We start from the raw sequence: 56,837 nt of genomic DNA, 5'->3' as shown, positions 1-56,837 counted from the left end.
GCACTCTGGTCGATGACACCCTGGCACTGGGATGGCAGGACACCGACACCGGAACCTCCGGCCTGGAATCCCTGTCGTTGCCGGCGCTGTGGGAGATGATTGTTGAAAATGCGGCGTTCGAAAGTGGTTGGGACAAGTGCCGTTTCCCCTGTGCGCTGCCGGACGACGCTCTGGTGTACGGCAACCTGAATGTGTTGGCCCAGGTGTTTGAGAACCTGGTCCGCAACGCCATTCGCCATTCCCCGGAGCAGGGGACCGTGCAATTGCTTGGGCAATGGGAAGAGGGAGCCTGGCACCTGCAGGTAGTGGATCAGGGGCCGGGGGTGCCGGACGACAAGCTCGACCGAATCTTTGCGCCCTTTGTGCGACTGGATGCCGCCCGGGCTGACCGTAGCGGCTTTGGGCTGGGGTTGAGCATTGCCCGGCGTGCGGTAGAGCGGCTGGGCGGTGAGCTGTGGGCACACAACGGCACCCCTGGCCTGTGCGTGCATCTGCGGTTGCCTGCCCCGCCACTTGTATAAATTGTAAATCTCCTTTCGTTACAAATAAGAATCAATATCATTACGTTTCGTGAAGTGGATTCATTGCTGCTTCCTGGGCCCTGTATGGCCTGTTTTCCGGGGGAACTGCATCGATTCTTTGCCGCTTGCCTGTCAGGCCGCGCGGTGAAAGGGGGCGGTTTGCACTCCGGTTTGATGTTGTTGCTTACCTTTGAGGAGTAAAGACCATGGGAATGCGTTTGGGGACTTTGGCGTTGGCACTGGCGGCTGCCAGTGGCGCCGCCTGGGCAGAGGATGAGGTGCACGAGCTGGGGCAAGTGTCCGTGACGGCAGGGGGGTATGTTCAGCAGGTGGAAGATGCGCCGGCGTCGATCAGTGTGATCAACCGGGAGCAGATCGAAGAGCGCTTCTACCAGGACACCACCGACGCCTTGCGTGATGTCCCGGGCGTGATTGTCACCGGTGGTGGTTCCGGTGATCGCGGTACCGATATCGTGATTCGCGGCATGCCGTCCTCGTATACCCTGATCATGGTCGATGGCAAGCCGGTGTCCACCCGGGAAAGCCGACCCAACGGCAGCGCCGGGTTCGAGCAGAGCTGGCTGCCGCCGCTGCAGAGCATTGAGCGTATCGAAGTGGTCCGTGGCCCCATGTCCACCCTGTATGGCTCCGATGCCATGGGCGGTGTGGTCAATATCATTACCCGCAAGGTTGAGAAAGAGTGGGGCGGTTCTGTGCAGCTGGACGCCATCATCCAGGATGATTCGCGCTCCGGCGACAGCCAGCAGGGGAACTTCAGCCTGAGTGGCCCGTTGAAAGAAGACCTGCTCGGCCTGCAGGTGTATGGCGGCTTTTATAACCGCCAGGAAGACCTGTTTGTGGATGGCTATGAACAGAAAGACCTGCGCAACCTGACTGCGAAATTAAGCCTGACTCCCACTGATAATCATGATTTCTCCGTGGAGGCGACGCGTACCCAGGACAGCCGCCAGGGGCTGATGGGGCGTAGCGCTGCGTCCACCGGTTGTCGTGGTGGCTGTACCGACAATTTCAGTGACCATAACCGTGAATCCTTCGCGCTGACGCACACTGGTCGTTGGGCCATTGGCACCTCGGATACCTACATCCAGCGCGAAGAAGCAGAAAATGAAGGCCGTGAAATCACCATTACCAACACCAATGCCAAGACGGCGCTGGTGATGCCGATGGGCAACCATATGGTAACGGTGGGGGCGGATTTCATTGAAGAAGAACTGCAGGACAAGACCACCAACCGGATCTCGGACCGCACCAAGGTCGACACGTCCAAGTATGCCCTGTTCGCAGAAGACGAGTGGATGTTGACCGATACCTTTTCGGTGACCGCAGGCGCACGGATGGATGATGACAGGGATTACGGCACCCATGTGAGCCCGCGTCTTTATGGTGTGTGGGGCTTCAGCCCGCGTTGGACACTGAAGGGCGGTGTCTCCACTGGCTTCCGGTCTCCCTCGTTGCGGGAAATTACGCCGGATTGGGGGCAGGTCAGCCGTGGCGGGAACATCTACGGTAACCCGGACCTGGAACCGGAAACCTCTGTTAACCAGGAGCTGGGCCTGTACTTCAACGCTGGCCGGTCGCTGATGGCCAACGTCACCGTGTTCCATAACGACTTCAAAGACAAGATTACCCGTATTACCTGCCCCATCAGCATCTGCCCGGACGGTCCGAACCAGTTCGGTTCCGATCCTACCTACCGGGTCAATGTGGATGAAGCGGAAACCCAGGGGGTGGAAGCGGCGCTGTCCACCACGTTGGCGCGGGTGGTGTCCATCAACCTGAGCTATACCTATACTGATTCCGAACAGAAATCCGGGGAATACAAAGGCGAGCCACTGAATCAGCTGCCGGAACATCTGGCCAGCCTGAACGTGAACTGGCAGGCGACAGATACCGTGTCACCCTGGGCGACAGTGCGTTACCGCGGTGAGGAAAGCCAGCCGACCACGGGGCCGTCAAACAGCGCCATCATTGCGCCATCCAATACGCTGGTGGATGCGGGGATTGGTTTCCAGCTGACACCGCAGACCAAACTCAACACAGGCATTTATAACCTGGCCGACAAGGAAATCTTCTATGAAGAATACGGCTATGTGGAAGATGGCCGACGTTACTGGTTGGGTGTGGTAACCAACTTCTGATGTCCGCCTGAGGCATCAGTACCTTATAGAAACAACAACGCCGGCGAATGCCGGCGTTGTGCGTTTTGCTGCGCTCAGGATTACATTTTTTCCTGAATGCGCGTGCGGAAGTCCGCATCGTACTGGGCCAGTTGGGCAATCTGGTTATAGGTGCTCAATTCCAGGCCACTGTCCTTCACGGCTTCCACCATTTTTTCCTGTGCTTCTTTCTGCACTTTCATGGCTTCTTCAGGCTTGTCTTTTTTGGCCTGCAGTTCCTTGGAATATTTCTGCTGGATGCCGGACATGTCCTTCTGCGCATCGGCAAACGCATCGAGCTGTTTGTCACTGAACTCAGACGCCTTGGGCAGCTGCTGCATTTGCTGTTGCTGCATCTGTTGCTGCTGGCTCTGTGGCGCTTGTGACGCGGGGGCACCGGCTTGCTGCGCGGTGGCCGTGCCTGTGAAAGTCGCGGAAATCATCAGGGCGCCGAGCGCCATCATCCGTTTGCTCATGCTATATCTCCTTGTCAATCGCCCCGAAATTGCCGGGGATTACGGTGTTACCGAAAAGTGGCCGAAGCCAAAATACGGCGGCACTGGAAAGTCCGACCGCCGTCAGCGTGTAAGTTCGGCTTGAAATGTTAAATCGTGATTCACAGTGAAGCAGTTCGCGTATGCGGTGTGGATCAAGCGTGTTCCTGAGTTCAAACAGCGCTTTCAATTCAGGCGGTTAATCGTTTCAATAAGGGACAGGAACGCTACGAATCAGAGACTAGCGATCTATAACAATCATAACGAGGAGAGCAGGATGCTGAGTTCATTCCCTTTGTCTGCCCGCAACATTGCGCGTGGCGCAGTATCGGTCGGTTTGCTGGTGGGCGCCGTGGCGGTGCAGGCAGAGATGTACGCGGGTGCCCAGGTCAACCTGATGAAAATTGACCGTGGTGCGGTCAGCGACGCGGAACTCACTGCGCTGACGTTGCGCGGCGGGATGGTATTGCACGAGCTGGTCAGTGCGGAACTGCGCCTGGGGGCCGGGCTGAGCGATGATTCCTATCGCAATATTGATGTGGAGAACGACTTTTTCTACGGCGCCTATGCGCGCTTGACCCCGCCTCTGGAAGGGCCGGTTCAACCGTATCTGATTGGCGGCTACGGGTATGTGGAGAATGATATCAACGGCACCACCCAGCGTGATGACGGCAGCTCCTACGGGGGCGGCTTCGACCTGGGCGTGGGCCAGCACTCCACGCTGAATGTCGAGTATCTGCGCCTGGTCGACAACGATTTCGGCAAGCAGGAGCTGATTGGTTTGGGCGTGAATTACTCGTTCTGATAGCGTACCACGGGGTGGGGCGATGGCAGCGACCTGGCGTCGTACCATGTCGCCCATATCCCGTTTCGTTATAAAAGTATCACTATATATTCCTTTATATTCTTCCTCGAATTCCTATCATGGCACCTCGACATTCCCGTTTGAGGTGCTGTAGATCATGGGTAGTGCACAGCTGATTACACGTTTTGGTGACAATACCGCCGGCTTGTCCAAAGAGACGCTGGAGGAGCTGAACCGTGTCTATCGCCCGCTGAGCTTTGCGGAGCGCATTCGTCGTGTCTACGAGGATTTTCCGCCGGATCGCATCATGGTGACCTCGTCTTTTGCGGCGACTTCTGCGTATTTCCTGCACATTATCTCGACCATCCGCCCTGAGCAGCCGGTGCATTTTATCGACACGGGCTACCACTTTGCGGATACCCTGAAGTACCGGGATTATCTGGTCGAGAAATTCGGTCTGCAGGTAGTCGATGTGACCCCGGACCCGGATCATCATCAGGTGTCCCAGGAAAACCGTATGTGGGAAACCGATCCGGACCTGTGCTGCCAGGTGAACAAGGTCAACCCGCTGGAAGAAGCCAAGGAAGACTACGATCTGTGGATTTCCAGCCTGATGGGGTGGCAGACCGAACACCGTGCTGGCCTGGAAGTGTTCGAAGAACGTCGGGGTATGATCAAGTTCAACCCGATGATTGATGTCACCAAGGAACAGCGTGACGCCTATATCAAGGAGCACGACTTGCCGTTTCACCCGCTGGTGGAGCAAGGGTTCGACTCTATTGGCTGCAGCCACTGCACCTTCAAGGGTGAAGGCCGTGAAGGGCGCTGGAAAGGCAACAAGAAAACCGAGTGCGGCATTCACATGTAGTGATGCCATCACGATGACGAACCACAAAAAGCCCCGCAACTGCGGGGCTTTTTTTTGTGGTTCGTTGCGTGCTTGAGTGAGCGTTATCCGTCAGGCGGTCATGCGGCTGTGCCCTTGTCGTAGCCATCCACATCGCCGATCAGGCTGTCCATTTCTGCCAGAAACTCGCGGTTGTCGTGATCCCAGGGGTGGAAGCCGGGTTTGAACCAGTCCAGCCAGGGAATAATCACCCGCCGTAACCCGCCGGGTTTGAGCCACTGAAATTTGAATGACGTCCACCAGTCTTTCAGGCTGAACAGCTTGCCGGTCTTGTACATGTTGATCACATAGAACGGATAAAACAGCGAGAAGAAAATCACCGTGGCCAACACCAGCCCGCTGGCGCGTAGTAGCCAGGATTTGAAGCCTCTGCCGAACGCGGTGATAAAGACATCAAAGGCCACCGCCTTGTGTTCCGTTTCCTCCAGTGCGTGCCAATGCCAGAGCTTCTGGTATTGCGGGTCCGAGCCATCAATCAGCTCCGGTTCACGCAGCAGAACATCGGCCAGGATGGCGGTGAGATGTTCCAGTGCCACGGTGGCGGAAAGCTGCATGGCATTGGGCAGGAAACGGGAAATCAGGCTTAGCAACCGGGTAACGATTGCCTCCTGTTTATCCACCGGTAAACCGGCGGCGACCATCTTCTGGTTGTAGTCCTCGTGCTCGCGGCCGTGCATGGCTTCCTGGCCGATAAAATTGCGCACGGCTTCCTGTAGTTCCGGGTCATCGATCTGATCGCGGTATTTACGCACGCTGTTGATGAAGAAACGCTCCCCTTCCGGGAAAAACAGCGAGAGGGTATTGAAGAACTGGGAAATGCCCGGGCCCTTGTCGTGCCAGTTCAGAACGGTGTCGTCCGGCACGTGAAATTTCAGGTTGCGACGGACGGGCATGATGTGCATTTTCATTGTTATATCACCTTTATCCATGGTCCTGCCTTCTACTAAACGCCTGTTGCTGCTGAATTACAATTACACTGTGACAGTCAGATACGTAATTGAAACAATGATGGGATAAACGGTGCGTCAGCGACAGTCAGGCAGTAACGGTGAGGGTTGAAACAGCGATGCGAATGGGGTGGCGGCTCTGGCTCAGTGCGGTGGTGTGTATGGTGGCAATCGCCAGTGCCTTTCATGTGTTTCTGCTGGATCGGGTGGGCGTGCCTGACAATGGTCTGCGGGTGACGGAGGTGGCACGGGATGGTGGCCGGGATTGGGTCATACGCCTATATGGCAGCGTGGGGGCAGATGCGGAGCGACGGCGCTGGCAGGCAGTTGGTGACAATTATCGCATTGATATCGGGCGCCGGGGTGACGAGGGATTTGTGCTGGATATTGCCTACCGACCCGGCTCGCAAGGGCGCCACCGAGTGCGCCAGCGGGTACGCCTGGCAGAAGGCCCCACTTTGGTGGCGGCATTCGGCCAGGCGTCGGATGACGGCGAAACCCGTATTATTCTTGATCGGGTGAAATAGCCAATGGCGTCAGCTCCTGGGCGCTGTCGTTCTCATCATTCGGTGTGCGCCGTAGCATGACCACGACCCCCATCGCTGTCAGCGCCAGTATCACGGCGCCGATGGCGGCATTGGCATGCAATGCCAGATTGAAGCTGGTTTTGGCTGCGGCCATGAGCGGTTGCGCGATGTCGTCAGGTAGCTGGGCGGCGGCACCGATCGCGCCGCCCAGGGTGTCGCCTGCCGCCAGGGCGAGCGTGTCGCTTAACCCCTTGGGCATGGCTGTCAGCATGTGGTTGCGGTACAGCGCTGCGCCAATACTGCCAATCACGGCGATACCCAGCGCCATGCCCAGTTCGGTAGCGGTTTCCGATGTAGCGGAGGCCGCTCCGGCCTTACGGGCAGGAGCGGCACTGACCACCATGTCGGTGCCGAGAATCATCATTGGCATGACGCCAATGCCCATGATGGTCATGCCTGCAATCAGCAGGGGAATATGCGACGGGTTCTGTACCGGCAGCATTAACAGCAGGCCGATCGAGGCCATCACCAGCCCTGCACTGACCAGCTTCCAGTGGGGCAGTCGGCCCGCCAGCCTTGGTACCAGTAACGAGGCGGCGGTTTGCAGCACGGCAGGCGGGAGCATCACCAGCCCGGACTCCAGCGGTGACAGATCCAGCACTCCTTGCAGGTACTGAAAGACCATCAACCAGGCGCCGGATAGCGCCAGAATGGTTAGCAGCATGGCGGCAACAGAAGTGCTGAAGGTGCGATTGGCAAACAACGCCAGATCAAACATGGGGTCTGTCAGGCGCCGTTGACGGCGGACGAAAATCACCCCGACGAGTAATCCCGCGGCTATGCTGATCAGCGGCATTGCGGTAATGCCGTTGCGCGCCATGTCCTTGAGGCCGTAAATCACGGCCAGCACCATGGCCACGGATAACAGGGCGCTGGTCCAGTCCTGGGCGCCGGCCTCTTCATCCCGGAATTCCGGCAACAGCAGGGGGCCACAGATCAGCAGCAACACCATCACTGGCACACCGAGCAGGAACACCGATCCCCACCAGAAAAATTCCAGCAATGCACCACCGACCAACGGGCCGATGGCGCTGCCGACGATAAAGCCGGTCATCCAGACAGTGATGGCCAGGGTGCGCTCGCGCTCGACCTGGAACATGTTGCGCAGCAGCGACAGGGTGGAGGGCATCAGCGTGGCCCCGGCAATGCCGAGCAGGGCGCGGGTGGCAATCAGCATTTCTGCGCTGGTCGCAAAGGCTGCCATGGCAGAGGCAATACCAAAGGCGGTGGCACCGGTCAGCAGCAGGCGCCGCCGGCCAATCCGGTCGCCCAGCGTGCCCATGGTCACCAAAAACCCGGCGATCATGAAGCCGTAGATATCCAGTATCCACAGCAGCTCCGCGCTGGTGGGTTGCAAGTCAGCACTGAGATGAGGGGCGGCCAGATGCAGCACTGTCATATCCAGTGCCAGCAGTACGGTGGGCAGCATCAAAACAGCAAGCCCCAGCCACTCGCGGCGGGTGGCGGGTTGGTAAACGGTAGACATCATCTTTCCTCGTAACAGGGGCTCTATCTGGTCGTTCCTGCTGCCGGTTTTTCGACACGGTGAGGCGCGAAACGAAACAGCAGCCTAAAGCCTCAACCTGACTTGAGGTCAAGCGCTGGCAGTATTCATGGGTGAGGCGTGCGGAGGCGAGTATATGACCCGCAAGTGAGAAATGGGTTTCATGGATCTGAAAAAGAAAATATCGCCTGCCTTTTGAGTGGGTACAGCGATAATTTTCACGGAAATGAGGTCTGGCCCAAAGCGTAAAGCGGCATAAAAAAGGGCGCCAGATGGCGCCCCGAGCTCTCCCGATTAGCGTGGGCGGGGAATTACAGCCCCCGGTTTTTCAAACGGTTGGCGTGCTGACGAAAGACACTGGCCGGGTTGGTCTCAAAGGGGCTGACCAGACCGGCCACCTGATTGACTTCATCAAGATGGTTCATGCGGTAATCGTCACGGATCACCAGGCCCAGGTGGCTGGAGCAGCTGGAAACCAGGCCGTCATTTTTTTCGCCCAGATAGAGCAGGGCAAGCAGGCCCATGCCGGCGTCGCTGATGTCCAGCACGTTGGTCAGCGGTTTGGCGCCGGACCAGGAGTAGTAGCTGACGCCGTTGCTGCCTTGTTCCGGGGCTTCGCCGCAGGCCTGTTGGGGAAGCCCTTCCGGGTAGTGGCTGTTGAATTCGCTGCTGCCCTTTGTGGACAGGGAATACAACGCCGCCAGGGAATCCTGGTCGTATCCGCCGCCGGAAATCAGGTCGAGAAAGCCGACCGCCGCGTTGACGATGTCACCGAGAAGTTCGGCGGTGAGCGGCAGGTTCTCCTGTACGCCCAACAGGACATCGGCCATGCGTGCGCCGGTGTGCGGTCCGGCTACAGAGGTGGCAGAGGCGACATACTGTGGGTAAACGGAGGCCACATAGCGTACCGTTGGGCCGCCATGGCTGTGCCCGATCAGGTTCACTTTCTGCGCACCAGTGGCGGCGAGAATATCCTCGACCTGTCGGGCCAGCTGTTCGCCGCGTACTTCGGTGCTGTTGGCGGCGGCAACCTGGGTCACATAGACTTCGGCACCGCTACGACGCAGTTCTTCCGGGATCCGGTACCAGTAGTTGTAGCCGACGATATCGTCGAAACCGAATAAACCATGACTGAGAACAATGGGATAACGGGTTTCGGTGTAGGTATCCTTGAATAGCCAGTCAAACCAGCCTGCCTGGGCTGGCATGCTCATTGACAGGCTTAACAGGAACAGCATAAGGCTCAACGCTCTGGTGAGCGCCTTGAAGGGAATAGTCATTGTATTTTTACCTGGCTCGTTATTGTTATCGGCGGTACTGCCGTTTCTGCGCCGAGCGTTCCCTGGTCAGGGAGTGTGAACACCTTAAGGCAGATGAAATCAAAAGTTAACACCGGTGTTAATATTAATCTGTTATAAGGAAATGTCTCCCCGGTGTTAACTGTGCACGGTCTTTTTTTCGGTTATTTTCATTGAAAACAGCGGTTTGTAGTGAGCTTATGGTTATGTGGCGAAATGTCTGTAAAGTAACACTGGTGTTAATAAAGGCGATTGGTGATGAGTGAGGGAGCGGCGCAGCGTCGGGGGGGCGTAGCGGGCAACAGCAAGGCTGAGGCAACACGTGCGCGGATTTTGGCGGCGGGGCGCACGGTCTATGGCGAACAGGGTATGCATGGCACCACCGTGCAACGAATACTCAAGGAAGCGGGCATTTCCCGGCCGACCTTCTATAAGTATTTCGCCTCTGCGCCCGAGGTGATTGATGAGATTGTGCAAAGCTGCAATGCAGAAGTGGAAGGCTTGTTTGTGAAAGTGTTTGCCCAGCCCCAGAAAGCCTTTTATGACTATCTGCCGATGGCCTTGAGTGGCTATTTGAACTGGGGGCGCTCATTGGGGCCATTGATGATTGCCCGTTTTCGGGAGTTGCATGATGTGTCTTCGCCGGTATCGCGTTACCGCGATGCGCATAACGAGCGCATTGTCATGATTCTCCACGAAGCTATGAAGGCCCATGGTCGTACGCCACCGGATAGCCTGGCGCTGAAAACCCTGGTGCAGGGCATCGAGCATCTGGGGTACCAGTTCTGTGCGGAAGCAGAACACACGGACATGCCCCGCTATATCACCGCTATGGCCCGTCTGTGTGTGAGCATGCTAGGGCAGCGGGAAGATTGGGAGGCCATGCTGGCCTCTCCGTTCTTTAGTCGGCTTATGGCGCTGGAGGGCTAAGCTGTCCATCAGTGCCGTTGTCACGGCATGAAATAAAAAGGAGAACATCATGTCACGTATTCAGTGGGCGCTTGTCCTGCTTGTGGTTGTATTGGCCGTGGCGCTTGCCGGGTTATTCTGGTCGCCGGTTACCACGGTCCCGGGTAGCAGTAGCGGCGTGCAGAACGTTGCCTTGTTTCCCGGCTCGAATACCCCGGGTGCAGCGCCTGCTGCCGACAGCTTTCAGGCTGCTTTGAGCCACGCGGAAACACTGGCTGCCACGCCGGCATCGCTGCGCGGCACCGAGGTCGATGGCCAGCTGCAAACCACAGCGGACGGTGAGTTAGTAGTAACGCCGGACCTGCGTCGGGTGTTCGATTATTTCCTGTCCGCCCAGGGGGAAGAGCCTCTGGAAGATTGTCAGGCGCGCCTGGCAAGTTATCTGCAGGCGTCTCTTCCGGCCGAGGCCGCGAACGAGGCTTGGCAGTTTTTCCAGCAATACATGGCACTGGGGCAGGCGATGGCGGCATTGCCTCCCCATGATGGTTCGCCTGCCAGCATCCGCACTGCGGTCAAACAGCGTCACGATCTGCAAGTCGCTTACCTGGGCCAGCAAGCGGCGGAGGCATTCTACGGCATGGATATCGCTTACGACCGTTATATGGCTGACCGTCAGGATATCCTCGATAACCTTTCTCTCAGCGATACCCAGCGACAACAACGGCTCCAGGGGCTGACGCAATCGCTGCCGGCTGCCATGCAGAGCATGCTGGCGGAAACCCGCGGCCCGGCGCAGCTGGCGGCGCGTACCCAGGCGTTGCGAGAGCAGGGGGCCAGTGAGGCAGACATTCGCCGGTTACGGGAGCAGCAGTTTGGTGCGGATGGTGCCGCGCGTCTGGAAGCGCTGGATCAGCAGCGTGCGCAGTGGGAGGCACGTTATCAGGGCTACCGTGAGCAGCGACAGGCGATTATCGACAGTGGGTTATCGCACCTGGATCAGGAGACGGCACTGGCGCGCCTGCAGCAGCAAATGTTCAGTGACCAGGAATTAGACCGGGTTGAGGCGCTGGATAGAATTCAGGCCCGTTAACGCGTCCGTTCCGCTGGACGGTTGACGTTGGCATCCAAATATTGAAAAGCAGACATCCATGCTCTTTTCGTAAACGGATTACAGGATTTTCCCCGCGCACTCTTCAAAAGAGCTGCCGGGATAGCCGCAGCCTTTCAGGCTGTGTTTTTTGCGTCAGGCATCCGGCGTTGAGCGTTTGGCAAGGTGCGATGTCTTCGCGATAAGCCAATCAAACGGCTTGAACGTGTTTTCACTCTCATCCACGGAAAACAAAAAAGCCACACGGTTATTCGTGTGGCTTGTTTGTTGTTACCAGGGGTCGAATCAGAATTGAAAGCGCAGCCCCGCGCCGAACATGTCGATCCCGGCATCATTGTCGAAGTGCATGAACTCGCCATACACATACAGCTTGTCCATCAAATCAATGGTGGCGCCCACACCGCCAAAGGCATCGGTGGAGGACTCATCATCCTTGAAGGACGGGTGCTTTACGTCGAAGTCGGTGTTGGCCACACCGCCTTTGCCGTAGAGGCCCACGGGGCCGAGTTCAAAGCTGAGCAGGCCGGCAAAGGTGACTGCGCCACCTTCAATCTTGGTGCCGTTGTCCGCTTCCAGTTCACCGAAGTCGTAATAACCCACTTCCGCGCCCACCAGTTCGATGGGACGCCAGCCCAGAAACAGGCCGCCGGAGGTGTCGTCATCATCAAACTCGACATTGTCGATTTTTTCGTCGGTGCCGGAATTATAAATCCCTGCGCCAACATAGAAGCCCGCGTTGGCCAGCGGGGCCACACTGAGAATGGCAGCGCCAGCCAGTACTTTTGTTAGGCGTTTCATAAGCATCACTCCCTGAAAAAAAGTGCCTTCAGTATTACCCAGAATAGAGCCGGTGTGTATGGGGGAGGTCACATTGCGTTACCCCGGCCTGTGGCTGACAGGAGGGGCTGGCGTCGCCTGGCTGAATTTGCTTTCCTTGAGGCAACGACAGGGAGCGGGCTTCCGGTATTCGGAGCAGCGGGGGAAAGCATGAAGCGATGGACGCAACAGGCGCGACGGTGCCAGTGGGGATTACTGGTGGGGCTGGGGATGATGGTGTCAGCGAATCCGTTGATTGCCTCCACTCCACCTGCCGATTTGCGTCTGGATTTGCGCACGGATGTCGGCTGGGAGATGGACCATTTTGTTCACATGGGGGAAGACGTGAGTGAAGCCCTGTTGATGCAGGCAGGGAATACGATTGATCTTGCCGTGTTTACCCACAAAAGCGTTCCTCACCGCTGCATGCTCGATTTTTCCCATGATTATTGTGACGACCGAGGCTATCCGGATACCTGGGGGCGGTCGGTGGAGCCGGTACTGTGTGTCGGTACAACCCCTGCGTCCCGGGCGTTGTTGGCAGAGCAGCATGCTGATGCCAATACGCTCTGCGTCACCTTTCGCGGGGGCTTTTCCTATCCGGCAGCGGGTTCAGATGTGGCGCCGGACCTGGCCAGCCACTACCGCGCCCGAATTGGCGATCCCGAACGCGGGGCAGATGCCGAGACCGTGGCGCTGACGGTGACACTGACGCTGGACAGTGAAGATCCGCTGCATCGGTTGTCTCCGGGCTGCTATGGCGACGTTTGTATCGGCGACACCCTCTCCAGTGTGCAGGCGACCACCAAGGTGCCGTTGGATATTGTATCGGGACAAAGTGCCTGTGGCCGTGTGCGCAGCGATCTGTGGCCTGCCGGGCTGTCTGCTCAGTTCAGAAACAGTCGCATTGCCCGGCTGGACGTTAACCCCCCGTCAAACATTCGCACTGATACCGGTGTGGCGCTGGGCGAATCACCGGCTTTATATGAAATGTATCAGGGGGAGCTGGACGAAACCCTGGAAGCAGGCCCCGGCTCATTGCCGGTAAAGGCGGTGTACTGGCAAGATCCCGGTGAGAAGGGCCTGCGGTTTATCTTCGACAGTGACATGCAACTCACCGCGATGGCCACAGGCGGTGAGTCGCTGACGGAGGACTGGCCGTGCCGTTAATCGCTTCGTTGTTGCTGCTGGCGGTTGAGGTGACGGGGTGAGCATGCCAACGACCGATAACCTGCCGGGCTTCGACGGCATCATTTTCGACCTGGATGGCACCCTGGTGGATTCCCGCCTGGATTTTGCGGCCATCCGTGCGCACCTGAATTGCCCACCGGATGTGGGGGTGCTGGAATTTATCGACACCTTGCCGGCCAGTGAACAGGCAGCGGCCCATGCCGTGGTACTGGAATATGAACGTGCCGGGGCGGAGCGGGCCACCTGGATACCGGGGGCACAATCCTGCCTTGAAAGGCTGTCGGTGATGGGGATTCCCACGGCTATTCTTACCCGTAATGCCCGAGTCATTGCCGAGCTCACAGTCGCCCGGCTGAATATTCCTGTGCAGCGAGTGTTGGCACGGGAAGATGCCCCGCCAAAACCCGCTCCGGATGGCTTGCTCGCGATTGCCCGGGAATGGGGTATGGCCCCTGCAAGCATTGCCTACGTGGGGGATTTTAAATATGACCTGCTGGCAGCCCGCAATGCGGGCATGGTCGGTGTTTATCTCGACACGGATGGCCTCAATGCCCATGGCCATCTTGCCGACCGGGTTATTCGCCATTTTGATGAGTTTCTGGTGGGCTGAATCTCTGTGAGTGCTCCTTTTGCGTCAAACACCATCCGGTTCCGCAGGCTGGGTGCGTGATAGAAAGTCGACCGGTTTTCCGCTGGGTACTCGGATGGCTTCCTCCTCGGCCATGACAATCTGCCCGCCAATGATGGTTGCCGCAAATGATGGCGGTAGAGTCGCGAAGGCGTCCGAATGAATGGCCGGCAGGTCACCATCAGGGTTTCTGCGAATCATTCTTTTCTCCTTGGTCGTTCAGTGCCCGGGTAAACCAGTCTTTTGTCTGTTTCCAGTGTTTCCTGCCGTAAAGCTCGATGAACTTGCGGGTCATGTGGTTGTTGTCGTCGTCCAGGGCGGCCAGTCTTTCGCGGATAAAGCTCTCACCAAGTGGGATCCCGCATATTTCGGTAATGCAATGTCGCCACTCGGTATAGGAGTCAGGCAGGGGAAAGCTCATGGTTCTTCTCCGAGAAGGTTGTTGATCGGGTATGCAATGTTATAACATAACATAAAAAGGAGAGCATCATGCCTCGCACCATCAGTGAGAAGGCGCTGCTGACCATGAAAGCGTCGCAATACATGAATGCCAGCCAGCGGCAGTTTTTCCGCAAACGTCTTGCTGCCCTGGCTCACGATTGCGAACAGCACATCGGCAGTGCCAGAAATAATCTGCAGACACCGGCCCAGGCTGACCCATTGGACGCCGCTGTCGAGGAGGAGACCTGCCGTCATCAGCTACGCTTTATGGCGCGCCAAGAAGCCTTGCTGGGGAAAATTCGTGGCGCCCTGAGGCGGCTGGAAAACGGGGATTACGGTTACTGCAAAATCAGTGGTGAACCCATTGGTCTGCCGCGGCTGCTGGCCCGTCCTACTACGGAATACTGCGCCGAGGTGAAGGCTCGCCTTGAGCAGAATGAACGACATTATGCCCATCAACGAATTGGATAGAGACATGACAAGCCAGCAACCCAGCCCCATTCGCCAGCTTCCCGTTACCGTGTTGTCAGGGTTTCTCGGCGCGGGAAAAACCACTGTCCTCAATCATATTCTCAACAATCGAAGTGGCCTGCGCGTTGCCGTCATCGTCAACGACATGAGCGAAATTAACATTGATGCGGCACTGGTTAACCAGAACGTGTCACTGAACCGCTCGGAAGAGAAACTGGTGGAAATGAGCAATGGCTGCATCTGCTGCACATTGCGAGAGGACCTGTTAGTGGAAGTGAACCGCCTGGCTAGGGAAGGCTCTTTCGACTATCTGGTGATTGAGTCCACCGGAATTTCAGAACCCTTGCCCGTGGCAGAAACCTTTACGTTTGAAGATGAAAACGGGGAAGGGCTGTCCTCCGTGGCCCGGTTGGACACCATGGTTACGGTGGTCGATGCGGTTAACTTCCTGCGGGATTATCGTAGTGCCCGCACGCTTCAGCAGGAGCAGGAAAACCTTGGTGATGAAGATCATCGTAATGTGGTGGACCTGTTGGTGGAGCAAGTGGAATTCTGTGACGTGCTGTTGATCAGCAAGACGGATTTGGTCACAGAAAAGGAACTGGAGGTGTTGCAGGCAACCTTGCGGTTGTTGAACCCGGATGCCCGGATTTTGCCCATTCGCCACGGCATGGTGCCGCTGGAAGCGGTGCTCAATACAGGACGGTTTGACTTTGAAAAAGCCCAGCAGGCGCCGGGGTGGTTAAAGGAAATGCGTGGCGAGCATTTGCCTGAAACCGAGGAATACGGGATTAGCAGTTTCACCTATGAAGCGCGTCGGCCGTTCCATCCGCAGCGATTCTGGGACTTCCTGCAGCAGCCCTGGCCGTTGGGAACCTTGCTGCGCTCCAAGGGCTTTTTCTGGCTGGCCAGCCGGCCACACTTTGCGGGTAGCTGGAGCCAGGCCGGTGACATTGTTCACCATGGCCCGGCCGGCATGTTCTGGAAAACCGTGCCGGAGCAACACTGGCCCAGTGACGAAGAATACCGCGCGCTGATCATGGAGAAATGGCAGGAACCTTTCGGCGACATGCGCCAGGAACTGGTGTTTATCGGCCATAACCTGCAGCCAGACGAAACCCGCAAGGCGCTGGATGGCTGCTTGCTGACGGAAGCGGAAATGCTTCAGGGCAAGGCGCTGTGGGAGCAGCTGGACGACCCCTTCCCGCAGTGGGAGGTGGCAGGGTGATGCAAGCTCAAACGGTTACCGCCGCGCCGCCAGGCTGGCAAGGCGCACCGGAGGTGACGGTACTCGCGGATATCTTCGAGGATGATGTGCAAGTGGCCGTGTGGGATCGGCCCAGCCCGGTGGGGCAGGATGTGGTGGCCCTGGCCTGCGAGCAACGGCTGGCGGTGAAAAGCTGGTTGGACATCACTCAGCTGGAAGCGACCCTGCTGCGGTCCCTGCCGCACGCAACCTATGCTCCCTTGAGAGCGGACCTGTTTTTGTTAGCCGATATGGTTGCCTGTCTGTTCGGGGTTGACGGAGTCGGGTTGCGAGTGACGGCGTTGCGCAAACCGATGTGCCCACGCTTCCACGTGGACCGGATTCCGGTTCGCATGCTGTGCACCTATGGCGGGGCGGGCAGCCAGTGGTTGCCCTCCCCACGTGTGTCGGACCAGCTTTTAGTGCCTGGCTGTGAACAGAGTGCGCTTTACCAGCAACAACACGTGGAGCAGCTGGAGGCTGGGCAGGTGGCACTGTTCAAAGGAGAGACATGGCGGGATAATTCGGGAGCGGGCGTGGTCCATCGGTCCCCGCCCATGTCTCCCGGCCAGCAACGCTTGTTGGTCACTCTGGATATCTAGGCTGAAAACATGGCAGTGAGTCGTACCGAGCAGATTCTTAACAGCGCTGAACAGCAATGCCTCAAGCAGGGCGTGCGGATGACGCCCCAGCGCAAGCAGGTCATGTCGTTGATGCTGGAGCAGGGTGGTCCGCAAACGGCCTATCAGCTGCTGGATCAGTTCAAAGCTCGTTACCAGAGCAATGCGCAGCCGCCCACTATGTATCGAGCGCTGGATTTTCTGGTTCAGCAAGGCCTGGCCCATCGGCTTAGCTCCACTAACCAGTATCTGGCCTGCGATCACATCACCTGCCAGCACGGCCACAGGGGAACGGTGTTCCTTTTGTGTGATCAGTGCGGCGGCGTTCAGGAAACGCCCATGGCGGGGTCAGCGGTGGACGCATTACAGCAGACCCTGGACGAAGTGGGTTTTGTCATTCAGCGCGAGCCCCTGCTGGAAGTGCATGGTCGTTGCGTGGATTGCGCGGCGTCGTAAACAAACAATCGTTTTTCGGGAGACGGTGATGCAACGTTTTCGCCTGGACGCGGTGGCCATCGGCCTGTCCAGTCTCTGCATGATTCACTGTGTCGCCAGCCTGGCGGGGCTCTTTGCCATCGGGCTGTTATCCGTTTTTGGCCGTGTCGAGGAACTCTTTCATCTGGTCATGCTCGCCATCATCGTGCCGGTCAGCCTGCTTGCTATCGGCATGGGGTACCGTCGACATCGCTGGATCTGGCGGTGGATGCCATGTGGCTGGAAGGCACCTTGACGGTCTCATCGCAAGATACCGAATACGGCACGGCAGGCTATGTGCTGGAAGGTAAAAGTGCAGAACCCTTTACGGGTTACCCTCGGTAATGCTTCTGCCGCTAACGCCTGGCCGGCGGGCCTGTTGCTCTCTTCCCCTCTCTCTTTTTCACCCTGTTCCGTCCTGTTTTTTCTCTTCACGTTGGCGTTCGCCAGTCCAAAAACGCTTTTCCGGCCTGATCCGTGACGTTTTTGGCTCTTTGTCCAACCTTGTTACATTTTACATACTGGAGAGAATGTAAAGCTTCAGATAGTCTCGAAAGAGCTGAATAAAAATACACCAGAACAATAACCCCCCCGGGAGAGAGGGACCATGGATATACTCCAGCTGCTGGTCAGCGGGGTCGCTAACGGCTGCATCTACGGGTTGCTGGCACTGGGCTTTGTGCTGATCTACAAAGCGTCAGAAGCGGTCAACTTTGCGCAGGGTGACATGATGATGCTGGGGGCCTTTCTGGGCATTACCTTCATCAATGCCGAGTACGCCGACCTGCCATTCCTGATAGGCATTACTCTGGCCGCCCTGATTCTAGGGATCTTTGGTTACCTGTTGGATCGCCTGGTATTGCGCGCCATTTTTGGTCAGCCGCAGTTCGCCATGGTGATTCTCACCATCGCTCTGGGTTTTCTGCTGCGTTTCGCCGCCGGTGTTATCTGGGGGCATGATCCCGCCTCCCTGCAAACGCCCTTTGTCGGCAAGGTGTGGGAATTCGGTGAACTGATTATTCCGGTGGTGGATGCGTTGATCATCACCACCACCGTGGCCCTCACGTCCATTCTCTATTTCTTCTTTGCCCGCACCCGCCTTGGTGTGGCCATGCAGGCCAGCAGCCAGAACCAGATGGCTGCTTACTACATGGGCATTCCGGTGAAGCGGATCAACGCCATTGTCTGGGCGCTGTCCGGGGTGGTGGCCGCCATTGCCGGGGTCATGTTCGCCGCCAAGGGGGCGGTTGAGCCGTCGGTGGGGCTGCTGTTTGGCATCAAGGCGTTTGCCGCTGCGGTAATCGGTGGCCTGGGGTCATTGCCCGGTGCGTTACTGGGCGGGTTGCTGGTAGGCATCGTGGAACCGTTCGCGGGCCGTTACTTGCCTTCTGGCGTCGGTCAGATTGCTCCTTATGTGCTGATGCTGCTGGTGCTGATCCTGCGCCCCGGTGGCCTGTTTGCACAGATCAGCCAGAAGAAGGTGTAGGCCATGAGCAACCGTTTTAAAAGCCGTTACGACGACGATATCAATCTGTTTGAAGGCCGCTGGCACATGGCCCAGTACGCGATACTGGCAGCGTTGTTGCTGGCTGCGCCCTGGGTGCTCGGTAATTACTACCTGGGGGAGCTCACCGCTGTGCTGGTCTGGTCGCTGGCCGGGTTGGGGCTGATGCTGATCAGTGGCCATACCGGGCAGGTGAGTCTCGGGCATGCAGCCTTTATGGCCATTGGTGCCTTTACCAATCTGGCACTGATGCAGCGAGGCTGGCATTTCCTGCCTGCGCTGCTGGCCAGTGCGGTGACCTCCGGGGTGGCCGGCGCCGTCATTGCCCGGCCGATACTGCGCATGAGCGGCATCTATCTGGGCATCGCCACCCTGGCGTTGAGCATCATCGTGGAAGATGTGTCGATCATGGCCGAGCCGGTGACCGGCGGGGTCGCCGGGGTGTTTGCTCCGCCAATCAGCCTGTTTGGCATGGAGATCGATCGCTACGCCACGCCAGAGGCTTTTTATTATCTCTGTCTGGGAGTGCTGGTGCTGGTGACGCTGGGCTACCTGAACCTGCTGCGTAGCGCCTCGGGCCGGTCCTTTCTGGCGGTACGTGACAGCGAGGTCTCTGCTCGCGCACTTGGCGTCAATGTGGCTCGCGCGAAAACGCTGGCGTTCAGCTTGTCCTGTGCCATTACCGGGCTGGCGGGTGCGCTCTACGCTCATCTGGCCCAGGCGGTGAACTATGAAAGCTTCCTGGTGCTGATTTCCATCACGCTGCTGTTGCAGGTGGTGATTGGCGGGTTGGGCTCAGTGCACGGCGCTTTCTTCGGTGCCATCGTGGTGGTGCTGTTGCCACAGGTTATCGCCATTGCCAGTGATTACCTGGATAACACCGCCGGTATACAGATCGCCGCCTACCCCGGCCTCGATACGGCCCTGTTCGCGCTGTTGATTCTGCTCATGGTGATTTACGAGCCACGCGGACTCTATGGTGTCTGGTTCAAGGTGCGTACCTGGCTGCAGCTGTTTCCCCTGTATCGCAAGGGCATGTTCCGACGCACCCGAACTTACCTGAAAACGGAGCGCCAACGATGAGTCTGTTACAGGTCAAGGATCTTTCCATCTCCTTCGGGGGTGTTAAAGCGGTGGACGGGGTGAGCTTCGAGGTGAAGGCCGGCGAAGTCTTTACTCTGGTGGGCCCCAATGGGGCCGGAAAATCTACCATCTTCAATCTGATTAGCCGCCTTTATGAACCGAGTGCGGGGCAGATCATCTTCGATGGCCAGGATATCACTGGCTTGCCTGCCCACGACGTGGCCGGGTTGGGGATCGCTCGCACCTTCCAGAATATCGAGTTGTTCGATCACTCCTCGGTCCTCCAGAACCTGCTAATCGGCCGGCACTGCCGCCGACAAACCCGCTGGTTCGAGGAATTGCTGTTTTTGCCCAAGGTACGACGCAGTGAGCGTGAACAGCGTCTGTTGGTGGAAGAGGTCATCGACTTTCTGGATCTGGCGCCGTACCGGGACAAATTAATCGCAGGCCTACCTTACGGGGTGCGCAAGGTGGTGGAAATTGCCCGTGCACTGGCCAGTGAACCGAAGCTGATTCTGCTGGATGAACCGGCTTCCGGCCTTAGTGTGGAAGAAACCCAGAACATGGCCTGGTGGATCGAGGACATGCAGAAAGATCTGGGGCTTACCGTACTGATGGTGGAGCACGATATGAGCCTGGTGTCGCGTGTCTCCGACCGGGTGCTGGCGGTGGCAGAAGGCCACCCGCTAGCCATGGGGACCGCTGCTGAAGTGCAGGCGAATCCGAAAGTGATTGAAGCTTATCTGGGTACGGAGGCCACATCATGAGTGACGCGGCAGAGAAAACCCTGAGCGCCCAGCCCCTGTTGCAGGTGAAGAATCTGGAAGCGTTTTATGGCCCGGTGATGGCCCTGCGCGGGGTATCCATCGATGTCCATGAAGGCTCGGTGGTCACCATTTTGGGAGCCAACGGTGCTGGCAAGACTACCCTGATGAAAACCATTTCCGGTGCGTTGGCGCCGCGCAAAGGCAGCGTCACCCTGGCTGGCGAGACCATCGACGGCAGCGAACCGGACAAACTGGTACGCAAAGGCATTGCCCATGTGCCAGAAGGGCGAGAGGTTTTTCCGTTCCTGAGCGTGGAAGAAAACCTGGTCATGGGCGCCTATATTCGCCGTGACAAGGCAGCAGTCCGCCAGGATATCGAAATGGTTTATGACTATTTTCCTATCCTCAAGGAGCGCCGCAGTCAGGCAGCAGGCACCTTGTCCGGTGGCCAGCAGCAAATGCTGGCCATTGGCCGTGGGTTGATGTCGCGCCCTTCATTAATGCTGCTGGATGAGCCTTCGCTGGGCCTGTCGCCACTGCTGGTGCAGGAAATCTTCGAGATTATCCGCCGACTTAACAAAGAGCAGGGCGTAACGTTATTGCTGGTAGAGCAGAATGCCCAGGTGGCACTGAATACGGCAGACCACGGCTACGTACTGGAAACCGGGCGCATTGTCATGGATGGCAGTGCCGACGATCTACTCGCCAGCGATGATATTCGCGAATTTTATCTGGGCCAGTCGGCGGGGGATGACCGACCGGAAAAACGCTGGAAACGAAAGAAGACCTGGCGCTGATGATGACTAAAAATAACACCACACCCACTCAGCTCCACGGTTGCGATACCGTGGTCAAACTCTGGCGAAAGCAATGCCTGGAGCGGGGCAGTAATATTGCTCACCGTGAAAAGGATCTGGGCATCTGGCAAAGCCATAGCTGGCTGGATTATTACGAAAAGGCCCGCGCCATTGGCGTTGCGCTCTTGTCCCTGGGGCTGGAGCGTGGTCAGCCAGTATCCATTCTCAGCGAAGACAACAAGGAATGGCTGTACTGCGATCTGGGTATTGCCGGTGCGGGTGGTATCAGTAACGGCGTCTACACCACCGACAGCCCCGAGCAGCTGGCCTACCTGATCAACGACAGTGAATCGGCCTTCCTGTTTGTGGAGAACGATGAACAGCTGGACAAGTACCTGACCGTGCGTGATCAGGTGCCGACCCTGAAAAAAGTCATTGTTTATGACCGCAAAGGGTTGCGGGATTTTGACGATCCCATGGTCATGTTCCTGGATGAACTTTACGCACTGGGTGAACAGATCCCGGATGCAGAAGAGCAGTTCAGCACCTGCATTGCCCAGAGCCAACCCGATGACATCCGCATGCTGATCTACACTTCCGGTACCACCGGGGCGCCCAAGGGGGCCATGATCAGTCATCGCAATGTGTTGTTCCAGCTGGCCGCCGGCGAGCAGGTACTCGATGCCCATGAAGACGATGATCAGCTGTGTTTCCTGCCCCTGTGCCATATTCTGGAACGGCTGGTGTCCGTGGAGCTGCCCATCTACAAGGGCTGCACGGTGAATTTTGCAGAAAGCCCGGAAACCGTCTTTGAAAACCTGCGTGAAGTGTCTCCTCATACCTTTGCGGCGGTGCCGCGCCTGTGGGAAAAGGTCTACAGTTCCATGATGACCCTGCGTGACGAAGCCACCGGGTTCGGTCGCTGGTGTTTCGATCGTGCGGTGGCTGCCGGCGAAGCCTGGCATTGCGATGGCAAGCGCAATCCGCTGTCGGCCCTGCAATACCAGTTCTGGAACCTGCTGGTGCTACGCAATGTTCGTGACCTGATCGGTATGAACCGCCTGCGTCGTGGCACCACCGGCGCGGCGCCCATCGCCCCGGAACAGATCCGCTGGTTCCAGTCACTGGGGGTGCCTTTGTTCGAAGGCTACGGCATGACCGAGACCACCGGTGTGGCCTCGCTGAACAGTGCCAAACGCGAGAAGGTGGGCACCGTGGGTGAAGCGCTGCCCGGAACCGAGGTGCGCATTGCCGACAACGGTGAAGTGCTGGTGCGTGGTGATCACGTCTTTGCCGGTTACTGGCGGAAACCTGAAAAAACCGCCGAAGACATCCGCGATGGCTGGCTGCATACCGGCGATGTGGGGCGCCTGGAAGACGGCATGCTCACCATTACCGGCCGCCTCAAGGACATCATTATCACCGCAGGGGGCAAGAACATTACGCCGGCAGAAATTGAAAGCCGGATGAAGTTCTCGCCCTATATTTCTGATGCCGTGGTGATTGGCGACAAGCGCAAGTATCTCACTTGCCTGATCATGATTGATCAGGAGAACGTGGAGAAATACGCCCAGGATCGCCAGGTACCGTTTTCCAATTTTGCGTCACTGTGTCGAGCCAAAGAAGTGCTGGACCTCATCGACAGTGTTATTCAGGACGTGAATAAACAATTCGCCCAGGTGGAACAGATCAAGTATTTCCGCCTGATCGATGTGCTGCTCACCGCTGAGGATGAGGAGCTGACCGCAACCATGAAGCTGAAGCGTTCCTTCGTGGAGAAAAAACACAAGCACCTGATTGATTCCATGTACTGATGGTACGAGAGGAGAGTGCATCATGAAGAAGCTCTGTCTGGCGGCTGTAACCGCCATAGCCCTGGTGGGCTGCAGTGACAACAATAACAAGGAAGACGACAAAGCCGCAGCCGAATCGGTGCGTGGCGTGACCGACACTGAAATCAGAATTGGCGGCATGCACGACCTGTCCGGGGTATTCGCAGCGTTTTCTTCACCGGCCGTGCAAGTGGCCAACGACATGTTCGAAGAAGTGAACGAACAGGGCGGCATTCATGGCCGCAAGATTCGTTATATCGTCGAAGACCATGCCTATCAGGTTCCCAAGGCAACGCAAGCGGTGAACAAGTTGGTTAGCCGCGATGAAGTCTTTGCCATGCTGATGAGTCTGGGGACGCCCCATAACCTGGCGGCGTTTCCGATCATGGATCGCAACAAGGTTCCCAGCGTCCTGCCGTTATCGCTTTCCCGGCAGATGGAAGAAGAAGGGGACTTCCGCTACCGCTACGTGCTCGGTCCCAGCTACTACGAGGGCGTATTACAGGGCGTGAACCGGCTGGTGGAAGACGAGGGCATTGAGAAAATTTGTGTGATGTATATTCCCTCTGACTTCGGTGAAGAGGTGAATCAGGCGGTTAACGATGCAGCAGACGCCAACGATGCACTGACTCTGGCCGAGAGCTCTTCGCATCGCCCGGATGAAAGTGATTTCAGCGGTACGCTGGCGCGCCTGCGCGATGCCAACTGCGAACTGGTGGCGGTAGCCCTGCCCGTGCGCCCCATTATCACCGTCGTCGCGACAGCCAAACAGATGGGTTGGGATGATGCCAAGTTCATCGTATCCCAGGCGGGCTTCCATTCTGCCGTTGCGGCGGCACCGGGTGGTGTTACCGAAGGGTTGTACGGTGTTGCTTCCTGGGAGGACATCGTCAGCCGTATGACCCATGTGCCGGAAGCTGAGAAGTGGGGCAAAGCCTACAAGGAGCAATATGGTGAACTGCCCAGTGGTGGCGCCGTACTTGGTCGTGTTGGTGCCATGCTCACCATCAACGCCCTGCGCGAAGCCGGCCCGGACCTGACCACGGAATCTTTCCTGGATGCGCTGGAATCACTGAAATTCAGTGACAAGGTAACCGGCGTGGAGACGGAGATGAGCGAGACTAATCACCGCGCGGGTAGCGGGATTATTCTGTCTCAGGTTCAGGATGGTATCTGGCGGCCTGTTGCCGAAATGGAATAAAGACCAATATATTGACCAAGGGCGCTTCTCAGAGGCCCCCTAAAGAAAGCCACCGTTCCTGAAGGGGGGCGGTGGTTTTTTTAATCTGTATCAGGCCCTTTACGCCAAGTCATGAGGCTATCTGCTCTGCCGCAGCATGGCCCAGTGTCGTACCGAGGTCCCGGGGATCTCGTCTTCATGCACGACCTCAAAACCGAACCGTTGATACAAGGACACATTGTTCGGGTTATGGGTATCCAGGTAGCAGGGCAGTCCTTGCTCGTCCAGTCGATCCAGTGACGGTTGTAGCAGCGGCGTCGACAATCCGCGACCCTGCTGCGACGGATCGATGCCGAGCAGCAGCAGATACGCATGGGGAGCGCTGAGGGCACGATGATGTACCGCCTGCATGGCCTCGCCTGCCTGCATCTGGCGTTTTATCGCGCCGGGGCCTTGCTTGAGCATGGCGCGCACCGCGCCGAAGCGCAGCATATCGGCCATGCTGTGCCGCAGGGCTGACGATGGCAGCCAGACAGCAGCGCCATCCTGTGGTTGCTGGGCGATGTGTACCTGACCGTTTTGGCTGGCATGGGCAACCAGAAAACGGAAAGTGTAGTACGCCCGCGCTTCACGTTGCGACGGGTTCGGGAAGAAGTAGACAAACAGGGGGTCGTGGAAAAAGGCCCGGCTGAACATGTGGGCGATGTCGTTGAGGGGCGGTTGTGTCGTTGTCATGGAAGGTATCCGGTTGCGTCATGGAGGAGCATACCGGAAAAGAACAGGCCCGGTGCAGCCTGTTGTATGCACCGGGCCAGGCAGGTCAGGTTCAGGAAGGTGTGGTCTGGCTCTGGCTGCCTTCATAGGGTTCGCCGCCGCCGGGAAAAGCCAGGCGCAGGTTGTTCAGCCAGGTGGTGCCGAACTGGCGGAACAGGGAGGCGCTGTTGTATGGAATGCCGTAGCGGTCGGCCAGTGCCCGCACCCGTGGGGCCACTTCCTTGTAGCGGTTGCTGCACATGTCCGGGAACAGGTGGTGCTCAATCTGGTGCGACAGGTTGCCGGACAGGATATGGAACAGCTTGCTGCCCTCGATGTTGCAAGAGCCCAGCATTTGCCGCAGATACCAGCGACCACGGGTTTCACCTTCCACTTGTTCCAGGGTGAAGTTGTGGGCCCCGGCAGGGAAGTGCCCGCAGAAGATAATGGTGAACGCCCAGATGTTGCGGATCAGGTTGGCCACCGCATTGGCGCCGGCCACCATGCCAAACACCAGCAAGGGCGAGAAGGGCACGTAGAAGGAAATCGGGATCGCCACCAGTGCTGCTGCCAGCGGCCAGGCGATGTAATCCTTGGCCACCTGCCGCCAGACCTTGTAGCCGATACGCTTTAACAGGGGCGTAAAGTCCTTCAGCTTGTTCTTGCCTTTCAGGTGGTCGTCGATGGCCTGCTCATGGACGGCCACGCCTTCCTCGAACAGCAGCATCAGCAAAATGAAATAGATCGGCTGCAACAGAAACGCCGGCTTCCATTTCTGCATGGGGGTCACCCGCATGATGCCGTAGCCCACATCCAGGTCTTTTTCCAGCACATTGGTCCAGGTGTGGTGCACCACATTGTGCGAATGCATCCACCGGTCCGAGGGGCTCATGGTGTCCCATTCCCAGGTGTTGGATTGGATTTCCGGGTCCTTCATCCAGTCCCACTGGGCGTGCAGCACGTTGTGGGCGATTTCCATGTTTTCCAGAATCTTGGCGATGCCAAGCGCGAAGACGCCCAGGCCCATGAGGGTGAGTGCCACCGGCCAGGTGGCCAGCGCGTGTCCCCAGGCGGGAATGAAAAACAGCGACAGGTAAATCACAAAGCGGGAGCTTACCGCCATGGTGCGCTGGGTCTTGATCACCTTGAGGATATAGGCGCGGTCGCGGTCGCCCCGGGAATCAAATACCTCGTTGCGAATGGCTTCCAGCTCGTTACCGAATTCTTCGATCTGTTCGTCGGTCAGGTCGACCGGGTATTGATGGGTTTTCATTATTCTTCCCTCACAAATCCAGTTCGCAGTCGCCGGCGGCGGCGCAGATGCAGGTTTGTACAATGCTGCCTGCTTCGTTCAGTACCTCGCCGGTGCGCAGGTCACGCACACACCCGGAAACCAGGGTGGTGTTACAGGTATGGCAGATCCCCATGCGGCAACCGTGGGGCGGGTTCATGCCGGCCGCCTCGGCCACTTTCAGCAGCGGGGTGTCGCTGTCGCCTTCGGTGTCCACATCGCTCTGGGCAAAGCGCACACGGCCACCCACCGCATCGGCGGGCACTTCGGTAAAGGGCGCGCGGAATCGCTCCACATGCAGCCGGCGGCTACAGCCCGCCTCGGCCATGCATTGCTCGATCGCTTCCAGCAGGGAAGGGGGGCCGCAGGCGTACACATCCCGGTCTTTCCAGTCCGGGCAGAGCGCATCCAGCTGTGTCGAGGAAAAACGGTTACGGCTCGGGTCTTCGCCTTCACGACTGTAAATCAGATGCAGGTTATAGCGATCGTTGTAGCGATCCATCGCCTTCAGTTCCTTGCCCAGCACCACATCAAACTCGTGGGGGGCATAGTGGACATGGTGCGTATCCGGCAGGCGCCCCTGGGCAATCAGGCTGTTGATCATGCTGAACGCGGGGGTGATGCCGCTGCCTGCGGTAATAAACAGCGGCTGAATCGGCTGCGCATCGGGCAGATAGAAATCCCCCTGCGGCAGGCCGATGGGCAGGTAATCGCCTACCTTGATATTGCGCACGATGTGGTGGGAGATAGTGCCCTTGTCGATGGCCTTCACCGTGATCGTGAAGCAGTCGTCTTCGCGCTCGGGGGGCGAGGAAATGGTGTAGGTACGGGTGTAATGCTTGCCATTGGCAGGGATCCCCACTCGCACATGCTGCCCCGCCCGGTGCCCGCGCCAGTTCAGGCCGGGTCGCAGGGTGAGCGTGCGCGCGTCTTTGGTTTCATCCCACACTTTGACTACTCGGGCCTGCAGCTTGTGGGTGGTCCACAGCGGATTCACCAGCTCCAGGTAATGGGAGGTGCGCAGTGGCCAGGCAAAATAATCGGTGATGGTACTCAGTCGAGACCAGATGGATGATGATGCACCTGGCTCTGGCTGGGTGGGTTGACGCATAACGGTTCCTCTTTCGTTGTCATTATTCGAGGTTGTCGCTAACCCGGCATGCAGGTGCTGTTGCAAGCGGGGGCATGGCGTGAACAGTGCCGCTGAGGGCTGCTGTCACCGTCCGTTCCTGTCCATTTCGTTACCGGGAAAGCTGCATGCCGGAACGTTTGAGTATCCTCCTCTGCCAAGTCTGCAGGCCAATGGCCTTAACCGAATCTGTACGTAAACCCTGTGCAGAAGAACAATGTTTACGCTGCGTTAATGAACATGTGTTCACATTTGGCTTTAGCGTAAAACTACTGTTGCCATGCTGTCCAGCCTTTCTTTATGAGCGGTGTGAGCTTTCACCGGTGGCACGCCTGTGTGCGCGCCTGTCGGGGCCGAAAACAGGGCGGAATGGTTAAGTTCCTATGGGAAAGTAAGAGAAGGCTTACAGACGTCGGTTAAAGATGTGGTGATAATTTGATCATCTGCTACGAAGAATTGCTGAAGAAAATGCCCCGTATGGATTCTTACCGTGGCAGGGCAAGTGTTCACCAAAGGGGATAAAGGATGCATTTGCACCTTGCCTGAACCTGAACACAATGAAATCGAATACTGCTGCTGATTCCTCGTTTGCCCCGGCCTTGGCCGGGGTTTTTATTATCCGCAATGCCGCCTCTGTTTGATTCTTTGGTCCGTTCATAAAAGCCAGGACGAGCTCTGCGATTTGGCTCTCACGTTTTTCTGTTGTGGGATATGCTAGCGTCTATCTGCTGACCCGAAAGCACAACCCGACGGAGATTCCATGGCTAACCCAAAACAACAATGGCTGCAGGCCTTCACCGGTGGTTTTGTCGCCACTCTGCTGTTCCATCAGGGCGTGCTGGCCCTGTTCTGGCTGGGCGGCCTTATTCCTGCCTTTCCATGGAACATGACTCCGGTGCCGCCACTGGGTGTACCACAAGTGATTTCCCTGGCCTTCTGGGGTGGTGTGTGGGGCTTGCCGGTGTGGTGGGTTATCCGTCGTTGGCAGGGCATGAAATTCTGGCTTAGCGCTGTCGTCATCGGTGCCATCGGGCCGACTCTGGTGGCCATGCTGCTGGTGTTCCCCATGAAAGGCCTGGACGTGAATGCCACCAAGGTGGTGGGCGGTCTGATCGTCAATGCCGCCTGGGGTCTGGGGCTGGCTGTCTGGATGCAGTTCAACCGATCGCGCGGCTAATCCATCTCGCTAGTGATTGTCGGCGCCCTCTCGGAGGGCGCCTCCTGATCCCGTCATTAGCCACTCCATCTCAGACCAGAAAACGTCATCCGCCGATCGCTGGCGGGTGACGACGTTACTCTCGAATTTTTCCTTTGCCCCCTTACGGAAATGAAGTTGTTGCCGCTGGGCCGATTTCCGGCAGTCATGTCGTTAACCCTGTCGTGATTGTGATCCGGTTGCCGCTTTTTTAGTTGTTGCACTGCCGTTCTGAATTGAATTCATGGAAGTGTCACCTGTAGCACTTAGGTTTGCCGCTCCATTAATTGTTATTCATTAGAGGTATGTGATGAGTTTGTTGCCCGGATCGCGATGGCGGAATGCTGGCCTGATTGCTTTGATGGCCACGTTTCTGTCCGCTTGTGGTGGTAGCGGAAGTAGCTCAGGTGAGCTGACGGATAAGCCCGACGAGAATAATGCTCACAGTTATTCCGTAGCGGTGATTCCCGACACCCAGAAATACTCCCGCTATTCCCCCGAGCGTTTTATGGCACAAACGCAATGGATTGCAGATAACTACCAACAACAGGATATTGAATTCACCCTGCATCTTGGGGATGTGGTAGACAGGGCGAGAGACCCGCAGGAGTGGGTGTTTGCCCGCCAGGCACTACAAGTGCTGGAAGCCAATGCTGAAACCCCTTACAGCGTGCTGGCCGGTAACCATGATGTGCTCAATAGCGGGCAGTGGGACGACCAACGCGAATTGTCCAACGAGCCCTACTTGACCCACTTCCCGGCAAGTTTGCAGGCGGGCAACTATACGACTTTCCAGGGTACCGACAGCACGGGTTTCAGTAGCTACCATATTTTTTCTGCCGGTGAGCGCCAGTTTATGGTGCTGGCTCTGGACTGGCGCTCGTCCGATCAGACTCTGGCCTGGGCGCAATCCATTCTGGATAAACATCCCGAGCTACCGGTCATTCTCACCACTCACCAGTTGCTGGACATTGCGGGTGACGGAGAAACTGCCATCTTCACTGATCATGGTGCCAGGCTTTGGGAAAACCTGATTCGCAGCAATGACCAGATCTTCCTGACCTTCAATGGCCACCACCACGGTGAAGCCATGATGGTTGGGAAAAACAACTATGGTCGTGATGTGGTCATGCTGGTTGTGGATTATCAATCAGGATACTGGGGCGGCAATGGCATGATGCAGCTGGTGGGGTTCGATGAAGCCAACGGCAAGCTCGATTTCCGTTCTTTCTCGCCCTGGGTAGCCGCGATACCGGAAGATCAGCGCCAACCCCAGGATGAGCTTGCGCGGTGGGAGTTCAGTGTTCCCATGGACTTCGACAGCCGTTTCAGTCAGTTCAACGAGCACCATGTCGCCAGTGAACCGGGCAACATCGACGGCACCCAGGCTTACTGGATCCTGGACCGGGACCATCAGGTCACCACTACCAGTGGCGAGGTACAGTTCCTGGACGCTTCAGGCAATAACAACAACCTGGTGCTCATGGCGCACAACGATCCACAAGGGCCGGTGGCAGACTTCTTCGAAGTGGCTGCACAAGCCCCGCCCTTTGGTTACGCCGACGGTGCGGCGCGCTTTTCAGGCAACAACGATATCGGTGGCTACTATCTTGAAACGGATGCGCCTGGGCTGACCTTTGAGAACAGTGCATCGGGCAAATCGGGTTACTTGCCGACCTATACCATCGAGGCAATTGTGAAACTCCCGGAAGGCTGGGTTTCTGAAGACAATAGCTGGTCGGGGATTCTTAACCACCGCCCGCAGATTTCACAAGTGTGCAGCTATCACGAAATCGCATGCGGTGGCAGTGACGCCTCTCTGGGCCTGAATGTTTCATCGCTGAAAGAGTTCCAGTGGGTGAGTACATCGCAAAATGGCAAGGGTAGCGACAACTGGTCCTGGGAAGTCATGAACGAATACTGGTACCACATCGCCTTGGTCAACGATGGCGAGAAAGTGCAGATGTATGTGGATGGTTCGCTGGTTATGCGCACCGGGGTTGATGAACAGAAAGGGCTGATTGTTGAGCCGGGCCAACCCTGGTCCATCGGGATCAATAGTTGGCAGGGCGTCGCGGGTAACTTGTTTGCCGGTGACATTGCCGAAATTCGGATTAACAATCGGGTTCTGGACAGTGGCGAATGGTTACTGAACCAGTAATGCGCATTAGCTAGAAACCCTGCCAAGTCGGGCTCCCGGTCAGTCGTGCAACGCACGGGAAGCCCGACCTCCTTTCTGCCCTGCAGAAAGCTGCATGATCGATGACCCACCTGCCTTTGCTGACAACACCCGTGGTGTGAACTGCCACCCACAACGCCGAAATTCCGTGCTAGCGTAGCCCCTCGCCACAATGAGGAGCGATCAATGTCTCACACTGTCATGGTTACCGGGGCGTCCGGTTATATTGCTGGCTGGATCGTCAAGGATCTGCTGGAAGCCGGCCACACTGTGCACGCCACCGTGCGCAACCCCGACAAAGCCAAAAGCGTGGATCACCTGAAGCGCCTTGCCGAATCTGCGCCCGGCACCCTGAAGCTGTTCAAGGCAGATTTGCTGGATGCGGACAGTTTTGATGCGCCCATGCAGGGTTGCGATATCCTCATGCACACCGCCTCGCCGTTCGTGCTGGATGGCTTTACCGATGCCCATGAAGCGCTGGTACGCCCGGCCGTGGAAGGCACCCGCAATGTGCTCAATGCCGCTAATCGCTGCGACACCCTCAAGCGTGTGGTGCTCACCAGCAGCGTGGCCTCCGTGTACGGTGACGCCACCGACATGAAGGGCAAGAGCGCCTTCACTGAAGCGGACTGGAACAGCACCAGCAGCGTTGACCACAACCCGTATCAATATTCCAAGGTGGCTGCCGAGCGCGAAGCCTGGAAAATCCACGATGCCCAGGGCGGCGATGCAGCCAGCCGCTGGGATCTGGTCACCATCAACCCGGGCATGGTGTATGGCCCGTCACTCACCAACGCCAGTAACTCCGCCAGTATCGGTACCCTGCTGGACATGGGGCGCGGCAAGCTGCGCACCGGTGTGCCGGACCTGGAATACGGCATGGTGGATGTGCGCGAAGTGGCTCAGGCGCATCTGCTGGGTGCGTTTAGCCAGGAAGCAGAAGGCCGCTATATCCTGGTTAGCGAGTCGGTCACCATGCTCGACATCGCTGCGATGCTGCGCAAGCAATTTGGCCGCCAGTATCCCTTCCCGATGATGAAAGTGCCCAAGCCGGTGGTATGGGCGGTCGGCCCGTTCATGGGCCCGGTGACCCGCAAGTTCATCAGCCGTAACGTGGGGTATCCACTGCGCTTCGATAACAGCCGCAGCAAAGCGCTGGGTGTGAACTATCGTTCAGCCAGCGAGACCCTGAAAGATCACTTCGAGCAGGTGCTGGAAGATGGCTTGGTGCGGCGGCGTTAAGTAATGTCACGGATCAGCTTGCATGACGAATGGCCTGCCATCCCTGGCGCGGGCGTTCGTCATGCAAGTACTGGCATCATGTCAGTACTTGCCCCCCGTGATCTTTGCGGTCCTAGCCCAGCGCGTAATCCGCTTGCGGCGTTTCGCTGGTAGCGCTCTGCAATTGCTCCACCAAGGCATCCACTTCTTGCTCGGCCTGACGAATAGACGCGGCCAACCGCTCCCCGCCTTCTTCCTGATGCTCAACCGCAATGTAGTGAATGCGGGTAATGCCGATAAACTGCAGCACGGTAGTGAGGCCTGGTTCCAGATGATTCAGATGGGCCAGATCGCCGCCGGGATTGAAGCCCGCGCCGCCCCGTGACGACAGGATGACCGCGTGGCGAGGACGATCAGCCAGTAGCGGGGTGAACGGATCTTCCGGCCGGGTTTCGTCATACTCCACCGTGCGGCCCATGCGCACTATCTGGTCCACCCACGCCTTCAGCGCAGCGGGCATACCGAAGTTATAAAGCGGCGCGCCGATTACCAGCACATCTGCCGCAATCAGCTCCTCAATTAATCGATCGCTTTCGGCCAGCACGCCTGCCATCCAGGGCTGCTGATTGGCGGCGGGTGTAAAGGCCGCTTCGATCCAGGGTTGATCGATAATGGCTGGAGGGGCAGCGCCCAGATCCCGCTGGGTGACGGCGGTGTTCGCAGAGGCCGCTTGCCAGCGGCTGATGAAGCGTTGTGTCAGGCGGCGGCTGATGGAGCCGTGGGCGTCTTGACCGGCAAGGCCGGGGCGGGCGCTGGCATCCAGTTGCAGAAGGTGTGTCATGGTGGGCTCCTTGTTTTGTGAGTTGAACTCATTCATCGTTAAGCACAAGACAAGCCTAGTGCCGGCTAATAAGGCGCCACAAACGATCATTATTTTCATTAATAGATGAGTTTAATTCAGTCATGAGCCCTCGCCGGTTACCGTCCCTTTCTGCCTTGCGCGCTTTTGAAGCCGCCGCCCGCCATGAAAGTGCCAAGCAGGCCGCCAGTGAGTTGTCTGTTACGGCCACGGCCATCAGCCACCATATTCGGGGCCTTGAGGAATCGCTGGGTGTGGCACTGTTTGTACGCAAGCCCCGGCAGTTGTTGCTGACACCACAGGGCCGCGAGCTGTTTGTGTCACTGGAGGCGGCCTTCGACAGCATTGGTGACGCGGTGGACCGCGTGAAAGCGGCGCCGACCCGCCTGGCAGCAACCCTGTCCACCACGCCAGCGGTGGCCGTGCGCTGGCTGTTGTCGTGGGTCTGCATGCTGCGTGATGCGCACCCGGAAATAGACCTGCGCATCCATGCCTCCCATGAGCCGGTTGCCCTGGACGGGGTCACCGCCGACCTGGCCATCCGTTATGGCGATGGCCACTGGCCGGGGCTGGTAGCGGAGAAGCTGTTCGATAACACCTTTATTCCGGCCTGCAGCCCTTATCTGAAACTGGACAACATGGCGGACTTAACCGACCACCCCCTGATTCACTTCCGCCCACACGGCGCCCTGGCGGCTCCCATGGACTGGGCCGGTTGGCAAAAACGGGCCCAGGTGGCGGGGCTGGATGTCAGTGCCGGGCTGGTGTTTTCCGACGAAACCCACGCTATCTCCGCCGCCATCGGCGGGCAGGGCGTGGCCCTGATGAGCCGAACCCTGATTGCCGATGAACTGGAAGAAGGGCGGCTGGTTCAACCCTTCGGCCCGGAACTGGAAGGCAAACCGTTCTATCTGGTGTACCCGGAAAATCGCCGGGATGATCCGGTGATTAGCGCGATTCGGGATTGGGTGATGGAGGTGCCGGGCGGGTTGTGTAATGGACTCGAGCAGGGCGCCGATGTGTCTGAGTGGTTTGACTCGAAGAGTGCTTCACCGGGCCTGGATTCGCCGTGAACCACTGAACGATACCCGCCGCTTTTGCACCACAACGGCACACCGATGCGAGCATATTGAGCACCAAAAGTGCGCAAATCAGGCTTTTGAGCTGCGCCAGGCGGCAGGCTAGCCCGCCTTTTGGCACAGCTCAGCCAGCTTCTGGTCCAGCATGTTGAGGATGTGGCGGCGGCTGATCACGCCCACCACCTTGTTGGCAGCATCCACCACCGGGTAGATCTTGGGCTTGGCGTTGAGCATCTGCTGGGCCAGGTTCAGCACGTCATCGGTGAGCGATACCGTCAGCACTTCGCTTTGCATCAAATCCTTAACCGTGGCCACGCGCTGGTTGTGATACACAACCTGCAGCGCGGCCTGCAGGCATTCGCGCTCACTGATCCAGCCCACCAGCGTACCGTCGCCATCGGTGACCGGGCTGCCCAGCATGTCGAGCTTGATCAGGTTGCTGGAGGCTTCCACCACCGGCATCTCCGGGTGAATCGTCGCAAAACGCGTGCACATCAGGTCTTTGATAGATACAGAATCCATGGGGCTTACCTCTTGCTCTGGTCCGGGACCACAAAGGGTTCGGCCAGCACTTTCGCCGGCCATCAGGCACGTTACTGCGGGAACCATGCCAACTTACCGCAAGCGATGCTGGCTCCCCTTTTGTAGGAGCGCCACTTGAGGCGCGAACTTTTACTGCCCGCCAAAAAATCGTTGCTTGACCTCAAGTTGACTTGAAGTGGCAAGCTAACCGCTAACATCAAGACAGCGCCTCCCGGAGAGTGAGCATGAACCGTTCAACAGAGACCCCCGACAACCCGTCAACGCTGTGGAAAAGCGTGGGTGGGCGCAACTGGGTGGAATCCCAGCAACTGATCGATCACCTGTTCAAACCCATCGAGGGGTTGCTGGCCAAGGCGGTGGAATGCCAGTCGCCGCAGCGCGTTCTCGATATCGGCTGCGGCACCGGCGGCACAACCTGGGCGATCAGCCGTTATACGCGGAGTGAGGGGTTGGCAACGGGCGTCGATATTTCCGAGGTCATGATCGAGGCGGCACGGCAGGGTACGGAAAAGAACGGCGCAGAAAAGGCGGGCGTAGAGTTTATCTGCGGCGATGCAGAGACCTATGATTTTGGTGAAAGCCAGTACGACATGCTGGTCTCGCGCTTCGGCATCATGTTCTTCGACGATCCCATCAAGGCCTTCCAGAACCTGAGGCGTGCCGCTTCCACAGACGCCCCTGGGCTGTTCGTCGCCTGGCGCTCCCCGCAAGAAAACCCCTTCATGACCGCCGCTGCCCGGGCGGCCAAATCCATGGTCACGCTGCCACAACAAGCCCCGGACGCCCCCGGGCAGTTCGCCTTCGCAGACGCTAAACGCGTGGAAAGCCTTCTTGAGGCTGCGCACTGGCATCACATCAGCATCGAACCACTGGATTTCGAATGCACTTTCCCCGAGACCGAGCTGGTCGGCTACTTCACCCGCCTGGGCCCGCTCGGCCGCGTTTTCCCGGACCTGGACGAAAAGACACAAGCCCGTCTCATTACCGTGGTCAGAGACGCCTTCGAGCCCTTTGTGTTCGGCGATACCGTGAAATTTAACGCCGCCTGCTGGCAGATCAAGGCACGAGCATAGGGGCGGGCGGCCACTTCACAAACCACCTGTAGGAGCCCCGCTCGAGGGGCGAACCCTCCTTTCTATCTCTTACCCCCCCAACAAAGAAACAAAGCCCCTGAAGCTTATTCATTTATTTGCGCCCGAAGATTGTGTACATTCGGAACTGGATCACAAATAGAAAGATACCAATAACAACAGGCCCGCCAGGATCGTGGGCTAGAAAGCAATGAGGGACTAGATGCCTTTATTCTGGGGAACGCTTAACCAGAAAACCTGCCGAGTTATTCCCCAGCAGTGCCGAATCCTCTTCGTGCTGTGCGCACTCCTGTGCTCCCCGTTTGCATATTCAGCCTTGTTCCTGGACGTTTCACCCGGTGATTCATGTCTTGAAACCTATCAGATGGAAATTGCGCGGGGGGCGGAGGCGGATCTGCCTCTGGAAACCATGCTGGAGCAAGAACTTCTGGCGTTTGAACACAACACCCCGGATCTCTCTGAAATAACCTGGTATCAATGCGATGCAGACAATGTTTCTCTGGTTTATTACGGTGCCTGGTTCAATAGCGGGGCGGAGCAAAAGCGTTTCTTTGAAAACCATAGAGCAAAATTAGAGAGAAAGTTTGGGCAGCCATCATTCGATGCGTTTGACCTTGGCTGGATGGCGAAGCTCGTTTTGTGGCTCGACGGGAAAGAGGACATAAATGAAAAGCTGACACTGGTTCAGTGGCATCCAGAAAATGGCGAGATGATTATGCTTGGATATTCTCGCCTGAATGTTCATGGCAAGGCCTATGGGGTCACCATGAGCTGGGAGCGGTAGGTATCGTGGCCACCGTCATCCCCAATATCACTACTATCCGCGGCATGACCAATGGCGAGCGACGTCTTGGGCAGCGGCTGGAAACCCTGCTAGAGGATGACTACACCGTCTGGTACGACACCCCGGTGGGGCGCAACCGGCGCTATCCTGATTACATCATTCTTCATCCCGGTCGTGGTCTGCTGTTTCTGGAGGTGAAGGACTGGAAGCTGGATACCCTCAAACAGATCACGCCCCGTGATATGGAAATCTTTACCCCTGATGGCCTGAAGACCGTCACCAACCCCCTGCAGCAAGCTCGCCAGTGTGCGCTTACCGCCATCAAGAAACTGCAGCGCGATGAACACCTGCAACAGACCTCCGCCCAGCACAAAGGCAAACTCTGTTTCCCGTGGGGCTATGGGGTGGTGTTCCCCAATATCACTCGCAAGCAATGGAACGAGGCGATCCCTGAGGAGCATCAGGAGCTGGTGCTGCCGCCACACCGGCTGATCTGCCGGGACGAAATGACCGCTACCGCCGACCCGGAAGTCTTCCAGGAACAGCTCTGGGCCATGTTCGATTACGCCTTCGGCGACAAACTCAGTCTGCCGCAGATCGATCGCATCCGCTGGAACCTGTTCCCGGAAATCCGTATCAATGCGCCCCAGCAGGGGTTGTTTGATGAAGGTGATGAGGCTGATGAAGAAAGCGAGCAGGTTAGCGGGCAAGGGCAGGGCAGTCATACCGGCAGCCGGGCCGTGGCAGAGAGCCAACCCGGCTACAACGCCATCCCGGATATCGTCCGCGTCATGGACCTGCAGCAGGAACAACTGGCCCGCAGCATGGGCGAGGGCCACCGGGTCATCCATGGAGTGGCCGGGTCTGGCAAGACGCTGATCCTCGGCTACCGCTGCCTGCACCTGGCCCAGGCCGTCACCAAGCCGATTCTGGTGCTGTGCTTTAACATCACCCTGGCTGCCCGGCTGCGCAGCTTTATTGCCGAAAAGGGCATCGAAGAGAAAGTGCAGGTGCACCATTTCCATGAATGGTGTGGACGGCAACTGCAAACCTACAATGTAGACCTGATCCCCGCCACGCCCGAATTAAAGCCTTGGGAACGTCAGGTAGAGACCGTCATTCAAGCAGTGGACAAGCGCCAGATCCCCCGTGCCCAATACAGCGCGGTGATGATCGACGAAGGCCACGACTTCGAGCAGGACTGGCTGGCCCTGATCGTGCAAATGATCGACCCGGACACCAACTCCCTGCTGCTGCTTTACGACGATGCCCAGTCCATCTACAAGAAGCGTAGCCTCAAATTCCCGCTGTCCAGCGCTGGCATTCAGGCCCGTGGTCGCACCACCATCCTGAAACTGAATTACCGCAACACCCGCGAAATCCTCAGCTACGCCTACGATTTCGCCAAGGACTTCCTGCAAGCCCAGGACGCCGATGACGACCATATTCCCTTGATCGCCCCGGAAATGGCCGGCGCCAGCGGCCCGGCACCGGCATTCCGCAAGTTCGACACCTTCAACGACGAAGCCCACTACATCGCACGCTGCATCCGCAAATGGCACCAGAACGGCCAGCCGCTCAACAACATCGCGGTGATCTACGGCTACAACTGGCAGGCAGAAACCCTGCAACGGGCACTCAAACGGGAAAACCTTCCCCACGCCTGGCTGAAAGACAACGCCAGCAAGAAAGCCTACGACGCCAAGGCCGAACGTATTGCGCTACTCACCCGGCAAAGCAGCAAGGGGCTGGAGTTCGATACGGTGGTGCTGGCGGGGTTGGGAGGGTTGAAGGATGACGAGGAGAATTTGGAGAGTGAGGTTCGGTTGTTGTATGTGGGGATGACGCGGGCAAGGCAGCAGTTGTTGTTGACCGGGAGTGGGGAAAATTGGTTTGTGGGAAGGTTTGGTGGTTAGTTAATTATATATACGATGCAAGACCTGACCCAAATGTTCCATGCACGATGCAAATCCTGAGCAAGTTTATTGATTTCATAGTTTTTTTGCGTCACTTAATAAGAGGTTTTCATGGTTGATAATGCCATTAAGCGAGTGGAGTTATGCGGGATTCATAAAAGGTATGATCTGGAAATAGATTTCAATGAGTCTTTAAATATCCTCTATGGACACAACGGTACAGGGAAGTCAACTTTAATCCATATTATTGCTAACGTAGCAAATTGTGATTTTATTCGGTTTGCTTTTCTGAATTTTAAAAGAATTAGGGTTGATTACTATGGGGGGGAGTGTGTTGAGATTCGTCAAGAGGACGTAGGTGGCGAATTGATAGTGGTTATTGTTTCTCCTTCAGGTGAGGAATTGCGGTTTACTAAAAGAGAAGCTTCGGAAAGTATTCGAGAAATGGAGGATGATCGTTACGGTAGAGATCTTGTTATCGTTCCTGAGCTTCCAAGTAAAATTAAAGATTTTGTTAAGGCTAATGGAATAACAAAAGTTGAAACATCATATTTTCCAGCGTTCAGAACTATGTTGGAGGCATGGTCTTCGAGAAGTGAGGTTAGACGGCTTTCCTCTGCAAGAAGGAATGTTGAGAGATATTCAAAGCAGGCCACTGTATTTTCTAGGGATCTTTTTGGGCATTTTTTGCCTAAAATTAGCTATCCCTCACCGATTGATATTGAACTCAATCTTCGTAATGAAATAAGAGATTGCCAAATTAAGATAGCTAGATACGAGAGTTCAGTATTCTCAGATTCGTTTGTTAAAGTGTTCTCTGCGCTTCTTGATGGCGGTGAGGGCGGTGTTAATGCTGATGAAATATTACTTCAGATTTCTGACCTAACGAAAGAATCGAACTCTAGTAAGCTTGGTGATTTTGAGGAAAATTCCGAAACATATAGAGAGCTCCAGAGTCTAGTGGAAAAGAGTTCTATGCAGGGCGTTTTGCAGAGCTCTGCTTCCGGAGCTTTAGCCGTTTATCGTGATGCTTTGAAAGAAAGACAACTTTTTCAGCAAAAGGCGTTTAAAGAAATTGATGCCTACTTTGAAGTTGTGAATTCATTTCTTGATAAGAAGGAGCTTGCTTATGAGATGGATTCAGAAAGAAGAATCCCCAGGGTCGGATTGAAATTTCCTGATGGATCTTGGAGTAGTATAAGAGTTATGTCTTCAGGTGAAAGGCAGCTTTTAACAATGCTTTATGCAGTAAATAAAATGAGCGGGAATACCGCCGTCCTTATTGATGAGCCGGAGATATCGCTTCACATTGATTGGCAAGAAGATTTGCTTGAAAAAATGATGCGGCAACTGGGTGATAGGCAAATTATTGTATGCACTCATTCGCCTGCAATTGCTGCAGACTTTCAAGATTTCATGAAAAAGGTGTCCCCCCGGTTTAATGATATGTCTGAAGAAGATATTGATTTCCTTAATGATGATGAGGACGATTTTTAATGGGGGTTAGATATGATATCAATCAGTATATTGCTAGTGTGAAAATGAGCAACAAGACTAGGATTTTAGTTGAGGGTCGTGATGATCAATCAAATTTAAGAAATCTGATTCTTTCTGTTGTCGGCGAAAAAAGCTTGCGCGTTGATTCAGCTGAAATAATTAAGGGTGACTGCAAAAAAACCTCGAGAAATAATAGGGAGAAAATTGAAAAGGTCCATGGTATTTGCGATGGTAATCATGATTTCTCTAACTTGTTTTATTTTTGTGATAGAGAGTTTTATAAATTTGATGTGAGGGATAAGGTTTTAGATTTCATGGATGGCCATGAGAGCAGGGGGAATCTTTTTTGGACGATAGGGCATTCGTTTGAGAACTATTTTTTTAATGAGAGCTTGATGATCGAAGCATTTCGCTTTCTTACTGGTTCTGAGTTTAAATATGAGGCATTGAGGATTTTTAGTGGCTGTTTTGTGGATGCGGTGAAAGTTGTAGCGACGATTACGTTGGCGGCTAGAGATATTGGGAAATCAAGCTATCCATTAGGTGTTGTTTTCTGGAAAGACTTCGAGTTTGTAGATGGAAATTTGGTTTTTGATATGTCTTCTTGGCGTGGAGCTGACAAAACTGAAATTTGTGAGAACTTCAAGTCGGCTTATGAGAAATATGAATCAATAGTCAATAATACTGATTATGAGGTTTTATTGCGGGTGTGTAGAGGGCATACCGGTCTTCAGTTATTGCAGAGGGTTTTTGCTAGATGTTTATATGAGTCTGGAAGTACTGTGGATGCTTCGCTTGCAACAAAGCACTCAGACTCTTTTGCTAAAATTAAAGAGAATTCAGTCTCATCTGCTCTTTGCGAGTCTTGGATAAGAACGATAGGGAAGGGGAACCTAAACTATCCGAGCGCCCTTATAGATTCCATTGCATAATTATGATGCGAACACGATGGTGAGTTTCAGATTGCGTGAAGCATAAGCAGCCGCGAAGCGGCCAAAGAAAAAAACGGCGGATAAGCCGGTTTTTTGTTTCCAGTCCTTCACTTGTGAGGCGGGGGCGGAAATTGGTATCCGGCCTACATCAACAACAGGACGCCCGTCAATTAGCCTATCGAGAGAGGGGGGCTTGATGGATCGGGGGTTTATTGACATTAATAGTGAAATTGTTAGATAAAGGTGGGGCAGGACTCTATAAGGCAAAGCTCCCGTGAGCTGGCACACCTAAAGTGTGAATCGTCATTCGGGCTATTCCAGGGCTCATCTGATATGAGCGTTAATTGGAGAGATTCTGATGCGAAAGCTAAATGAGTTTCTGTTGTCTATTCGAGTCATCGGCATAGCGTCCGTTAAACTTCACTGTAAGTTTTCTCGATAATTAGACAGCCTCGCCCCTTGTGGGCGAGGCACCTAACCTTATTTCAGGATTCTGGCAAGCTCGCTGAGGACCCGCTCTAGTTTCAATCTAGGACCTTAACAATGGAGGATCCGGGGTCAGGCCTCACATTTCCCATTTCAAAACAGAACACCCATCAATTGGTTGGCCTTCAGCAGGCTTTATGGAAGAAAGAAGTTTATGAGTACCTCCTGCTTGAATCCGAGAATTCCATGAGATATTGCTTTCTAATTTTGAGTATGTCATTGCTTTTTGATGTTGGGATTGCCTCCGAAGGTAATGGGGATTCTTCTCTGACCGAACCTCGACCGCTGATTGCTGCAAAATATAAGAGCAGTATGGGGGATGACTCTTGTGAAGCGGGAAGTGCAGACAACTCGACTTATTCGCTGATCAACCACACGTTTTGCCGTTATACCCCCAAATTTGACAGCCAATACCGAAGAGCATTGAGAGATGATGCTTTCTTGGAAGGAAATGTAACGCTGATGCTTGATGTGAGCAGTGATGGGAAGGTGGCTTCGGTAGCCATCTTGCAGTCGGACTTGGACCACTCTGAGCTTGAAAGACGCTTTCTCATGATTGCTTCTGCAATGAAGTTTCCAGGTATTGGGCCTGGCGGGTGGAAAGGAGAGTATACCATCCGGTTCTCTCCCTGATTTTGTGGCCGAATGCACAACAACAGAAGTAAGAGGTGAATCGCCACCAGTTTGCTAGAGGCAACAAAGGGGCACCCATCAATTGGCAATGAAGCGAGGCTTACGAGACGGCACACCGCTTCAATAGTATCCTTCCCTACGCACCTTATAGGTTGTGTTCATCGACAACCATATTTGGCGGTGAACAGAAATATCGGTTCCCCGTTGCGCAAATACACCCCCTGATCCAGTTGTGAAATATCACTATGACGGCCTCACTTGATCGTTTGTATTCCTTTCGGCGCTGTCCCTATGCCATGCGCGCCCGCCTGGGCGTTTTGTTCTCTGGTTTGCAGGTTGAGCTGCGAGAAGTGACCCTGAAAAACAAGCCCGCGCAGATGCTGGCGATAAGCCCTAAAGGCACCGTGCCGGTTTTGCGGCTGGCCGATGGTGCTGTGATTGACGAAAGCCGGGACATCATGGTGTGGGCGCTAGAGCAGCAGGATCCACAGGGGCTGTTAGACGCAACGGTTCTGGATCAGGCGAATGCGCTGATTGAGCAAAACGATAATGAGTTCAAGTATTGGCTGGACCGCTACAAATACGCCGATCGCCATGTCGAGATGACTCAGACCGAGTATCGGCAACGGGGAGAGGGCTTTCTTCAGGTTCTGGAGTCGTTGCTGGAGAGCCGCGCTTACTTGTTTGGGGATGCCCCGACCATCGCGGATATTGGTGTGATGCCGTTTGTCCGCCAATTCGCCCATGTCGATCGCGATGTATTTAGCCAGCTGCCTTACCCGAATCTGCAGCGGTGGTTACAGGGCTGGTTGGAACACCCTCTCTTTCTGCAAACCATGATCAAGCTGCCGGTATGGCAGGAGGGCGATGAGGTGGTGGTTTTCCCTGCTCGTCCCTGAGTGATGCCCGGGCCTTGTCCCGTGCGTTAACCAGCTCGCAAAGGGGGCTAGAGCAGCGATCAATTGACCTGCTTGCCCGACCGTACGCTATCAATACCCATGGACAGATCAGGTATACTCGCGGCTTTTATCTCGTTGGGTGATGTTTCATGCAGGCCTCGTCTTCTTCCGTTTCCTCTTATGGCTGGCGCCAGCGTCTGACCGTTTGGCTTGAGTCCTCGTTATTCGGGAACAGCATTACCGCGCTGATTCTCCTGAACGCCATTATCCTCGGGGTGGAAACCTCCGCGGTGGCCCAGGAGCGGGCAGGGCAGTGGCTCACCCTGGTGAATCAGGTGATTCTGGTGGCGTTTACGGCGGAGATCGCGCTCAAGCTGGTGGCTTTTGGCCCGCGTTTTTTCCGCTCCGGCTGGAATGTGTTTGATTTCCTGATCGTCGCCATTTCCCTGACGCCAGCCTCCGGGCCTTTGGCCATCCTGCGAAGTCTGCGCATTCTGCGGGTGCTGCGCCTGCTGTCATCGGTGAAGCGGCTGCGTATGTTGGTGGAATCCCTGATGCAGGCATTGCCCGGCATTGGCTGGACGGCGGCGTTGTTGCTGATGATGTTCTACATCTTTGCAGTGATGGGCACGGAGCTGTTCGGTGAGGCGTTTCCACAATGGTTTGGCACTCTGGGCGCGAGCATTTATAGCCTGTTCCAGATCATGACCCTGGAAAGCTGGTCCATGGGGATCGCCCGGCCTGTGATGGAGGTCTATCCCATGGCCTGGATCTTCTTTGTGCCCTTCATTTTGATTTCCAGCTTTATGGTGCTGAACCTGTTTATTGCCATCATTGTGAGCGCGACTCAGGAAGTACACGAAAGCGAGCAGCGCGCCGAACGGGAAGCCAACAATCTGGTTGCCCACGATGAGCGCCAGGAAATGCTGGATCTTATGCGCACCATGCACGCAAAAATCGTGGCACTGGAAGCGGCCCAGCAGAGCAAGGCCGATTCATAAATCCACCTGTGGCGGCGCCAGGGCCGTCACTTCAGGCCTGGGCTCAGGTCTGCACCGTATCGCGGCCTGGCCGAATCTCCCGCGCCGTTGCTTCGTTGAGTGCGGCTTGGCCTGCTAGCTCGTCTGCGTTTCCTTTACCGCCTCCTGAAACGGCGATGAGGACGTAATGTTCGAGGCGTTGAGCTGTTCCACAATCTTCTTGAGCTTGTGGCGCTGTCTCATGGAGGTCAGCTGTTTGGTGTCCCAGGAGGCGGGGCTGAGAGAGAACTCACTAGCGTTGTAGGCCAGCTCGAAGCCCCGCTCGGCGCCGATGGGCTTGTTCTCGGGCCCATAGATGCCGATCAGCCGCAGGGTCAGGTGGGTGAACTCCAGGCCGCCCTGGGGCATGTGCCCGTCCATTTTGATGCCCTCACAGCGGGCGATGCGCTCAACCAATTCCTTGAACGTGCCGATATGGGAGAAGCCGCCCGGCTTAATAGGGCCCTGGCGCGTGTTCTCCGACATATTCACTGCGCCTGAAGCGGGATTGTGTCTTTCCGGGTTTTCGTCGCCCTTGTTGTACTCCTGCTCGAAATCCGTCACATCCATGGTGATGGTGCCTTGGGATGTATGGAGTTCGGCGATGATGTATTGCACGAAAACGGATTCGGCGCTCATGTTGCTGATCAGGCAGAGCGCATTGATGTCCTTGTTGCGCCCACGGTTAATGATCAGGCGCGGGCTGCGTTGCCGGCGAAAACCTAAATAGAGGAGTTGCGCGTAAACGATCCAGATAACCAGTGAGCTGAAACTGGCGACGACAGAAAGGATTTTTTGATGCTGTGCAATCCAGTCAAGCATGAAGGCTTCCTCCTTGATGCAGGCTGATCACGCGTTGCCGTCTTGCCCTCTGTGGTGGAGAAAGCAGCGCTCACGCGGCGGTGAGTACGCGACTTGAATGATGCTCTGTTGTCGGCGGCGCTTCAGCCTGTTCTGGTGACAGAACCGTTACTGTACCGAAGGCACGGTGGGGCAGACGAGGGGCAGAAAGGCCCGGTTATGCAGAACAGGCCAGTCTGGTGTTAAAAAAAGAAAAACCCCGGCGGGTAAGCCGGGGTTTTTTGTTTCCAGTCCTGCCCTTGTGAGGCGGGCCGGAAATGCGTTGCCGGGCCTGAGCGCCGAATTGCATCCGGCGTCAGGCTTTGGGCATCAGGCGTTTATCAAACCCGTTCAATGACGGTAGCGATACCCTGACCCAGGCCGATACACATGGTGGCAAGACCGATTTGGCCGTCTTTCCATTCCATGACGTTCAGCAGGGTGCCGGTGATACGCGCACCGGAGCAGCCCAGCGGGTGACCCAGGGCGATAGCGCCGCCGTTCAGGTTCACTTTCTCTTCCATCTTGTCGATCAGCTTCAGGTCCTTGGCCACCGGCAGGGACTGTGCAGCGAACGCTTCGTTCAGTTCTACATAGTCGATGTCGTCGATGGTCAGGCCTGCGCGGGCCAGCGCTTTCTGGGTGGCAGGTACCGGACCGTAACCCATGATGGCCGCGTCGCAACCGGCTACAGCCATGGAGCGGATCTTGGCGCGGGGCTTCAGGCCCAGGGCCTGGGCACGCTCGGCGCTCATGACCAGCATGGCGGAGGCACCGTCAGACAGGGCAGAGGAGGTGCCGGCAGTGACGGTACCGTTGGCCGGATCGAAGACCGGACGCAGCTTCTGCATGTCTTCGATGCTGGCGCCGGGACGAATTACTTCGTCGATTTCGCACAGCACTTTGTGGCCATTCTGATCGTGACCTTCGATGGGCACGATTTCGTTGTCCCAACGACCTTGCTGGGTGGCTTCCCACGCCAGGCGGTGTGAACGAACGCCGAAGGCGTCCTGCTGTTCACGGGTGATGCCATGCATCTTGCCCAGCATTTCCGCGGTCAGGCCCATCATGTTGGATGCCTTGGCAGCCACTTTGGACATTTCCGGGTTCAGGTCGATGCCGTGATCCATGGCCACGTGGCCCATGTGCTCTACACCACCGATAACAAATACATCGCCGTTGCCGGTCATGATGCTTTGTGAGGCGGAATGCAGTGCCTGCATGGAAGAACCACACAGACGGTTCACGGTTTGTGCAGCGCTGGTGCGCGGCAGGCCAGCCAACATGGAGATGTTACGGGCGATGTTCATGCCCTGTTCTTTGGTCTGGTTTACACAGCCCCAAATCACATCTTCAGTGAGCTGGGTGTCCCAGTTCGGGTTACGGGCCATCAGCGCCTGGATCAGCTGGGCTGACAGTTTTTCGGCACGCACGTGACGGAACTGGCCATTACGGCTCTTGCCCATGGGGGTACGGACCGCATCGACGATAACAACGTCTTTTGGATTCAAGCTCATTTCTAAATCTCCTGTGTCCGTGGCTTAGGCGAAGAAAGACTCGCCCTTGGCGGCCATGTCTTTGAGCATCTGCGGTGCTTCGTAGATGCCACCCAGGTGCGCGTACTTGTCACACAGCGCGACGAATTCTTTAACGCCAACACTGTCGATGTAACGCAGCGGACCGCCACGGAAGGGAGGGAAGCCGATGCCGTAGATCATGGCCATGTCGGCCTCGGCAGCGGAACCTACGATGTTGTCTTCCAGGCAGCGAACGGTTTCGGTGCACATGGGAATCATCATGCGGGCAATGATTTCGTCCGCATCGAATTCCTTGGTGTCCGCAACGTGCGGCTTGATCAGTTCGTAGGTGGACTCGTCGACAACCTTCTTGGTTTTGCCTTTCTTGTCCAGCTCGTACTTGTAGAAGCCGATGCCGTTCTTCTGGCCGTAACGCTCGTTTTCGAACATCACGGTAGACACATCTTTGAAGTCGTACTGCATACGCTCGGGGAAGCCTTCAGCCATGACCTGGGCCGCGTGCACACCGGTGTCGATGCCAACCACGTCCATCAGGTACGCCGGGCCCATGGGCCAGCCGAACTTCTGCATCACTTTGTCGACCGCCTGGAAATCGGCACCGTCGCGCATCAGCATGCCGAAGCCGCCGAAGTAGGGGAACAGTACACGGTTCACCAGGAAGCCGGGGCAGTCGTTAACCACGATGGGGGTTTTGCCCATTTTCTGGGCGTAGGCCACCAGGGTGCCAACGGTTTCGTCGGAGGTCTTTTCACCACGGATCACTTCCACCAGCGGCATCATGTGTACCGGGTTGAAGAAGTGCATGCCGGCGAAGTCTTCCGGACGCTTCAGGGCTTCAGCCAGTTTGGTGATGGAAATGGTGGAGGTGTTGGAGGCCAGCACGGTGCCCTCGGTCACTTCGCCTTCCACTTCCGCCAGTACGGACTGCTTGACCTTCTGGTTCTCAACAACCGCTTCAACGACCACGTTCACGTTGGCGAAGTCGCCGTAGTTCAGGGTCGGGCGGATGGAGGACAGCACTTCGGCCATTTTGGCCGGCTTCATTTTCTTGCGATCAACGCGCTTGGTCAGCAGTTTGCTGGCTTCGCTCATGCCCAGGTCCAGCGCCTTGTCGGCGATGTCCTTCATGATGATCGGGGTGCCTTTGGAGGCAGACTGGAAGGCGATACCGCCGCCCATGATGCCTGCGCCCAGTACCGCAGCCTGGTTGATCTCTTTGGAGGCCTTGGCGGTTTTGCCGTTGACCTTTTTCACTTGCTGGTCTGCCAGGAACAGGCCGACCAGGCAGGTCGCCTGGGAAGACTTGGCCACTTTGGCGAAGCCTTTGGCTTCCACTTCCAGTGCCTTGTCGCGGTTCATGCCACCGTGCTTCTGCATGGTGTTCACGGCCGCTACCGGTGCCGGGTAGTTCTTGCCAGCCTGACCCATGACCATGGCGGTGCAGGTCTGGAAGGCCATCATGTTTTCCATGGGCGGCAGTTTCAGCGGCTCGAGCTTCTCGGCGCGCTTGGCGCGGAAGTCGATCTTGCCGGCCAGGCACTGCTTGACCAGATCGATGGCGGCGTTTTGCAGTTCGTCGTGAGCGACGACCGCGTCAGCTACGCCGTCTTTCAGCGCTTTGTCGGCCTTGTGCTGGCCAGCAGCGGCGATCCACTCAACAGCGTTGTCCACACCGATCAGGCGGGGCAGACGCACGGTGCCGCCGAAGCCCGGGTACAGGCCCAGCTTCACTTCCGGCAGACCTACCTGGGCTTTTTCGCTCAGTACGCGGAAATCTGCAGCCAGGCACATTTCCAGGCCGCCACCCAGGGCGATGCCGTTAACGGCTGCCACTTTGGGAATGTCGAGGTCTTCAAAAGCGTTGAAGACTTCGTTGGATTTCAGACACCAGCCGGCGATTTCGTCTTCCGGCAGTTTGAACATGTCTGTGAATTCGGTGATGTCGGCGCCAACAATGAAAACCCCTTTGCCGGAAGTCACGATCAGGCCTTTGATGTCGCTGTTACCTTTAACAGCTTCCACAGCCTTACCGAGGTCTTCCACGGTTTCCTGATTGAACTTGTTAACGGACTCGCCCTGAAGGTCAAACTTCAGTTCGGCGATGCCGTCGTCAAGCAGTTGTACGCTTACGGCGTTGCCTTGATAGATCATAGCTTCTGCTCTCCAGTCCCAAAGTACGCGGTTTAAATGACCGCTTTGGTGTGCCCCAGGCCCCGAAATCCGGGGTGGGCGCGTTGTTTATATGGCATTCATGTGAGTGTTTGCTTACATAAACAACGAAACTCGTAGGCCCGCAAGTATAGGGAAGCGGGATGACTTTTTTAGCCCTAATTTGTGACTATCTGGTCGGGTTGGCGATTGCGGGGCGCCGTATGGCGAAAATTTCATCACTTGCTCCTTGTGTTCGTGCTGTTCGGGCGACGCCGTGGCAGACTGCCGGGCTTGAGCTTCCACTGTAGGAGCGCCACTTGAGGCGCGAACCGCGGTAACGCGGAATCGTTCGCAGAACGATCCCGATCTTCGCTGTCGGTCGGTTCGCGCCTCCAGTGGCGCTCCTACAAAAAAGTCGCGCCACCAGGTCACCGAGCACTGTCATGCCCATGGACAAACCCAGCTTGCCCAAGATCACCCGCCGGCCGCAGTACACGCCGGACTGGCCCGATGTGCCGCCCATGCTGGCGCGGATTCTGGCCGGGCGGGGGGTGACCGATCCGGCGCAACTGAACCTGGGCCTGAAACGTCTGCCGCATCCTGAACAGTTCACTGGTTTGCGTGGGGCTGTGACGTTGCTTTTACAAGGGCGAACAGACCACTGGCGCATCTGCATTGTGGGTGACTACGACGCGGACGGTGCCACGGCGACCACGCTGATGGTGCGGGGTCTGGAGCGGCTGGGCTACCCGCGCCCGGATTTCCTGGTGCCGGACCGCTTTGAATACGGCTATGGCCTGTCGCCGGCCATCGTCGATCTGGCCAAAGAGCTGTATGACCCGGACCTGATCATCACCGTGGATAACGGTATTGCCAGTGTGGATGGGGTGGCCGCTGCGCGAGCGCAAGGCATGCGAGTGCTGATTACCGACCATCACCTGCCCGGCGATACCCTGCCGGAAGCGGATGCGCTGGTGAACCCGCGCCTGCCCGGTTGTGAGGATTTCCCCGCCACCAACCTGGCCGGGGTCGGGGTGGCGTTTTATTTATTGATGGACCTGCAGCGGGCGCTGCGCGAGCAGGGCGTTACCGCCAGCGCGCCGATTACCGATCTGCTGGACCTGGTGGCGCTAGGGACAGTAGCCGATGTGGTGGTGCTGGACGATGCCAACCGGGTGCTGGTGGAGCAGGGTCTGCGGCGGATTCGTGCCGGCAAGGGCTGCCCGGGGATCCGCGCGCTGCTGCAAGTGGCCGGGCGCGATCCCAGCCGGGTATTGGCGGCGGACATGGGCTTCGCGGTGGGACCACGACTGAATGCGGCGGGGCGGCTCACCGATATGACCCAGGGCATCGCCTGCCTGCTGGCGGAAACCGATGCCGAAGCCACCGATATGGCCCAGGACCTGGACACCATCAACCGCGAGCGCCGCTCCATCGAGCACGGCATGCGCGATGCGGCCATGGAAGAGGTGGCCCGGCTGGATGCAGACAACCTGCCGGCGGGCCTGTGCCTGTATGGCAAGGAATGGCACGAAGGGGTGGTGGGGATTCTTGCCTCGCGAGTAAAAGAAGCGATTCACCGGCCGGTGATTGCCTTTGCTCCGGCCCAGCAGCGCGGCCAATTGAAGGGCTCGGGCCGTTCGATTCCCGGTTTGCACCTGCGTGATGCGCTGGATGCGGTGGCCACAGCCAATCCCGGGCTACTGAGCAAATTCGGTGGCCACGCCATGGCGGCGGGGCTGTCGCTGGAGCTGGAGAAGCTGGACGCTTTCAAGGCGGCCTTTGAAAAAGCGGTGGGTGAACTGCTGTCTCCGAAAGCGCTGGAGCGCATTGTGGAAACGGACGGCGAGCTGGAAGACCACGAGCTGTCGCTGACGAATGCTGAATTACTCAGCCACCGTTTTCCCTGGGGGCACGGGTTTCCGGCGCCCAGTTTCGATGGCGAATTCGAGGTGCTCAAGCACCGTATCGTCGGCGAACGCCACCTGAAGCTGACGTTGGGCCTGCCGGGCGTCAGCGGGGTGATTGATGCCATTCATTTCAATGTGGCGGTGGAAGCGCTGCCCAGCCGTATCAACAAGGTGCGCGGGGTGTATCGCCTGGAGGTCAACGAATTCCGTGGCCAGCGCAATCCCCAGCTGCTGTTCGAGCATTTGATTCCGCTTTGATCGGTATGATGGGGGATGTCGGATTACGGCTACGCCTAATCTGACCTACAAAACCCGCCCCAGTGGTTGTGTAGGTTGAATTCACCCAAGGGCACAGAGAGCCTGAAAGGCGTAATCCAACATCGGGCCCCAAATCGAAACCGCTTTATACGGCGAACCTCCAGGGCTTCCTCCCATCGCCTTCCTGCAAAATTGTCGACAATGCTGTCGGCGGCCCCGGTTTTTGCTAGCATTGCGCCTCGCGCTCACCATCGGGCGCCTGTTTTACCAGGGTACGGCCCAAAAGGCCGTGCCGGCATTGACTGCGCGGGGTGGCTATCGTCCACCGCCGTGTTGTGTCCTTAACGGAGGGGACTCAAATGAAGACCATACACAAGCACCGCCTGAAGGTGGTCAACGAAGTGCAGGAGCTACGCCTGCCGGAAGAAGGCAAGGTACTGCGGGTGGATTACATCCCTCAGGAAACGGTGATTTTCATGTGGGTGGAAGTGGACGCGGACACCGTGATCGACACTCCGAAAGAAGTGCGCACCTTCAAGGTGTTCACCACTGGCTCGGGCATTCCCAACAATGCCAGCTATATCGGCACCACCATTGATAACATGAAGGGCGAGGCTCACCACGTTTACGAGTTGAGAGACTGATCGGGCCAGCGTCCTTGTAGGAGCGTCGCTGGCGGCGCGATCACCACAGTTTCGAGTTGCGAGAAGCGAGTTTCGAAAGGCAAACCCCAAAATACGGTCAAGCCTGATGATTTTCGCTTCTCGTGACTCGTCACTCGCGACTGGATTTATCGCGCCGCCAGCGATGCTCCTGGCGTCGAGGGGATGGTCTGACCCTCGTCAGCCAACCCGCAAACCGTTAGACTGCGCTGTTTTCCGCGTATCAATTCTGCCAAGCACTTATTCTAGAGAGACGTAATGGAAGTCAATCCGCTGCGAACCCATCTTTCCGACCTGTCTGAGCGTGTCGAAGCGCTTAGGGGGTATCTTTGACTACGATCAGAAGAGTGAACGTCTGACCGAAGTCGAGCGCGAGCTTGAAAACCCGGATGTCTGGAACGATCCGGACTATGCCCGGGCCCTGGGCAAGGAACGGGCCCAGCTGGAAATGGTCGTGAACACCATCAACGATGCCTCCCAGGGAGTGGAAGACACCTCCGCCCTGTTGGATCTGGTGGTGGAAGAGGGGGACGAAGACACCCTCACGGAAGTGGAAAGCGACCTGCGGGATCTGGAAAAAATGGTGGCGGATCTGGAATTCCGGCGCATGTTCTCCGGGCAGATGGATGCCTGCAGTGCCTATCTGGATATCCAGGCCGGTTCCGGTGGCACCGAGGCCCAGGACTGGGGCGAGATGATGCTGCGCATGTACCTGCGCTGGGGCGAGGCCCACGGTTTCAAGACCGAGCTGGTGGAAGCCTCCGCCGGCGATGTGGCCGGCATCAAGTCTGCCACCATCCGTTTCGAAGGCGAGTACGCCTACGGTTGGCTGCGAACCGAAACCGGCGTGCACCGGTTGGTGCGCAAGAGCCCGTTCGATTCCGGCGGCCGCCGCCATACCTCGTTCAGTTCGGTGTTCGTGTCCCCGGAAGTGGATGACGATATCGATGTGGATATCGACGTGGGCAGCATGCGGGTGGATACCTACCGGGCCTCTGGTGCGGGTGGTCAGCACGTTAACCGGACTGATTCGGCGGTGCGCCTGACCTATGAATACACTGATGAGGGTGGCGAAAAGCACACCCTGGTGACCCAGTGTCAGAGCGGGCGTAGCCAGCACCAGAACAAGGACCAGGCCTTGAAGATGATGCAGGCCAAGGTCTACGAAGTGGAAATGCAGCGCCGCAACGCGGAAAAACAGGTCCAGGAAAGCAACAAATCGGATATTGGCTGGGGCAGCCAGATCCGCTCCTATGTACTGGATGATGGCCGCATCAAGGATCTGCGCACCGGTGTAGAGAGCCACAATACCCAGCAGGTATTGGACGGCGCGCTGGATCAGTTTATCGAAGCCTCCCTGAAAGCGGGATTGTGATGATGCTGGATGCCAGATTGCTGGCATCGGGCGCTTTACCGGAAGCCTAACGCTATGAGCCAAGACGAAACCACACCGAATGCCGACGCCTCTCAACAGGCTGCTGCCGAAAACCGTCTGATCGCAGAACGTCGCGCCAAGCTGGCCGAGCTGCGCGAGGGTGGCAATCCGTTCCCCAATCATTTCCGCCGGGATTCCCTGGCCGCCGACTTGCAGGCGCAGTATGGCGAGTTCACCAAGGAAGAGCTGGAAGAGAAGAATATTCAAGTGGCAGTGGCCGGCCGCATGATGCTGGACCGCAAAGCCTTCAAAGTGCTGCAGGACATGTCCGGTCGCATCCAGATTTTTGCGCCCAAGGATGAAACCCGCGATGTGCGCAAAGAGACCAAGAGCTGGGATCTGGGCGATATCATCGGGGTGCGCGGCACGCTGTGTAAATCCGGCAAAGGCGATTTGTATGTGATGATGGATGAGTACCTGCTGCTCACCAAGTCACTGCGTCCGTTGCCCGAGAAGCACAAGGGCCTGACCGACACCGAGGCCAAATACCGCCAGCGTTATGTGGACCTGATCGTCAATGAAGATACGCGCAAGGCGTTCCAGATTCGCGCCAAGATCGTGGCCGGTATCCGTAACTTCCTGGTGCAAAAAGACTTTGTGGAAGCCGAAACCCCGATGCTGCAGGTGATCCCCGGCGGCGCTACCGCGCGCCCCTTCATCACCCATCACAACAGCCTGGACCTGGACATGTACCTGCGGATTGCGCCGGAACTGTACCTGAAGCGGCTGGTGGTAGGCGGCTTCGAGAAGGTGTTCGAGATCAACCGTAACTTCCGTAATGAAGGCCTCTCCACCCGGCATAATCCGGAATTCACCATGCTGGAGTTCTATCAGGCATACGGTGATTACCACGACCTGATGAACCTGACCGAGGATATGCTGCGTACCCTGGCCGAGACGGTACTGGGCACCACGGATGTGGCCTATCAGGGAGATGTGTACGATTTTGGTAAACCGTTTACCCGGATGACGGTATTCGATTCCATTTTGCATTTTAATCCGGATATGGATGCCGCCAAGCTGGCGGATCCGGACGGCGCCCGTGAAATCGCCACCGGGCTGGGTATTCCGCTCAAGGATGGTTACGGGTTGGGCAAGGTGCAGATCGAGATCTTCGAGAAGACGGTGGAACACCGCCTGAAAGATCCCACTTTCATTACCGAATACCCCACCGAGGTGTCGCCGTTGGCGCGCCGCATGGACGATAACCCCTTTGTGACAGAGCGGTTTGAGTTCTTTGTGGGCGGCCGTGAAATCGCCAACGGTTTCTCCGAGCTGAACGACGCGGAAGACCAGGCCGAGCGTTTCCGCCAGCAGGTGGAAGAGAAAGCCGCGGGTGACGACGAAGCCATGTTCTACGACGAAGATTACGTGGTCGCGTTGGAACACGGGCTGCCGCCGACGGCCGGAGAGGGCATCGGCATCGATCGTCTGGTAATGTTGTTCACGGATGCTCCGTCGATTCGTGACGTGATTCTATTCCCGCATATGCGCCCCCAGGGGCGGTGATGGCGGTTTTTTCGGGCGCGTGTTGCGCCCGCCGTTTGCGGGTTTGAGGTCGGGAGAGCGACACACAAATTCAGGGCTGACAACAAAGGCTGGCTGTGTCCATGACAAGTGCAATTCAGTACCAGGGAAGAAAAGCGCGCCGCACCGGTAGCGAGCAGCGCCGACAGGCAATTCTTGAGGCCTCACTGAGCATTATCGTGCGCGAGGGTATTCGTGCCGTTCGACACCGTGCGGTAGCCCGTGAAGCGGAAGTGCCGCTGTCGGCGACCACCTATTATTTCAAGGATATTTCCGACCTGATCGCAGACACCTTCACGCTGTTCGCTGAGCGGGCCATGAAGGAAGTGATCGAGCCGTTCAAGGAACAAGCGTTCGGGCTGATGTCTCAGTTTTCCCGCGATAGCCTGGAAAACCCGCAAGAGCGGGATCGACTGGTGAAGATGCTGGCGCAAATGATGGCCGCCTTCATCGTGGATGAACTGCAGAATCGTCGTGACCATGTGGTGGCCGAACAGGCGTTTATTCAGGAAGCGATTCTGGATGCCCGGCTGCGTGAACTGGCGGACATGTACCTGCGCCAGCATGTGGAGACGCTGACCATGGCCTGCGAACTCTTCGGCTGCAAGGAGCCAAAGCTGGACGCAGAGCTGATATTTGCGACCTTCCTGACTATCGAGCAGCGCTTGCTGGTGCACCCGGAAAAAATCTCCCAGGAGTTTGTCGAGAAGCGCATGTACAACATGTTGGATAAAGTCGTTCCCCTCCATGCTTGATGTGGATGCCGCGAACACGCCTGGCAGCAAGACCGTGCCGTTAGAGCCGGGCTGGAAACGGCATCTGGCGGGCGAATTCGAGCAGGATTACATGGCGCAACTGCGTGCCTTCCTGGCGGAGCAGAAGCGCGCGGGGAAAACGGTTTTCCCGCCGGGGCCGGATATTTTCAACGCCTTTAACCTGACGCCGTTTGAGCAGGTAAAGGTCGTGATTCTGGGGCAGGACCCTTATCACGGCCCGAACCAGGCCCATGGCCTGTGCTTTTCCGTGCAGCACGGCGTAAAAACGCCGCCGTCACTGGTGAATATCTACAAGGAAATTCACCGGGATCTGGGTTTTGAAATTCCTTCCCATGGCAACCTGACCCATTGGGCTGAGCAGGGTGTGTTGTTGCTCAATGCGGTGCTTACTGTCGAGGCCGGGCAAGCCGCTTCGCACCAGAAGCAGGGCTGGGAGAGGTTTACCGACGAAGCCATCGAACACTTGAATCGTGAGCGTGAAGGGTTGGTGTTTCTGCTTTGGGGTAGCCATGCCCAGAAGAAGGGACGCCTGATCGACCGCGACAAACATTGTGTGCTCTCTGCTCCGCATCCTTCGCCGTTATCCGCCTATCGGGGCTTCCTTGGCTGCGGCCATTTCTCCCGTGCCAATCAATATTTGCTGCAGCAGGGCAAAACGGCCATCGATTGGTCGGTGCCTGAAAATTAACAATTAATAATGAATAGTTAATAGCTGCGCGGTTGGTAGTCTCGGTCTCTTCAAGCCTAGGGGCCGCGCCTATAGCATGAACGCTGCTTCAGACGTTGCTGAATAGATGGGGTGGCCCGCGCAAATTATTAACTATTCACTGCTTTATGGAGTTGTCGTGTCTGACTGCGTGTTGTTTTCCGAAATCGAAACCCGCTGCGGCCGTGTGATCGCCCGTGCCACCCTGAATGCCCCCAAATCCCTGAACGCGTTAAGCCTGGAGATGATCCAGTTGCTGAGCGAGAAGCTGGATGCCTGGGAGCAACGTTCTGATGTGGTGGCGATCTGGCTGGATGGCGCGGGCGGCAAGGCGCTCTGCGCGGGCGGCGATATCGTGCAGATGCACAAGTCCATGGTGAAGCACGCGGGCGAAGGCCGTAATCCGTTTACCGAAGAATATTTCGCAGCGGAATATGTGCTGGATTACCGGCTGCATACCAGCGCTATTCCGGTGATCGTCTTTGGCGATGGCATTGTTATGGGCGGCGGTATGGGGCTGTTACAGGGTGCCGACTTCCGCCTGGTCACGCCGCGCTCGCGCATGGCCATGCCGGAAATCACCATCGGCCTGTTCCCGGATGTGGGTGGCAGCTGGTTCCTGAATCGTCTGCCCGGCCGGGTGGGGTTGTTCCTCGGCCTCACCGGGGTGCACATCAACGGTCGCGAAGCCGTAGAAATTGGCATGGCGGACCGCATGGTGGACGCCGATGCCGACAGCCTGCTGGATGCACTGGCCGAGCAGGATTTCGCGGATGATGAAGCCGAAAACCGCGCGGTGATCTACCGCTTGTTCAAGCAGCAGGCGGCGGACATGAGTGATCTGCCTCATCCGCTGATCGACCATCTGCCGTTGATTAATCGTCTGTGCGATGGCGAAAGCATTGCGGTGGTTACTGAGCAGCTGCTGAACGTCAAAGAGCGCGACCGCTGGCTGGACAAGGCACTGGGCAACCTGGAGCGCGGTTGCCCGCAAACCGCCCACCTGGTGTGGGAGCAGCTGGACCGCTCTACCTATTACGATCTGGCTGAAGTGTTCCGCATGGAGTGGTGCCTGGCCGTGCAGTGTTCCTTGCACGGGGATTTCCGCGAAGGGGTGCGGGCCTTGTTGATCGACAAGGACGGCAAGCCCGGTTTCCGTCACCGTGATGTGGCGTCGGTGCCGAAAGACTACATCGAAGGGTTCTTCCGCTGCCCGGCGCC

General features: G+C 56.9%; 54 protein-coding genes (2 of these 54 only partly in view). 39 read left to right on the top strand and 15 right to left on the bottom strand.

What is annotated here, in order from left to right; all coding sequences use genetic code 11:
- Together F1529_RS14965 and F1529_RS14960 are read left to right on the top strand one after the other, a co-directional pair.
- A protein-coding gene (locus F1529_RS14965) for a sensor histidine kinase (protein ID WP_155135894.1) crosses the window boundary here: on the top strand, positions 1–521 show its end. The gene continues 829 nt to the left of window position 1, outside the view; 521 of the gene's 1,350 nt are visible here — the last part of the coding sequence; the start codon falls outside the window, past its left edge; the stop codon is at positions 519–521.
- A 212-nt stretch (positions 522–733) separates the two neighbouring features.
- Positions 734–2,680 carry a ligand-gated channel protein gene (locus F1529_RS14960; RefSeq protein ID WP_155137573.1) on the top strand — a complete coding sequence of 649 codons (1,947 nt, stop codon included), beginning with the start codon at positions 734–736 and terminating at the stop codon, positions 2,678–2,680.
- Between the two features lie 80 nt (positions 2,681–2,760).
- On the opposite strand, the gene F1529_RS14955 is transcribed toward F1529_RS14960, so the two are convergent.
- On the bottom strand, positions 2,761–3,174 hold the full coding sequence (locus F1529_RS14955) for a DUF4168 domain-containing protein (RefSeq protein ID WP_007148347.1): 414 nt from the start codon (positions 3,172–3,174) through the stop codon (positions 2,761–2,763).
- A gap of 295 nt (positions 3,175–3,469) precedes the next feature.
- Here F1529_RS14955 and F1529_RS14950 point away from each other — a divergent pair, with 295 nt between their 5' ends.
- Both F1529_RS14950 and F1529_RS14945 read left to right on the top strand, forming a co-directional pair.
- Positions 3,470–3,997, top strand: a complete 528-nt coding sequence (locus tag F1529_RS14950; RefSeq protein ID WP_007149519.1) for an outer membrane beta-barrel protein — start codon at positions 3,470–3,472, stop codon at positions 3,995–3,997.
- Between the two features lie 157 nt (positions 3,998–4,154).
- A complete protein-coding gene (locus F1529_RS14945) occupies positions 4,155–4,865 on the top strand; it encodes a phosphoadenylyl-sulfate reductase (protein ID WP_007149311.1) in 711 nt (236 codons plus the stop codon).
- A 98-nt stretch (positions 4,866–4,963) separates the two neighbouring features.
- Here F1529_RS14945 and F1529_RS14940 read toward each other — a convergent pair whose 3' ends face one another.
- Positions 4,964–5,812 carry a metal-dependent hydrolase gene (locus tag F1529_RS14940; protein ID WP_196220414.1) on the bottom strand — a complete coding sequence of 283 codons (849 nt, stop codon included), beginning with the start codon at positions 5,810–5,812 and terminating at the stop codon, positions 4,964–4,966.
- Between the two features lie 164 nt (positions 5,813–5,976).
- Between F1529_RS14940 and F1529_RS14935 the strand changes: the two genes are divergently transcribed.
- Entirely contained in the window at positions 5,977–6,378 is a 402-nt protein-coding gene (locus F1529_RS14935; RefSeq protein WP_155135888.1) for a hypothetical protein, read from the top strand.
- On the opposite strand, the gene F1529_RS14930 is transcribed toward F1529_RS14935, so the two are convergent.
- Entirely contained in the window at positions 6,356–7,927 is a 1,572-nt protein-coding gene (locus F1529_RS14930) for an MFS transporter (RefSeq protein ID WP_155135885.1), read from the bottom strand. The two genes, F1529_RS14935 and F1529_RS14930, sit on opposite strands and share 23 nt — an antisense overlap.
- Positions 7,928–8,253: 326 nt before the next feature.
- Positions 8,254–9,222, bottom strand: a complete 969-nt coding sequence (locus F1529_RS14925; protein ID WP_198004991.1) for a triacylglycerol lipase — start codon at positions 9,220–9,222, stop codon at positions 8,254–8,256.
- A 276-nt stretch (positions 9,223–9,498) separates the two neighbouring features.
- Here F1529_RS14925 and F1529_RS14920 point away from each other — a divergent pair, with 276 nt between their 5' ends.
- Entirely contained in the window at positions 9,499–10,170 is a 672-nt protein-coding gene (locus tag F1529_RS14920) for a TetR/AcrR family transcriptional regulator (RefSeq protein ID WP_155135882.1), read from the top strand.
- A 49-nt stretch (positions 10,171–10,219) separates the two neighbouring features.
- Positions 10,220–11,239 (top strand): lipase secretion chaperone, encoded by a 1,020-nt coding sequence (locus tag F1529_RS14915; RefSeq protein WP_155135879.1) that lies wholly within the window; start codon positions 10,220–10,222, stop codon positions 11,237–11,239.
- Positions 11,240–11,542: 303 nt separating this feature from the next.
- On the opposite strand, the gene F1529_RS14910 is transcribed toward F1529_RS14915, so the two are convergent.
- The gene (locus F1529_RS14910; protein WP_156790336.1) at positions 11,543–12,055 is read right to left on the bottom strand and encodes an outer membrane beta-barrel protein; all 513 of its coding nucleotides are present in this window, start codon (positions 12,053–12,055) and stop codon (positions 11,543–11,545) included.
- 189 nt (positions 12,056–12,244) lie between these two features.
- On the opposite strand from F1529_RS14910, the gene F1529_RS14905 reads away from it, so the two are divergent.
- Positions 12,245–13,243 carry a hypothetical protein gene (locus F1529_RS14905; protein ID WP_155135876.1) on the top strand — a complete coding sequence of 333 codons (999 nt, stop codon included), beginning with the start codon at positions 12,245–12,247 and terminating at the stop codon, positions 13,241–13,243.
- Between the two features lie 43 nt (positions 13,244–13,286).
- Positions 13,287–13,874 carry an HAD family hydrolase gene (locus F1529_RS14900; protein ID WP_155137567.1) on the top strand — a complete coding sequence of 196 codons (588 nt, stop codon included), beginning with the start codon at positions 13,287–13,289 and terminating at the stop codon, positions 13,872–13,874.
- A gap of 24 nt (positions 13,875–13,898) precedes the next feature.
- Here F1529_RS14900 and F1529_RS14895 read toward each other — a convergent pair whose 3' ends face one another.
- Both F1529_RS14895 and F1529_RS14890 read right to left on the bottom strand, forming a co-directional pair.
- Positions 13,899–14,093 carry a hypothetical protein gene (locus tag F1529_RS14895; protein WP_155135873.1) on the bottom strand — a complete coding sequence of 65 codons (195 nt, stop codon included), beginning with the start codon at positions 14,091–14,093 and terminating at the stop codon, positions 13,899–13,901.
- Positions 14,074–14,313 (bottom strand): hypothetical protein, encoded by a 240-nt coding sequence (locus F1529_RS14890; protein WP_007149601.1) that lies wholly within the window; start codon positions 14,311–14,313, stop codon positions 14,074–14,076. Before F1529_RS14890 ends, F1529_RS14895 begins: the two co-directional genes overlap by 20 nt.
- 68 nt (positions 14,314–14,381) lie before the next feature.
- Between F1529_RS14890 and F1529_RS14885 the strand changes: the two genes are divergently transcribed.
- From F1529_RS14885 to F1529_RS14835, 11 genes are all read left to right on the top strand, one after another.
- Positions 14,382–14,804 carry a TraR/DksA C4-type zinc finger protein gene (locus F1529_RS14885; RefSeq protein WP_155135870.1) on the top strand — a complete coding sequence of 141 codons (423 nt, stop codon included), beginning with the start codon at positions 14,382–14,384 and terminating at the stop codon, positions 14,802–14,804.
- A 4-nt stretch (positions 14,805–14,808) separates the two neighbouring features.
- The gene (zigA, locus tag F1529_RS14880; RefSeq protein ID WP_155135867.1) at positions 14,809–16,032 is read left to right on the top strand and encodes a zinc metallochaperone GTPase ZigA; all 1,224 of its coding nucleotides are present in this window, start codon (positions 14,809–14,811) and stop codon (positions 16,030–16,032) included.
- Positions 16,032–16,652 carry a DUF1826 domain-containing protein gene (locus tag F1529_RS14875; protein WP_155135864.1) on the top strand — a complete coding sequence of 207 codons (621 nt, stop codon included), beginning with the start codon at positions 16,032–16,034 and terminating at the stop codon, positions 16,650–16,652. Before zigA ends, F1529_RS14875 begins: the two co-directional genes overlap by 1 nt.
- 9 nt (positions 16,653–16,661) lie before the next feature.
- Positions 16,662–17,126 carry a transcriptional repressor gene (locus F1529_RS14870; RefSeq protein ID WP_007151404.1) on the top strand — a complete coding sequence of 155 codons (465 nt, stop codon included), beginning with the start codon at positions 16,662–16,664 and terminating at the stop codon, positions 17,124–17,126.
- A 28-nt stretch (positions 17,127–17,154) separates the two neighbouring features.
- Positions 17,155–17,400 carry a MerC domain-containing protein gene (locus F1529_RS14865; RefSeq protein WP_196220413.1) on the top strand — a complete coding sequence of 82 codons (246 nt, stop codon included), beginning with the start codon at positions 17,155–17,157 and terminating at the stop codon, positions 17,398–17,400.
- Between the two features lie 351 nt (positions 17,401–17,751).
- Positions 17,752–18,630, top strand: a complete 879-nt coding sequence (locus F1529_RS14860; protein WP_007150301.1) for a branched-chain amino acid ABC transporter permease — start codon at positions 17,752–17,754, stop codon at positions 18,628–18,630.
- 3 nt (positions 18,631–18,633) lie between these two features.
- Positions 18,634–19,731 carry a branched-chain amino acid ABC transporter permease gene (locus F1529_RS14855; protein WP_007148806.1) on the top strand — a complete coding sequence of 366 codons (1,098 nt, stop codon included), beginning with the start codon at positions 18,634–18,636 and terminating at the stop codon, positions 19,729–19,731.
- Positions 19,728–20,498 (top strand): ABC transporter ATP-binding protein, encoded by a 771-nt coding sequence (locus F1529_RS14850; RefSeq protein WP_007150030.1) that lies wholly within the window; start codon positions 19,728–19,730, stop codon positions 20,496–20,498. Before F1529_RS14855 ends, F1529_RS14850 begins: the two co-directional genes overlap by 4 nt.
- On the top strand, positions 20,495–21,295 hold the full coding sequence (locus F1529_RS14845) for an ABC transporter ATP-binding protein (protein WP_007151022.1): 801 nt from the start codon (positions 20,495–20,497) through the stop codon (positions 21,293–21,295). The genes F1529_RS14850 and F1529_RS14845 overlap by 4 nt, the downstream gene beginning before the upstream one ends.
- Complete coding sequence (locus F1529_RS14840; RefSeq protein ID WP_007150488.1) at positions 21,295–23,109, top strand: long-chain fatty acid--CoA ligase; 1,815 nt, start codon at positions 21,295–21,297, stop codon at positions 23,107–23,109. Before F1529_RS14845 ends, F1529_RS14840 begins: the two co-directional genes overlap by 1 nt.
- Before the next feature lie 22 nt (positions 23,110–23,131).
- Complete coding sequence (locus F1529_RS14835; protein WP_155135858.1) at positions 23,132–24,328, top strand: ABC transporter substrate-binding protein; 1,197 nt, start codon at positions 23,132–23,134, stop codon at positions 24,326–24,328.
- A gap of 117 nt (positions 24,329–24,445) precedes the next feature.
- On the opposite strand, the gene F1529_RS14830 is transcribed toward F1529_RS14835, so the two are convergent.
- The 3 genes from F1529_RS14830 to F1529_RS14820 all read right to left on the bottom strand — a co-directional run bounded on the left by F1529_RS14830 (position 24,446) and on the right by F1529_RS14820 (position 27,462).
- A complete protein-coding gene (locus F1529_RS14830) occupies positions 24,446–25,042 on the bottom strand; it encodes a GNAT family N-acetyltransferase (protein ID WP_155135855.1) in 597 nt (198 codons plus the stop codon).
- A 91-nt stretch (positions 25,043–25,133) separates the two neighbouring features.
- On the bottom strand, positions 25,134–26,333 hold the full coding sequence (locus tag F1529_RS14825; protein ID WP_155135852.1) for an acyl-CoA desaturase: 1,200 nt from the start codon (positions 26,331–26,333) through the stop codon (positions 25,134–25,136).
- Between the two features lie 10 nt (positions 26,334–26,343).
- On the bottom strand, positions 26,344–27,462 hold the full coding sequence (locus F1529_RS14820) for a ferredoxin reductase (protein WP_155135849.1): 1,119 nt from the start codon (positions 27,460–27,462) through the stop codon (positions 26,344–26,346).
- Between the two features lie 778 nt (positions 27,463–28,240).
- Between F1529_RS14820 and F1529_RS14815 the strand changes: the two genes are divergently transcribed.
- The 3 genes from F1529_RS14815 (at position 28,241) to F1529_RS14805 (ending at position 32,096) form a co-directional block, all read left to right on the top strand.
- On the top strand, positions 28,241–28,657 hold the full coding sequence (locus tag F1529_RS14815; protein ID WP_155135846.1) for a hypothetical protein: 417 nt from the start codon (positions 28,241–28,243) through the stop codon (positions 28,655–28,657).
- Positions 28,658–29,036: 379 nt separating this feature from the next.
- Positions 29,037–30,836 carry a LamG-like jellyroll fold domain-containing protein gene (locus tag F1529_RS14810; protein WP_155135843.1) on the top strand — a complete coding sequence of 600 codons (1,800 nt, stop codon included), beginning with the start codon at positions 29,037–29,039 and terminating at the stop codon, positions 30,834–30,836.
- A gap of 204 nt (positions 30,837–31,040) precedes the next feature.
- A complete protein-coding gene (locus tag F1529_RS14805; RefSeq protein ID WP_230457807.1) occupies positions 31,041–32,096 on the top strand; it encodes an NAD-dependent epimerase/dehydratase family protein in 1,056 nt (351 codons plus the stop codon).
- Positions 32,097–32,208: 112 nt separating this feature from the next.
- On the opposite strand, the gene F1529_RS14800 is transcribed toward F1529_RS14805, so the two are convergent.
- The gene (locus F1529_RS14800; RefSeq protein ID WP_155135840.1) at positions 32,209–32,916 is read right to left on the bottom strand and encodes an FMN-dependent NADH-azoreductase; all 708 of its coding nucleotides are present in this window, start codon (positions 32,914–32,916) and stop codon (positions 32,209–32,211) included.
- Positions 32,917–33,038: 122 nt separating this feature from the next.
- Between F1529_RS14800 and F1529_RS14795 the strand changes: the two genes are divergently transcribed.
- A complete protein-coding gene (locus tag F1529_RS14795) occupies positions 33,039–34,007 on the top strand; it encodes a LysR substrate-binding domain-containing protein (protein ID WP_155135837.1) in 969 nt (322 codons plus the stop codon).
- A gap of 108 nt (positions 34,008–34,115) precedes the next feature.
- Here F1529_RS14795 and F1529_RS14790 read toward each other — a convergent pair whose 3' ends face one another.
- On the bottom strand, positions 34,116–34,535 hold the full coding sequence (locus tag F1529_RS14790; RefSeq protein ID WP_155135834.1) for a CBS domain-containing protein: 420 nt from the start codon (positions 34,533–34,535) through the stop codon (positions 34,116–34,118).
- Positions 34,536–34,780: 245 nt separating this feature from the next.
- Between F1529_RS14790 and F1529_RS14785 the strand changes: the two genes are divergently transcribed.
- The 8 genes from F1529_RS14785 (at position 34,781) to F1529_RS14750 (ending at position 43,795) form a co-directional block, all read left to right on the top strand.
- Entirely contained in the window at positions 34,781–35,629 is an 849-nt protein-coding gene (locus F1529_RS14785) for a class I SAM-dependent methyltransferase (RefSeq protein ID WP_155135831.1), read from the top strand.
- Between the two features lie 220 nt (positions 35,630–35,849).
- On the top strand, positions 35,850–36,431 hold the full coding sequence (locus F1529_RS14780) for a hypothetical protein (RefSeq protein ID WP_155135828.1): 582 nt from the start codon (positions 35,850–35,852) through the stop codon (positions 36,429–36,431).
- Positions 36,432–36,436: 5 nt separating this feature from the next.
- On the top strand, positions 36,437–38,347 hold the full coding sequence (locus F1529_RS14775) for a DEAD/DEAH box helicase (RefSeq protein WP_370457041.1): 1,911 nt from the start codon (positions 36,437–36,439) through the stop codon (positions 38,345–38,347).
- Positions 38,348–38,458: 111 nt separating this feature from the next.
- The gene (locus F1529_RS14770; protein ID WP_155135825.1) at positions 38,459–39,844 is read left to right on the top strand and encodes an AAA family ATPase; all 1,386 of its coding nucleotides are present in this window, start codon (positions 38,459–38,461) and stop codon (positions 39,842–39,844) included.
- A complete protein-coding gene (locus F1529_RS14765; RefSeq protein ID WP_155135822.1) occupies positions 39,844–40,776 on the top strand; it encodes a DUF4435 domain-containing protein in 933 nt (310 codons plus the stop codon). The genes F1529_RS14770 and F1529_RS14765 overlap by 1 nt, the downstream gene beginning before the upstream one ends.
- A 543-nt stretch (positions 40,777–41,319) precedes the next feature.
- Positions 41,320–41,895, top strand: coding sequence for a TonB family protein (locus tag F1529_RS14760; RefSeq protein WP_155135819.1), 576 nt, complete (start codon positions 41,320–41,322; stop codon positions 41,893–41,895).
- 245 nt (positions 41,896–42,140) lie between these two features.
- Positions 42,141–42,794 (top strand): glutathione S-transferase, encoded by a 654-nt coding sequence (locus tag F1529_RS14755; RefSeq protein ID WP_155135816.1) that lies wholly within the window; start codon positions 42,141–42,143, stop codon positions 42,792–42,794.
- A gap of 149 nt (positions 42,795–42,943) precedes the next feature.
- Positions 42,944–43,795 (top strand): ion transporter, encoded by an 852-nt coding sequence (locus tag F1529_RS14750; RefSeq protein ID WP_155135813.1) that lies wholly within the window; start codon positions 42,944–42,946, stop codon positions 43,793–43,795.
- 114 nt (positions 43,796–43,909) lie between these two features.
- Here the strand turns inward: F1529_RS14750 and F1529_RS14745 are convergent, their stop codons facing one another.
- The 3 genes from F1529_RS14745 to fadB form a co-directional block, all read right to left on the bottom strand.
- Positions 43,910–44,635 carry a hypothetical protein gene (locus F1529_RS14745; protein WP_155135810.1) on the bottom strand — a complete coding sequence of 242 codons (726 nt, stop codon included), beginning with the start codon at positions 44,633–44,635 and terminating at the stop codon, positions 43,910–43,912.
- 359 nt (positions 44,636–44,994) lie between these two features.
- Positions 44,995–46,170, bottom strand: a complete 1,176-nt coding sequence (fadA, locus tag F1529_RS14740) for an acetyl-CoA C-acyltransferase FadA (RefSeq protein ID WP_007151209.1) — start codon at positions 46,168–46,170, stop codon at positions 44,995–44,997.
- A gap of 24 nt (positions 46,171–46,194) precedes the next feature.
- Positions 46,195–48,342 carry a fatty acid oxidation complex subunit alpha FadB gene (gene fadB / locus F1529_RS14735; protein ID WP_155135807.1) on the bottom strand — a complete coding sequence of 716 codons (2,148 nt, stop codon included), beginning with the start codon at positions 48,340–48,342 and terminating at the stop codon, positions 46,195–46,197.
- Between the two features lie 443 nt (positions 48,343–48,785).
- Here fadB and recJ point away from each other — a divergent pair, with 443 nt between their 5' ends.
- The 7 genes from recJ to F1529_RS14700 form a co-directional block, all read left to right on the top strand.
- Positions 48,786–50,510 carry a single-stranded-DNA-specific exonuclease RecJ gene (gene recJ / locus F1529_RS14730; RefSeq protein ID WP_370457040.1) on the top strand — a complete coding sequence of 575 codons (1,725 nt, stop codon included), beginning with the start codon at positions 48,786–48,788 and terminating at the stop codon, positions 50,508–50,510.
- A 359-nt stretch (positions 50,511–50,869) separates the two neighbouring features.
- Positions 50,870–51,154 carry a hypothetical protein gene (locus tag F1529_RS14725; protein WP_155135804.1) on the top strand — a complete coding sequence of 95 codons (285 nt, stop codon included), beginning with the start codon at positions 50,870–50,872 and terminating at the stop codon, positions 51,152–51,154.
- A gap of 276 nt (positions 51,155–51,430) precedes the next feature.
- A protein-coding gene (prfB, locus tag F1529_RS14720; RefSeq protein ID WP_155135802.1) for a peptide chain release factor 2 occupies positions 51,431–52,547 on the top strand; the annotation gives its coding sequence in 2 pieces (ribosomal slippage) (positions 51,431–51,502 and positions 51,504–52,547; 1,116 coding nt in all).
- Between the two features lie 54 nt (positions 52,548–52,601).
- The gene (gene lysS, locus F1529_RS14715; protein WP_007148769.1) at positions 52,602–54,116 is read left to right on the top strand and encodes a lysine--tRNA ligase; all 1,515 of its coding nucleotides are present in this window, start codon (positions 52,602–52,604) and stop codon (positions 54,114–54,116) included.
- A 101-nt stretch (positions 54,117–54,217) separates the two neighbouring features.
- On the top strand, positions 54,218–54,889 hold the full coding sequence (locus tag F1529_RS14710; RefSeq protein WP_155135799.1) for a TetR/AcrR family transcriptional regulator: 672 nt from the start codon (positions 54,218–54,220) through the stop codon (positions 54,887–54,889).
- Positions 54,882–55,598 (top strand): uracil-DNA glycosylase, encoded by a 717-nt coding sequence (ung, locus tag F1529_RS14705; protein ID WP_155135796.1) that lies wholly within the window; start codon positions 54,882–54,884, stop codon positions 55,596–55,598. Before F1529_RS14710 ends, ung begins: the two co-directional genes overlap by 8 nt.
- A gap of 157 nt (positions 55,599–55,755) precedes the next feature.
- On the top strand, positions 55,756–56,837 hold the 5' portion of the coding sequence (locus F1529_RS14700; protein ID WP_370457039.1) for an enoyl-CoA hydratase/isomerase family protein. It continues 37 nt past the right edge of the window; the window shows 1,082 of its 1,119 coding nt (coding positions 1–1,082); the start codon lies at positions 55,756–55,758; its stop codon lies off the right edge, out of view.

This window comes from Alcanivorax sp. VBW004, from assembly GCF_009718865.1.
Taxonomy (GTDB): domain Bacteria; phylum Pseudomonadota; class Gammaproteobacteria; order Pseudomonadales; family Alcanivoracaceae; genus Alcanivorax.
Note: the sequence above shows the minus strand (reverse complement) of the source record. Positions and strands in the feature narration are given on the sequence as shown.

Bases quoted from the DNA above. Each gene is read 5' to 3' on its own strand.
- F1529_RS14925 (WP_198004991.1), bottom strand. From the start codon at position 9,222: ATGACTATTCCCTTCAAGGCGCTCACCAGAGCGTTGAGCCTTATGCTG.
- F1529_RS14870 (WP_007151404.1), top strand. From the start codon at position 16,662: ATGGCAGTGAGTCGTACCGAGCAGATTCTTAACAGCGCTGAACAGCAA.
- F1529_RS14850 (WP_007150030.1), top strand. From the start codon at position 19,728: ATGAGTCTGTTACAGGTCAAGGATCTTTCCATCTCCTTCGGGGGTGTT.
- lysS (WP_007148769.1), top strand. From the start codon at position 52,602: ATGAGCCAAGACGAAACCACACCGAATGCCGACGCCTCTCAACAGGCT.
- F1529_RS14785 (WP_155135831.1), top strand. From the start codon at position 34,781: ATGAACCGTTCAACAGAGACCCCCGACAACCCGTCAACGCTGTGGAAA.
- F1529_RS14930 (WP_155135885.1), bottom strand. From the start codon at position 7,927: ATGATGTCTACCGTTTACCAACCCGCCACCCGCCGCGAGTGGCTGGGG.
- F1529_RS14935 (WP_155135888.1), top strand. From the start codon at position 5,977: ATGGGGTGGCGGCTCTGGCTCAGTGCGGTGGTGTGTATGGTGGCAATC.
- F1529_RS14960 (WP_155137573.1), top strand. From the start codon at position 734: ATGCGTTTGGGGACTTTGGCGTTGGCACTGGCGGCTGCCAGTGGCGCC.
- F1529_RS14755 (WP_155135816.1), top strand. From the start codon at position 42,141: ATGACGGCCTCACTTGATCGTTTGTATTCCTTTCGGCGCTGTCCCTAT.
- F1529_RS14840 (WP_007150488.1), top strand. From the start codon at position 21,295: ATGATGACTAAAAATAACACCACACCCACTCAGCTCCACGGTTGCGAT.
- F1529_RS14805 (WP_230457807.1), top strand. From the start codon at position 31,041: ATGTCTCACACTGTCATGGTTACCGGGGCGTCCGGTTATATTGCTGGC.
- F1529_RS14830 (WP_155135855.1), bottom strand. From the start codon at position 25,042: ATGACAACGACACAACCGCCCCTCAACGACATCGCCCACATGTTCAGC.
- F1529_RS14855 (WP_007148806.1), top strand. From the start codon at position 18,634: ATGAGCAACCGTTTTAAAAGCCGTTACGACGACGATATCAATCTGTTT.
- F1529_RS14765 (WP_155135822.1), top strand. From the start codon at position 39,844: ATGGGGGTTAGATATGATATCAATCAGTATATTGCTAGTGTGAAAATG.
- F1529_RS14900 (WP_155137567.1), top strand. From the start codon at position 13,287: ATGCCAACGACCGATAACCTGCCGGGCTTCGACGGCATCATTTTCGAC.
- F1529_RS14790 (WP_155135834.1), bottom strand. From the start codon at position 34,535: ATGGATTCTGTATCTATCAAAGACCTGATGTGCACGCGTTTTGCGACG.
- F1529_RS14950 (WP_007149519.1), top strand. From the start codon at position 3,470: ATGCTGAGTTCATTCCCTTTGTCTGCCCGCAACATTGCGCGTGGCGCA.
- F1529_RS14725 (WP_155135804.1), top strand. From the start codon at position 50,870: ATGAAGACCATACACAAGCACCGCCTGAAGGTGGTCAACGAAGTGCAG.
- F1529_RS14795 (WP_155135837.1), top strand. From the start codon at position 33,039: ATGAGCCCTCGCCGGTTACCGTCCCTTTCTGCCTTGCGCGCTTTTGAA.
- F1529_RS14940 (WP_196220414.1), bottom strand. From the start codon at position 5,812: ATGAAAATGCACATCATGCCCGTCCGTCGCAACCTGAAATTTCACGTG.
- F1529_RS14890 (WP_007149601.1), bottom strand. From the start codon at position 14,313: ATGAGCTTTCCCCTGCCTGACTCCTATACCGAGTGGCGACATTGCATT.
- recJ (WP_370457040.1), top strand. From the start codon at position 48,786: ATGCCCATGGACAAACCCAGCTTGCCCAAGATCACCCGCCGGCCGCAG.
- F1529_RS14955 (WP_007148347.1), bottom strand. From the start codon at position 3,174: ATGAGCAAACGGATGATGGCGCTCGGCGCCCTGATGATTTCCGCGACT.
- F1529_RS14800 (WP_155135840.1), bottom strand. From the start codon at position 32,916: ATGACACACCTTCTGCAACTGGATGCCAGCGCCCGCCCCGGCCTTGCC.
- F1529_RS14820 (WP_155135849.1), bottom strand. From the start codon at position 27,462: ATGCGTCAACCCACCCAGCCAGAGCCAGGTGCATCATCATCCATCTGG.
- fadB (WP_155135807.1), bottom strand. From the start codon at position 48,342: ATGATCTATCAAGGCAACGCCGTAAGCGTACAACTGCTTGACGACGGC.
- F1529_RS14860 (WP_007150301.1), top strand. From the start codon at position 17,752: ATGGATATACTCCAGCTGCTGGTCAGCGGGGTCGCTAACGGCTGCATC.
- F1529_RS14825 (WP_155135852.1), bottom strand. From the start codon at position 26,333: ATGAAAACCCATCAATACCCGGTCGACCTGACCGACGAACAGATCGAA.
- F1529_RS14875 (WP_155135864.1), top strand. From the start codon at position 16,032: ATGCAAGCTCAAACGGTTACCGCCGCGCCGCCAGGCTGGCAAGGCGCA.
- F1529_RS14810 (WP_155135843.1), top strand. From the start codon at position 29,037: ATGGCCACGTTTCTGTCCGCTTGTGGTGGTAGCGGAAGTAGCTCAGGT.
- F1529_RS14780 (WP_155135828.1), top strand. From the start codon at position 35,850: ATGCCTTTATTCTGGGGAACGCTTAACCAGAAAACCTGCCGAGTTATT.
- F1529_RS14770 (WP_155135825.1), top strand. From the start codon at position 38,459: ATGGTTGATAATGCCATTAAGCGAGTGGAGTTATGCGGGATTCATAAA.
- zigA (WP_155135867.1), top strand. From the start codon at position 14,809: ATGACAAGCCAGCAACCCAGCCCCATTCGCCAGCTTCCCGTTACCGTG.
- F1529_RS14815 (WP_155135846.1), top strand. From the start codon at position 28,241: ATGGCTAACCCAAAACAACAATGGCTGCAGGCCTTCACCGGTGGTTTT.
- F1529_RS14910 (WP_156790336.1), bottom strand. From the start codon at position 12,055: ATGAAACGCCTAACAAAAGTACTGGCTGGCGCTGCCATTCTCAGTGTG.
- F1529_RS14920 (WP_155135882.1), top strand. From the start codon at position 9,499: ATGAGTGAGGGAGCGGCGCAGCGTCGGGGGGGCGTAGCGGGCAACAGC.
- F1529_RS14865 (WP_196220413.1), top strand. From the start codon at position 17,155: ATGCAACGTTTTCGCCTGGACGCGGTGGCCATCGGCCTGTCCAGTCTC.
- fadA (WP_007151209.1), bottom strand. From the start codon at position 46,170: ATGAGCTTGAATCCAAAAGACGTTGTTATCGTCGATGCGGTCCGTACC.
- F1529_RS14745 (WP_155135810.1), bottom strand. From the start codon at position 44,635: ATGCTTGACTGGATTGCACAGCATCAAAAAATCCTTTCTGTCGTCGCC.
- F1529_RS14760 (WP_155135819.1), top strand. From the start codon at position 41,320: ATGGAGGATCCGGGGTCAGGCCTCACATTTCCCATTTCAAAACAGAAC.
- F1529_RS14845 (WP_007151022.1), top strand. From the start codon at position 20,495: ATGAGTGACGCGGCAGAGAAAACCCTGAGCGCCCAGCCCCTGTTGCAG.
- F1529_RS14905 (WP_155135876.1), top strand. From the start codon at position 12,245: ATGAAGCGATGGACGCAACAGGCGCGACGGTGCCAGTGGGGATTACTG.
- F1529_RS14885 (WP_155135870.1), top strand. From the start codon at position 14,382: ATGCCTCGCACCATCAGTGAGAAGGCGCTGCTGACCATGAAAGCGTCG.
- F1529_RS14915 (WP_155135879.1), top strand. From the start codon at position 10,220: ATGTCACGTATTCAGTGGGCGCTTGTCCTGCTTGTGGTTGTATTGGCC.
- F1529_RS14835 (WP_155135858.1), top strand. From the start codon at position 23,132: ATGAAGAAGCTCTGTCTGGCGGCTGTAACCGCCATAGCCCTGGTGGGC.
- F1529_RS14710 (WP_155135799.1), top strand. From the start codon at position 54,218: ATGACAAGTGCAATTCAGTACCAGGGAAGAAAAGCGCGCCGCACCGGT.
- ung (WP_155135796.1), top strand. From the start codon at position 54,882: ATGCTTGATGTGGATGCCGCGAACACGCCTGGCAGCAAGACCGTGCCG.
- F1529_RS14750 (WP_155135813.1), top strand. From the start codon at position 42,944: ATGCAGGCCTCGTCTTCTTCCGTTTCCTCTTATGGCTGGCGCCAGCGT.
- F1529_RS14895 (WP_155135873.1), bottom strand. From the start codon at position 14,093: ATGATTCGCAGAAACCCTGATGGTGACCTGCCGGCCATTCATTCGGAC.
- F1529_RS14945 (WP_007149311.1), top strand. From the start codon at position 4,155: ATGGGTAGTGCACAGCTGATTACACGTTTTGGTGACAATACCGCCGGC.